Genomic DNA, 57,671 nt, shown 5'->3' with positions numbered 1-57,671 from the left:
CAACGGATTAGATGCAGGTACAGCTTGAATAGTTACCTTACATTTGTCGCCTTCAATGCTGCCTATGTAACGAAGCACTTTTCCTTCGGCTTTTGCAGCATCTACACGCTTAGCAAATTCCGCATCTAGCTCAGGTAACTGCGCCATGAATTCATCAATTGAGCAGTCTTCGGCAAAACCAGCTGGTAATACCGATTCTATTTCAATATCAGACAACTCTAGCTCTAAGTCTGCTTCACGCGCCATAATAAGAAGCTTACGGGCAACGTCCATTCCGCTTAAGTCATCACGAGGATCTGGTTCGGTATAGCCATTATCTTTCGCTGTACTTGTAGCTTGAGATAGCGACATTCCTTCTTCTAACTTGCCAAATACGTAAGACAAACTGCCTGATAATATGCCTTCAAAGCGATGTAATACATCACCTGCACTGAATAGTTTTTGAAGGTTGTCGATTACCGGTAATCCTGCGCCTACCGTAGTTTCATATAGATACTGACGATTCGTAGATAATGCTGTTTTCTTCAACTTACGGTAGTAATCTAGTGAACTGGTATTCGCTTTCTTATTCGGTGTTACTACGTGGAACCCGTTTTCCATCATATCTACATATTGCTGAGCAATAGCATCGTGGCTGGTACAATCTACAATCACTGGGTTAACCAAGCTGTTATCATTCACAAACTGCTGTAAACGTTCAACGGAAAGCCCTTCACTGGCCGCATCTAATGCTGGCTTCCAGTCTTGATTTAGGTCTATACCTTGACTATTGAGTAACAACTTACGGCTATTTGCAATACCGTACACACGCAACTGAGTATTACGATTAAGTAAAGCCGGTTGCTGTTTTGCAATTTGGCTTAAAAGTTCGGTACCTACGTTGCCACACCCGACTAAAAACACATCAATGGTATGGCGATCTGAGAAAAAATTCTGATGGATAACCTTCACCGCTTTTTTCGCCCGCTTGTTTTCGATAACCGTTGAAATAGAACGCTCTGAGGACCCTTGGGCAATCGCTACGTTATTAACGCGAGCTTGCGCCAACGAGTTAAAGAAGCGTGCCGCTAAGCCTTTCGCATGACGCATACCGTCACCCACTAAGGTAACAATCGCTAAATCGTGGCGCACTTCAATAGGATCTAACAATTGGTTTTGCAACTCTAACGCAAATGCATCTTCTAACAAGCTTAACGCGCGATCAGCATCCTTACTTTGAATACAGAAGCTTATTGAGTATTCAGAAGAAGACTGAGTGATCAGGCTTATTGAGATATTCGCATTCGACATCACCTCAAACACACGGCTTGCCATACCAACCATGCCTTTAAGACCTGGGCCTGCAACGTTGAACATAGTGACATTATCAAGTTGAGAGATGCCTTTAACCGACGTCCACTTTTCGCTGGCTTCATTACTGATTAACGTGCCAGGGGCCGCGGGGTTCAGCGTATTACGAATTAAACAAGGAATATGGTGCTGGGCAATGGGGCCGATAGTTTTCGGGTGAAGTACTTTGGCACCAAAGTACGAAAGCTCCATAGCTTCTTGATAGGTTAACTTATCAAGCAGCACTGCTCCTTCAACTTGATTAGGATCGGCATTATAAACACCGTCTACGTCAGTCCAGATTTCACAACAACTTGCATCGATACAAGCCGCTAAAATAGCCGCTGAGTAGTCAGAGCCATTGCGTCCAAGTGTTACTTTTTCACCGGCCTCGTTCGCAGCAACAAACCCAGGCATTACCAATAACTCACTACCATCGATAGGCACATCGGTAAAGCGCGCTTTACTTAATGAAACATCGGCAATGCTATCTAGATACTCACCTTCTGCAAGGATGTAAGTCACCGGGTCGATAATACGATTTTTCACGCCTTTAGCGCTTAAGATACCGCTAAATAACGTTACCGAGATGTACTCACCAATACTTAAAATACCTGCCGCGATATTATCAGGTGCAACACCTAATAATTTAATACCATCGAGGTGTTGATTAAGTACACGCAGTTGCGCATGAATGAAGTCGGTAACATCGGCGTGTGCGAAGCCGCTGAGCTCTTCGTTTAGTGCATCAGCAATACCCGTCACGGTAGACGTCAATTTTTCAAATAGAGGGTGGAAATCTTCGCCAGCGGCTGCCTGCTCACATAAAAGTGACAATGCATTCGTTACCCCTTTAGGGGCAGAAAGTACCACTGCAGCGCCATCGGTTTGGTGGGTGGCCGTGCTAATGTCGTTCACGCGCAAGTAGCGCGGTGCGTCGGCAAGTGATGAGCCCCCAAACTTTAAGACTTTCATGTGCTGCTCCTATATCGGTTACGCCAGGTTACTGCTTTAAATCGGTTACTATGACGTGAGTAAAAAAAAGCCCGCTCTCTGTGAGGGCGGGCTTTCGTTGTCTTATGCTTACTTGCACTAGCCAGCGACCGCCCGTTTTAAGGTGGTAATCATAATGCTGATAGTGCCAATAAGAAGAATCGTTTTCATAGGGTCAATTTGCCGTATAGACGTCTATCTGTCAACCGCAGTTTTCACCATACTGTATTGCAAAAAATGAAACACAAAACATTTCACGTTTCGATTTAAGCGATAATCAATCAGGCGATGCTAGAATCGAGTAGCAAAAACTAATCATCATCAATTAATTGTGCAGATAGAAAATCAACTAACAAGCGAATTTTTGGCACTAAATGCCTGTTCGATGGAAACAATGCCCATACCGCTTCTCGCTTATCTCGATATGATGATAGCACTTCCATTAACTTGCCTGCTGCTAACGACTCACGCACATAGAATCCTGGAAGCTGTACTAAACCCAGTCCGGCCAATGCAGCATGATGTAGGGCATTACCACTGTTATACTTCACTCTTCCCCTAACACGCACGGTTTGCGCTTGCCCGTCATGATTAAACCGCCAATGGGGCTGAGATCCTACTAAGCACTGATGTTCGCTAATCATTTCGGTACTATTGGGTGCAGGGAAGGCATTTAAATATTCAGGGCTGGCGCACACATATAGCTGTCGGGTAGCCAGCTTTTTGGCCACCAACGTAGAATCTTCTAAATTACCTATGCGTATGGCTAGGTCATAACCTTCATCAATAATATCCATCGTGTCGTTAGTAAAACGACACTCTACTTCTATGCCTTCGTATTTTTTTAAAAATTGATTTATAAGCGGGGCGATAAAGGCTTCGCCAAAGGCAACCGGAGCGGTGAGCTTAATAAGCCCTTGGGGTACTTTTTGAAGTTGACTAATATTGAGCTCAGCCTCTTCTAGTGCTTTTAATGCGGGTTGGCATTGTTCAAAATAAATATGCCCGGCTTGAGTGAGTGACACACTTCGGGTGGTACGGTTAAATAACTTAACCCCCAAACGCTTTTCTACATTGGCGACTTTTCTACTTATTTGCGCGCCCGACGTGTCTAACTTAGTAGCGGCCGCTGTAAAGCTGCCAGTACTGGCCACCGCACAAAATTCTACTATACCTTCCCATGTCATGGCGTTTACCTTTATTGATGCAATTATTTCTAGCATGGCGCTATGGTCAATAAAAGTTCTTAGAAGACGCCATTAGCTTACAATTAAACACCAACAAATTATTACACTCAAGTAATAATGAATTACCAAATCTGTATTTATAAAGCAGAGTCTCAGGTCTATAATCTGTTCCATAACGTAAGAAATTATAGGTAACGACATCGTGTTGTTTACCTACCCACTTTAATTTAGGAGCATGCCATGTCATTAGCATTGAAAGATGGAGAGACACATATTAAGTCTAAAGCAGCCGTAGCGTGGGCCGCTTGTGAACCGTTAAAAATGGAAGAGATTGATGTTGAACTTCCGAAAAAAGGCGAAGTGCTAGTACGTATTGTTGCCAGTGGCGTATGCCATACCGATGCGTTTACACTTTCAGGTGATGATCCAGAAGGTGTGTTTCCTTCAGTACTTGGCCACGAAGGTGGCGGTATTGTAGAAATGGTAGGTGAAGGGGTGACGTCTGTTGAAGTAGGCGACCATGTTATTCCTTTATACACAGCGGAATGCGGTGAATGTAAATTCTGTACGTCTGGCAAAACTAACTTATGCCAAGCGGTTCGTGAAACCCAAGGTAAAGGTTTGATGCCAGATGGCACCAGTCGTTTCTCGAAAGACGGTGAGCCAATTTACCATTACATGGGGTGTTCTACTTTTTCTGAATACACCGTATTGCCAGAAATTTCTTTGGCTAAAGTGAATAAATCAGCGCCTCTTGAAGAAGTCTGCTTGTTAGGCTGTGGCGTTACCACGGGTATGGGCGCTGTGCTTAATACTGCTAAGGTAAAAGAAGGCGATACCGTTGCTATATTTGGCTTAGGCGGCATTGGGCTTTCAGCTATTATTGGTGCACGTATGGCGGGCGCTAGTCGTATTATCGGTATTGATATTAACGAAAGTAAATTCGACCTTGCTAAGCAACTTGGTGCTACCGACCTTGTTAACCCTAAAAATTTCGACAAACCTATTCAGGAAGTGATAGTTGAAATGACCGACGGCGGCGTAGATTACTCCTTTGAGTGTATCGGTAACGTGAATGTGATGCGTTCTGCACTCGAGTGCTGCCACAAAGGTTGGGGCGAATCGGTGATCATTGGAGTAGCCGGTGCAGGCCAGGAAATATCTACTCGTCCATTCCAGTTAGTAACAGGCAGAGTATGGCGTGGTTCTGCTTTTGGCGGTGTGAAAGGTCGCTCTGAACTACCTGGTATTGTTGAACGCTACCTAGATGGTGAATTTGGCTTACAAGAATTCATTACACACACAATGGGGCTTGATGGCATCAATGATGCGTTCGATTTAATGCATAAAGGCGAAAGTATTCGTTCTGTTGTGCACATGGATAAATAGCGCTTAACCACTAAATTTGTCGTGTAATATTCAACAAGACCCGCGGTGAAGAACCCAAGCGGGTCTTGTTTATTTTTCTTCTATAGTTATCTTCCCTATTTACAACCATCCCCACTCTAATGCTTTAAGCACGGCTCGAGTTCTGTCTCGCACGCCCATTTTCGCCATAATGGCAGACACTTGGTTCTTAACCGTCCCGGTTGACTTGAACATAGCCTCAGATATTTCTTTATTGCTATAACCAGCGGCCACCAAACGTAAAATTTCTATTTCTTTTCGGCTTAAAGCTTCTGGCTGTTCAAACGACTCGAAGTTAACTTCTAACCCTTGTAACCCTTTAAGTACTTTTTCGGTAACACTTGGTTGAATGAGGGTATCCCCATTAACGACGGACTTAATTGCGTCAATTAAGGTTTCAAGTGAGACATCTTTAAGCAAATACCCTTTCGCCCCCGACTGCATCGCTTGAGTAACCAGTTCATGATCGTCAAATGTGGTTAGCATAATAACGGGGGTATCAATGTTATGCTTTCGCATTGCACGCAAAGCATCAATACCCGTCATCTCGGGCATACGAATATCCATTAATACAATATCTGCTCTATTAGCGTTAAGTGCATCAATAACATGGGCACCATCATCACACTCGGCCACGACTTCTACACTGTCATCCAATGCCAATAAAGAGCGTATTCCTTGTCGCACTAACATTTGATCTTCAACTAATACAACACGAATACTCATATTGGCTCCGGCAATAAAATATCAATAAGAAAACCTTGGTTGTTAAAGCCGAATTTCATTGTTCCACCAGTCTGCACTACTCGCTCTACCATTCCGGTTAATCCATTACCCTTTTTTACAGGGCTTTCGGCCTGTACTTGTTCATCTTGTAGTTTCAACCAATAGCTATTTTTATGCTTGGTTAAACTGACACGCAGTTGCGCAGACTGAGTGTGTTTAATGGTATTCGTTAGGCTTTCTTGTACGCAACGAAGTAAGGTATCAGCGGTGGTCACATCTTCAATTTTGACATTATCTGCAATCGATAATTGCAGGCTTGGCCGAGGCAAATCTTTAAACAGAGCCCTCACCGCTTGCTGCCAATCCAAGGCCGCATTTTCACGAATATCGGACACCGCTTCTCTTACATCAGAAAGTAGCAGCTTAGCTAAGCTATGGCACTGATCGACATGCGCCTTTACTTCATCTAGCCCGCTAGCGTTAGCTTTATGGGACGCCACCTGCAAATTAATGGTAAGCGCCGTTAAGTGATGACCAAGTACATCGTGAATATTTCTGGCAATGCGCAGCCTTTCGTCCTGCTGCCCAGCTTGTCGTATAAGTTGTTGAGCACTCATTAACTGGCGATTCAATTCATCAGACTTTTCTCTGGCCATTTTTTCTTTAATAGCCACGTTTGACATCATCATGGCAAATAAATTGAACGTCCAGAATAGGGCAGCAGTAAGCAATGCATAACTGTCTTGCCAATAAAACGAGTGGACCAATCCTAGCGGTAAAGCGGCTATAACAGAAACAGCCAAACATATTTTCCACGCTAGATAGTAGGGCAGTAAAGCTGACCATATCACCAGAAAAATAGCGAGATAACTGTAGGGTAATAAAAATAAGCTAGTCACCGACAGCACATACAATGTGACCAACAATGGTATTCGCCACTGAGGAAACGACATATCTCGCCGTGTAACAACACTAAAACACAATGCTATTCCACCCACTACAGCACTAGTTAGCCAAGGCCTAGACGACGAGACGCCATAGTGTGAAAACGAGTAATAAAGTGCAGAACTGCTCACAAATAGCCAAGTTATGAGTGCGCTTGTCCTTTCGAAGTCAAAAAATTTGAGTATTTTCATACGCCTATTATTGCCTCAAGCGACGATAAATACATAGGCCAAAAGTCACTTTTTATCTTGTGACCTTCGGCACTAATACTAGAGAGAAGATATTGGCAAACTGACTACATCAAACATTTAAGGTGTAAGTCATGCAAAACATTCACAGCGCTATCGTTCTATTTCACATTATTTGCGGTGCAAGTTCACTGTTACTGTTTTGGGGACCATGTTTTACCAAAAAAGGCGGAAAACAACATAAAAAGATAGGTAATATTTATCTGGCCACGATGACGTTGACATCAGTCAGTGGTGTAGTTAGCTCGTCATTAGTGCTGCTTGCGCCCCTTCTTATCTTTCCGACGATGCCGGCGCACTTTGAAACTGTTGAGTATTTTCTTGCTTACCTTCAAGGCCAGTATATCTTCTTGCTCATGCTAAGCCTTCTGGTTTGGAACAATGTCAGGCACGCTAAAAGAGTCTTAGAGGTAAAAGTTAACCGAGGTGAGCTTCGTAAGGTTGAATACTTATGGTTACCCACTGCACTATTTTTTGTAGCCAGTATTGCGTTGTATCAAGGCATAAAATACAACATTACACTGACCCAAATTTTTGCGCCTATCGCACTATTTAACAGCATTGGTATTGCGCGATATGCATTCAAAAAAGACATTGCCAAAGGAGCATGGGTCATTCAACACATCGGGCATATTATTGGCTCAGGCATTGGAGCCTACACGGCATTTTTCGCTTTCGGTGGCCGCAGCCTATTTCAAAGCCTCCCCTTACTTCAGCTAGGAAGTTGGGTATTGCCAAGTTTAATCGGCGTCCCTTTTATTATTTGGCTAAGCAGGAAGTATTTTACGTTATTTAATCCAACTGCCCCTTCGTAATCAATCGTTAAAAAATCATCAAATACATAGTGCACTTGCTATCGATCAGAAAAGTGTATTAGTGTGTTTACATCATGCAAAAGGATTTGTAATTTAATGAAAAATAAAATGAAACAACAGCTAAACGTACTAATTACCCTGTTGTTACTTTCTGCGTCCGCCCCCTGTTTTAGTAAAGCAGATTCTGAGCAGGTACCTGAAAAAGAAAACGACATTGAAACCATAGAAGTCACCGCTAAACTTAAATTGCATCAATTAAAGTACGCTATCAAGCAGCGCTCATACGAATTTTTCGATGTTTTCAACAAGTACAATGATGTACCTGAGTTCGAAGTTATTTGTCGTTACCGAGCACCAAAAGGCTCAAAAATAAAGCGAAAAGAGTGTGAATCTCGTTATATAAAAGCGAAAAGAACACAGCTTATTGGTACTGCAATGGCAACAGGCGGCAGGCTTCCAGACGAAGGCCTTGTTGATATTCAAACCCGCGTCATGCGTATTGAATCACAAATGCACCTGCGTTCATTAATTGTCGACAACCCTGAGCTAAAAGAAAGCTATAATTCGTTAAAAGATGCTATGGACCGTTATGAAAAACATAAAGATGCAAGCAAAGAGTAACGCTTTAATCGTTAATGGTTTTACCCCTTTTAAAAATATCAATAAAGAGACCTTATAATGAAAATGTTAGTCGCTTTGGCGTCAGTTTTATCTATCGCATTTACGCTGAGTAATGCATGCGCGAACCAAGTAGCTGAAAGCACAAAACGAAAAAACGCAGAAGCTAACGCTAGCGCAGAAACTAAGCCTCATATTGAAGTCACTCTCGACTCACTAACCAACTATCAAGTTAATAACGACCGTATGGTTAGTTCTGGTTTGCCTTCTGCTGCGCATTTTCAATTATTGAAAGACGAAGGGATAAGTAGGGTTATAGATCTAATTCCCGGCGAGCGAGGGCAAGAAAAGCTAATGGTTTAAGCACTATCGCTTGACTATCACAACATTCAAGTTGAATGGGAACACCCTACCCTCGCTAATTTCAAAGACTATACGGGCTATATGGCTCAAGAAAATTCAACCGATGATAAGGTGCTTACTCATTGTAAATTGAATTGGCGAGGTGCCGTATTTACCTATTTGTACCGCATTACCGCATTAGGTGAATCAGAGCTATTGGCTAAACAAGACTTACTGGCCATCTGGCAGCCGAATCAAACCTGGTTTCAATTTATTAATACCGTCATAGATGACTTTAACCAAACCCACAATGCTCAACTCGTTACCTCTGTAACGCCACAGGTAGAGCCTCTTGAACAATAATTTTTAATTGTATTTTGGTAGCGACATCACCAAGAGCATAGTAAAACATCATTTAAGTTTGACACATACGAAAATTCATATACGATACCAACATATATGATTTAGCGTATTTGAGATAAATGATGACTGCAGCAACTTCTACTTCATGCGTTTCGCTTTCACCACTTTCATTGTTTAAATGTTTAGCGGAAGAAACTCGGCTAAAAACACTGTTTATGCTTTGTGTTAAAGACGAACTTTGTGTGTGTGATTTAACCGACGCGCTCAATCTTAGCCAACCCAAAATATCGCGTCATCTGGCCGATTTACGTAAATGCGGGCTAGTGACTGACGACCGACGTGGTAAGTGGGTTTATTACCGCCTCAACCCAGCGCTTCCCGCATGGGCCAAAGAAGTGATTCATTTATCTGCCACAAATAACGCTGGCTATATTAGCGATGCGCTAAACAACCTTAAATATGACGCGGGCTGTTAAACGCCCTTCTTACTTTTTTCAAATATGTGACGTAAACCATCAGGATTTTTGTAATGAAAATATTGTATATCTGCACGCACAATCGTTGCCGTAGCATCCTTTGCGAAGCCATTACTAATGCTTCAAGCAATTCATCGTTAGAAGCACGTAGTGCTGGTAGCCAGCCTGTGGGTGAAGTACATCCGTTGTCAGTAAAGTACCTTGCCGAGCGTGGCTATAGTACCGACGGTCTTAAAAGCCAGTCGTGGGACGACTTTGAAGACTACCAACCTGACATCGTCATTACCGTGTGTGACTCAGCAGCGGGTGAAGCTTGTCCTGTTTACTTTGGCAACTCTCTGAAGTTGCACTGGGGTCTTGAAGATCCTTCGAAATTAGAAGGTAGTGAAGAAGACAAAGCCCAAGCGTTCTACAACACCATCGATATTATCGAAAGCCGCGTTGCCGCACTAAGCGATATTGCATCTCGTAACCTTGCTATCGAAGACGTTAAAAAGGCGCTTCAGGAAAAAGGAGCTCAGTAATGTCGGAAAAAATATCACCTTCTGATAACTTAGTGACAAGCGTTACGCCTGCACCTACAGCTGAAGACTTCGCAAAAACGTATTCTGAACACAAACCGCGTATATTGTTGCTTTACGGCTCGTTAAGAGAGCGCTCTTACAGCCGTTTAGTAATTGAAGAAAGTGCGCGCTTGCTTGAATACTATGGTTGTGAAGCTAAAATTTTTGACCCTAGAGGTTTGCCACAACCAGACACAGAGGATGACACCCACCCAAAAGTAAAAGAGCTTCGCGAGCTCATGATGTGGTCTGAGGGGCAAATTTGGTGCTCGCCTGAACGGCACGGCAGTATGACAGGCATTATTAAAAGTATTATCGATTGGGTACCCTTGAGCATTGGCGCGGTGCGCCCAACTCAAGGGAAAACCTTAGCTGTAATGCAAGTCAGTGGTGGCTCTCAATCGTTCAACGCAGTGAATCAAATGCGTGTGCTTGGTCGCTGGATGCGCATGCTGACCATTCCTAACCAGTCTTCGGTGGCAAAAGCCTTTTTAGAATTTGAAGACAATGGCCGGATGAAGCCATCTTCTTACTACAACCGCATCGTGGATGTAGTTGAAGAACTGGTGAAATTTACCCTGCTGACCCGCGACAACAAAGATCACCTTGTTAATCGCTATTCTGAGCGCGTTGAAAGCGCAGAAGAATTGAGCAAACGGGTTAACCAAAAAACGATTTAGTCGACGCGATACTCGCACGTACTATCAACACGAAAGACATAAAAACCATTAAGGACACTGTCTCATGGGATTTTTCGAACGATACCTATCCGTATGGGTAGGACTTTGTATTATTGCAGGTGTAAGTATCGGCAGTCTTTTTCCAGACTTCTTTACGCTAGTAGCTAGCCTTGAATATGCTCACGTTAATTTGGTGATTGCTGTACTAATTTGGCTCATGATTTACCCAATGATGATTCAAATTGATTTTTCATCCATAAAAGATGTGGGTAAAAAGCCCAAAGGGCTGGTGCTCACCTTAGTAGTGAACTGGTTAATAAAGCCTTTCACAATGGCGCTACTTGGCTGGTTATTCTTCAAAGGCATTTTCGCCGACTGGGTAGACCCACAAACGGCCACTGAATATATCGCCGGTATGATTTTACTAGGCGTAGCACCGTGTACTGCCATGGTATTTGTATGGAGCCATTTAACAAAAGGTGATGCAAACTATACCCTCGTCCAGGTCTCTATTAACGACTTGATAATGATTATCTTATTTGCCCCTATCACGGCTATGTTACTGGGTGTTACCGATATCACAGTCCCCTGGGATACATTAATTCTATCTGTGGTGCTATATGTGGTATTGCCGCTCATCGCTGGGGTTATTACACGTAAGAAGATGGAGAAAAAAGGCGAGCAAGCAGTTACCGCTATTATCGAACGCTTTAAGCCATTCTCGGTACTTGGGTTGCTAATTACCATTGTTTTACTGTTTGGCTTTCAAGCAGAAACAATATTGGCTCAGCCTCAAGACATTGTGCTAATTGCTATTCCGTTGCTTATTCAAACCTACGGGATATTTGCGATAGCCTATTTTGCGGCGAAAAAAATGAAACTACCTCACAATGTTGCCGCACCTGCTTGCATGATTGGTACGTCTAACTTTTTCGAGCTCGCCGTTGCTGTTGCCATTTCCTTATTTGGCTTACATAGCGGTGCTGCCCTCGCAACTGTTGTTGGAGTGCTGGTTGAAGTACCAGTTATGTTATCACTGGTATGGTTCGCGAATAGAACCCGCCATTGGTTTGAATAGCACAAGCATTCATTAGCGCTACAAAAGTTAGCACAAACCTAAACGCAAAAAGGAGCTCAAATGAGCTCCTTTTTTTGTATTTATTAGTGTATGAACACTCAATATCACTACCCGCTAGGGTGTTTGTTTAGCACACCATGGTTTCTGGCAGAATAAATCCATAACGCTTTAATGTGGTTTCTAAAGGTAGGCGTTTAAGCGGCTTTTCAATAAAAGCGAGCGCGCCCAACTCCATCACACGGTTTTGCATCACCGGTTGGATATCACCTGAAATGACCACAACAAACACTTCTATTTTTCGGCGCTTTATTTCTTCAAGTACGCCTACCCCATCGAGTATCGGCATGGTTAAATCTAGCAACACTAAATCGATGCGATGATGCCCCATTATCTCGAGCGCATCTACACCATTTGATGCTTCATAAATTTCACTCGCTAATCCATCGGGCAAGTTACGGCGCGCCATTTTTCTTGCTAGCGCCGAATCATCACAAATCAGAATGTTAAAGCTCATGGTCTACTCTTAGTAATCTACTAGTACATACATCGCCACATAAAATTAGCAGCGTTGAATATATTGTCGAAAACATGGATGAAGAAAGTAGGCTTAAGATTATATTAAACGAAAGTATAAAAAAACACTTTTAGGCCAATTTTCCAGTAGCTTATCGTAAATATTTGTTACTTTAGAAGGTATATGCAGCCAAAATTAAAAACAAAGCACAGAGCGCCGCATCGAATATCACATATTGTTAAAGGTTAAATTATGCTGGATGTAACCCTTTCTAAAAAAGTTGCTTATCAAGTTCTTTCCCATTTTGATAAGAGCTATCGTTGGTTTACTCGTATTACGAGAGGTGCCCAATCACGGTTTGAACAAGGCCAATGGAAAGAAATTCAGCTAGCATCGAAAGAGCGCATTACCATTTACGAACAAAGCCTTTCAGATGCCATTGCCGATGTTTACCACCTAACTGAAGTGCACAAGAAAAATGACGAGTTTTGGCAAGACTTAAAGAAAACCTTCGCACGACAACTTGAAGGCCACCCACAATTTGAGCTAGCCGAAACCTTTTATAACTCTGTGATCGGGCGTTTATTCAAACACCGCAAAATAGACAACAGCATGATGTTTGTATTGCCCAGTCGCTGCTTTTTACCCGGACAAGACCGAGATAAAGTCATTCACAGCTTCGATACCACCACCACGGTGCGCGAGATGTACGTGTCTATTTTCAAAATCTATCGCTATGGTATCCCTTTTGAAAACTACGAACGTGACATGCAAAACCTTGAAGAAGCACTTAGAAAGCGATTAACCACACGGCAATTGGCCAGTGTTCATACGGTTGAGCTTTTAAAGCCCACGTTTTTTAGGGGGAAATCGGCATATCTCATTGGCAGAATATGCATGCCTGAAGAAACCCTCCCTTTTGTAATCTCTTTGCAACGCAGTGATGAACATACCTTGTTCGTAGATGCTCTGCTTACACACAGAAGTGATTTAAGCGTTATCTTCGGCTTTGCCAGAAGCTACTTCATGGCTGATACCCAAAACCCAGCAGAAGTCGCTGCGTTTCTGCAAGAACTATTACCCAACAAAAAACACTTTGAGCTCTATATGGCGCTGGGTCACTACAAGCACGGGAAAACAGTCTTCTATCGTAATTTCCTCGACCATATGGCTACCTCCGATGATCACTTCGAGGCCGCACCTGGTATAAGAGGATTGGTGATGATGGTGTTCCACCTGCCCTCATATGGTGTGGTATTTAAAATTATAAAAGATGAATTTGCCGAAAGTAAGAAGATCACCCGAGAGCATGTTAAAGACTGCTACCGGTTGGTGAAGATGTCAGATCGAGTGGGACGAATGGCAGACACCCATGAGTACGTTAACTTTCGCTTTCCCTTGTCTCGCATCGACCCATTACTCATTGAAGAGTTAAAGGAAACATGCGCTTCTAGCCTTGAATTTACCGAAGACGAGCTGGTCATTAAGCACTTGTATATAGAACGTAAGATGACTCCGCTTAATTTGTACCTTCAACAAGAAGAAGATGAAGATAAAGTACGTAGCGCATTAAACGAGTTAGGGCTATGTATTAAACAAATAGCCATGGCAAATATTTTCCCTGGCGACATGCTGCATAAAAATTTCGGTATCACGCGACATGGCAGAGTTATCTTTTACGACTATGATGAAATATGTTTAATGAACGAACGTCATTTTAGGGCGCTACCCAAATCAGATGACCCTTATGCGATGGACATGTTGTCGGTTGGACCTAGTGACGTTTTCCCAGAGCAGTTTGAGCATTTTATTGTTGGAAAACGGAAACTTAAAGATATTTTAAAGTCGCTACATGGCGACCTAATGACCCCGGAATACTGGCATGAAGTACAGATGAAATGTGCGCGTGGGGACATTCAACATTTTACGCCATATAACGCCAACGTCCGTTTTAATAGGGGTGCTGATAGCAACCCAAAGTGATCGCAACACGATAGATTGAATGTATAAACGTTGATATTTAACTCCATTAATTAGAAGTACCAAAATCATGAATGTGCTACTTGTTGAAGATGATCCCAAAGTTGCCGCTCACATTGAAAAAGGATTTATTGGTGAAGGGCACAGCTGCATTGCGGCGCGTGATGGCGAAAAGGGCTTAGCTGAAGCTTTGTCCGAAGATGTAGACGTTATTGTATTAGATGTAATGCTTCCTTTGTTAGACGGCTTTACCATCTTGGAACGTTTACGAAATGACAACGTACTTACCCCTGTACTACTGCTTAGTGCGAAAAGCCAAGTAGAAGATAAAGTGCGAGGTTTACGTTCAGGCGCTAACGATTACTTGACCAAACCCTTTGCGTTTGAAGAGCTACTTGCCCGTGTTGAAGGGCTGGCAGGAAGAGAACGTGAAAGTGGCGATAAGACACTAATCAAAGTGGGTGATCTTACGCTTGACCTAGTGAACAGGAAGGTGCAAAGAGGTGATACTGAAATAGACTTACAATCAAAAGAGTTTCAGTTATTAGAGTGCTTATTGCGCCATCAAGGGAAAGTCGTTACACGCAGCATGCTGTTGGAACAAGTGTGGAATTATCACTTCGATCCGCAAACCAATGTTATCGATGTGCATATTAGCCGTTTGCGTCAAAAAGTAGATAAAGCATTTAACGTCCCTCTTATTGAAACGGTAAGAGGCACGGGATATAGAATTGCGGATCCTGTTGTGTGTTAGCAATAGGCAACTTCACCCGAAGTTCTAGTTTCCGTGTTGGGGTATTACTAACCTCGTTAGCGCTTGTCGCTATTTTATTTATCGTTTACTTCTGGCGTCTTGCCAGCAGTGATGTATTTATTCGTGAGGCAAGCGCTGCGGTTGATGCAGAAACCTATACATTCACGCTATTACATAAACAAGCAGGCATTGATGCGGTAATTGACAATATCCAATTGAGAGCAACGCCCAGTCTAGCGATAGGCCCGAAACACGCCGATACAACTCACCCGCTGTCAGCTTCTCGATTAATTGTGGTGCTTCGCGACAGCGAAAACCAGATAGTAGCAGGCAATTATCCAATGTGGCCTATTGCCATGGGTGAAAGTGTTGACGCGGGCACTACCCTTACAAGCATTATTAAATTGCCCGCACTGAGCGGCGAAAAAGAGAGTATCGCGCAAGACAGCACCCGCTATTCCTTCTCTGATTCAACCAACAGCATCCTTTATGAAGAGGTAAATTGGGGCGGCTATTCTTTGTTTGTTGGCCGGAATATCGATGATTTATACAGTGCACAGTGGTTAGGAAAAACGTTTGGTTGGATAATTATTGCCTTGCTATGCGTATTGGGTGCCATAAGCTTTGCGGTCGCGCTGTATGTGGTAAAACGCATTAACCGCATGGCACAAACTGCTGATTACATTATTCGTACTGGTAATTTAGAAGAACGATTGGAAATAGACAGCAACTGGGATGATTTAAGTCGACTGGCTGTTGTGTTCAATCATATGCTCGATACCATTGAAAGTGCGGTGAACAATATAAAGTCGGTAAGCGACAGTATTGCCCATGACTTGCGTACACCGTTGGCACGCTTACGCAATAATTTAGAACATATTGGTGATGAGAAACTACGGCACGAAACTACCTACGAAGCTGACAAACTCTTAAATATGTTCAACAGTCTTTTGCGAATTAGCAAACTAGAAACGGTTCACAAAAAAGAAGGGTTTTGTGAAACCGAGCTAAGTGAAATGATTATTGATGTAGAGGATTTATATCAGCCATTGGCCGAAGACCGTGATATTAAACTTATTAGCCAACTGTCAAAAGTTCAGTTCTACGGCGATCCAAACTTACTGTTTCAAGCAGTAGCGAATGTGCTAGATAACGCCATAAAATACACGCCTGATGGCGGAACCGTTACGCTACAACTTACCGCCACGTCTTCCAATGTGATTATCAGCGTGAATGATAATGGGAAGGGAGTTGATGAACATGAACTTGATAGTTTAGAACGCCGCTTCTTTCAGGCTGACAAAAGCAGAACCTGTGAAGGGAACGGGTTGGGGTTATCGCTTGTTTCGGCAATTATTAAACTGCACAAAGGTAAACTATGGTTTGTGCACGACCCGCTTATGCAAGGGCACGGGTTGGGCGTAGTATTCACCTTCCCCCGTTAATGCTTTGATAAAGTGCCAAATCGACACTAGTCTTGTTTCTGCATAAAAATGGTAACTTCGGCCATTACCACACCAAACTTTTTAATGTATGAGCGGTTCATCATGGCACTATCGTCAAATGCCCAAAACCAATCATCGAAGGTAACTGCATAGGTTGTATCATCAACCGGTAAGTCCATATTGTAATGAAAGTTAAATGCGTTGCCGTATGAAGTGCCTGTTGCAGGGCCATCAATATCGCCCGCGTTGCCCACGTAGGTGCCATCGGCCTGTTTAACAATTTTCCACGTACGAGTTTTTGGCCCTTCACCTACGCCGTAGGTGAATGTCTCATCTAGCGTTAATGTACCGCCCTCGTTTTTACCTTCAATATCTACCACAAAGCGCTGAACCACTTCGCCAGAACGATTTTGTACTATGCCCCAAGCCCGAACGTTGCCAGCAAAAAATTCCTCAATATTAAAAGTGGGTGAAACTTGTTTGTAAGTATTGCCATCTACCGATGTAGAACATCCGGCTATAAGAGTAAGGCAAGATAAAAGCCCGACTAATACCGTGCGCTGTATAAATTTCATAATGACCTCGATTTTGGTTTATATGGCTGTCTGCTTAGCGACTTATTTTTTTTAATAAATATTTCGCCAAATGAATGCCGTTCACTGCGCTTGCTGTGCGCTTTTTGTTTATATAGGTTGATGCTTTAAGCTGATATTTTTAACTAATATTTTTGTTTATAGTCTTTATTCTTGGGCTTATTTGATAAGCTTTTTAACGCGCTTAGAATCGCTGCCCATAATTAATAAAGCATGGACTTATTATTTTTGTAACAAGGCCTTACGTAATTTGGGTTCAGAGGTTTTTTCTGACAGCCAAATGTCGAAAAAAGACTGTGTAAAGTTTGTGTCTTCAATAGTCCCAGCTAGCTCACCATTGATATAAAACTCACTGGCTTGGTCTGAGGTAGCCACACCAGTAATCACGTCACCGTCTTCAACATCGGGGAAAAGCGCCGCCATTTTGTCTCGCCATTCACTTAACATTGCTTCGTCGCTAATACCTTGCTTACGCATTTCATCTACTGAACGCTGTGCTATCTTTTTACCGTCTAGACTTCTTTGATAATCAAGCTTTAATGCAAAAGGAGCGTCAGACTGCCACTGTCCCTTCGGCGCATAGAGCGTAGCGTCGTACACGTCCCAAAACATATACGTAAACATTGCATTACCCACAACTTGCGCCTCGGGCACTTGTTTGGTGACATAATCAGGCACGCTTTGCGCCAGCACATTTTTCGACAAAACCACAAGTGATATTCCCAATACGATGACGAGCTTTAAAGTGGAATAACGACGTTGAAACATATACATGTTCCTTCTTTATCTATCTTCTAGTTATACTGTTGGAATTGCCACATTGATCATTTGAATAGCTTGTTTTGAATTTTGAAAGTTTTGCTGATGCCCTATGTTTACCCTCGCCACTAGAGCCCTTTGCGCCAGACTGGGAGGGTGCTGAACATGTATCAATGTTTGTTAAGCGGGACGATAAAATACATCCCGTCATTTCAGGCAACAAATGGCGTAAATTAAAGTACGCGTTTGCTCTTTTGACGCACCAAGAAATGGCTTTAAATTCGCAGGCGGGTTTCCGCTCGGATTTGAACACCCAGCTACCTTCCTCAGTAGTCAGTTTTGGCGGTGGGTTTTCCAACCATCTGCATGCTTTGGGTTATTTATGTCATCAGCTAAATGTGCCTTTTCACGCTATTATTCGCGGCGACTACACAAAACACCCCAGCCCAATGATTCAGGATTTAGTGAAATGGGGCGCTCAAGTTCACTACGTAAATAAAAAAACCTATCAGCAAAGGGATGAGCCTACTTATTTAGCGAGCCTACGAACTCAGTTTCCCGATGCGTTGATTATTCCTGAAGGTGGCAGCCAAATGGCGGCGCTAAAAGGCGTGCAAGAAGTCGTAAACGAAATAGATATCCCTTTCGACCGTATTATTGCTCCTGTTGCCAGTGGCACGACCTTGGCAGGGTTAACCTCTGCATTATCACCCCACCAACACGCTATTGGCATTGGCGTATTAAAAGGAGAAGGATATCTAGAAGGACTCGTAGAAAAGTTTCTTGAGCCGGGGCTTGCTTTTAATCTTGCTCATACTTCTACACCCACTCATACATCAGCCCTTAGTGCTTGCTCAAAAAGCCAATTCAGCATCAATCATGATTTTCACTGTGGCGGATACGGGAAAATCCCCCCGTACTTGAAGGCATTCTGTGAAAACTTCAATCAAACAATGCCTTTTGAAATTGAAGGGGTTTACTCTGGAAAAATGTTTTGGGCACTTAAGCACTTGCTAGCAAATTTTGCTTCAACGAATCTCTCGACCAATGCATGTGAAAAAGGGGCATTTAAAAAAGGACAAACACTTATTATTGTTCATACTGGTGGAATTCAGGGCGCCAGAAAAAATAAAATCCCTTGATCTTATAGACCTACACATTCGTTTAACCTAATATCGAGGTTGTGGGGAATATTTTCTACAAGCACAGCCTGGTTGTATCTAGCTTCGCGTTACTCATAGCTTTCGTTCAAACGCAATAATCGTTAGGAGATGCACCGTGATAAAAGGAACAAGTAGCTTACCTCCCCCTTTAAATATATTGGTTTCTAGGGCGCTCAAGTTATGCGAACTGGTACTTTCTACCAGTTCCGTCTTCTATCCCTTCGCGGCTATCTATGAAAATGGCAAAGTCGGTTGTTTGTTTAGCGAAGAAACCCATTATCGTATCGATGAAAGTCAACTTATAGAGTGTTTGCAGTGGCGAATCATCGACACTACTACAGACTCTGAAAGTTACAGTATTCTCGTTTATGCCGCGACGGTTGAAACGCAAAAGCACACCCGCTTGGATGCTATCGCCATCAGTGCTGCTTGCCCCAATGACGAGGAAAAACTTTTACTCTATCCTTATTATCGAGTGGGCGACAAAATTGTGGTTTCCCCTCCCATCAATACAATGCCAGAATAGGCGTTATCGCGTATAAATTACGCTTATTCGTTTTCCTTGTGTTAACGATGACTATTTTTTGTCGAACCTATGCTGTCTTTGCTTGCCAATTTGGTATCGTCTGCTAGCATTCAGCCCAAAATTCATTAGCTTATTTAGGGATTAATTATTATGTCTCGCGTTTTAATTATTGGTGCTGGCGGCGTTGCCTCAGTAACCGTAAAAAAGTGTGCACGTTTACCTCAGCACTTTGACGAAATTTTTCTTGCCAGCCGCACTGTGTCTAAGTGTGAAGCATTGCAACAAGAAGTGGGTGCAGACCGCGTTAAAGGCGTATTCGCCCTTGATGCCGATAACGCCAAAGAAGTAGAAGCGCTTATTAATGATGTTAAGCCTGACTTAGTAATTAACCTTGCATTACCGTATCAAGATTTGCCTATTATGGACGCGTGTTTAGCCACTAACACCGACTACCTTGATACCGCAAACTACGAACCAAAAGACGAAGCAAAATTCGAATACTCTTGGCAGTGGGCTTACCAGCAGAAATTTAAAGACGCTGGCATTATGGCGTTGTTAGGCAGTGGTTTCGATCCAGGTGTAACCAACGTGTACACCGCTTACGCTGCTAAGCACTATTTCGACGAAATTCACTATTTGGATATTGTTGATTGTAATGGTGGTGATCATGGTCAAGCGTTTGCAACCAACTTCAACCCTGAAATCAATATTCGTGAAATTACTCAACGTGGTCGTTTCTGGGAAAATGGCGAGTGGAAAGAAACCGATCCACTCAGCGTGCGTGAAGATTTAGATTACCAAAATATTGGTGTGCGCGCGTCATACTTGATGTTCCATGAAGAATTGGAATCTTTGGTTAAGCACTTCCCTACCCTAAAACGTGCGCGTTTTTGGATGACCTTTGGTGATGAATATCTCACACACCTTCGTGTTTTAGAAGGCGTAGGCATGACCAGCATTGAACCAGTTGAATTCCAAGGCCAAAAAGTGGTGCCTTTAGAGTTCTTGAAGGCTGTATTACCTAACCCAGGTTCACTAGCTGAAGGCTATACCGGCATGACCTGTATCGGTACTTACATTACTGGCGTGAAAGATGGTAAAGAAAAAACCATTTTCATCTACAACAACTGTGAACATGCTAAGTGTAACGATGAAGTGGGTGCACAAGCGGTGTCTTACACTACAGGTGTTCCAGCCATGATTGGGGCTGCGCTAATGCTAAACGGCACTTGGAAAGAAAACGGTGTTTGGAACATGGAACAATTTGATCCAGACCCATTCATGGATATGCTAAACGAGCACGGCCTTCCTTGGCATGTACTTGAGTGTGATAGCAGCCCATTCACTAAGTAACAGAACACTGTAACTGGAGCAAATAAAGGTTGGCAGACTTAACGCAACGAACAGATATCCCTTCTCCTTGCTATGTGCTGGAAGAGGAAAAACTCATCCGAAACCTTGAGTTGATGAAGCGTGTACAAGACGAGTCAGGTGTTAGAATTATTCTGGCTTTGAAAGGGTTTTCAATGTGGTCGAGCTTCGACATCATTAAACCTTATTTACATGGCGCAACCGCAAGTTCGGTATGGGAAGCCAAATTAGCCGCTGAAATGGGTAAAGAAGTCCATGCCTACTCTCCTGCGTATAAAAAGGCGGATATAGAAGAGCTGGCGACGCTGGTGAATCACTTGTCGTTCAATAGTCTGTCACAATGGCAAGCGAGCAAAGATGCGCTTGCGGGCGTGTCTTTGGGGTTGCGTATTAATCCAGAGCATCAAGAAGCAGATACCCCGCTTTACGACCCCGCAGCGCCGGGGTCGCGATTGGGGCTTCGAGTAAGTGAACTAGAAGGCGTAGATTTATCGGGCATCGACGGCTTCCATTGCCATAACTTGTGTGAGTGTGACTCATTCGCTACCGAACGTACGCTTAAAGCAATAGAGGAACGCTTTGGCGATTATTTAGGTCAGTTAAAGTGGTTAAACTTAGGTGGCGGCCACTTGATGACTAGCCAAGGTTATGATGTTGACCACCTGATTAAAACCCTTAGCGATTTTAAACAGCGTTACCCGCATTTAGACGTTATCTTAGAGCCTGGCTCTGCAGTCGCGTGGCAAACAGGGCCGCTCATTGCAGAGGTCGTGGACGTGGTAAACAACGATGGCGATATTGCCATTTTAGATATTTCAGCCACGGCGCACATGCCTGATGTACTTGAAATGCCTTATCGGCCGACAATTTTAAATGCGTCGTTACCTGGCGAGAAAGCCTACAACTATCGCTTAGGTGGAAACTCCTGCTTAGCGGGCGATGTGATTGATACCTATTCCTTCGATGCGCCATTAAAAGCCGGCGATCGGGTTCAGTTTGAAGACATGATGCACTACACCATGGTGAAAACGTCATTCTTCAACGGCGTTGAACACCCTGCCATTGGTATTTTGCGTAAAAATGGGGAGTTCGAAATTGTTCGCCAATTCACTTACGAAGACTTTAAAGGCCGCTTGTCATAAGCAGTAGATAGCGACTTTTACCTAAAAAAATAAATGCCCGCTGCGTTAACGCTAGCGGGCATTTTTTTGGTTCTTTTATTCGTGGTGTTTTATTAGACATATTTTTTGAGGCAGTGAAAATGATTGCCTCAATAGACGGTAATCGATTAGCATCAACGCTATAGAATACCAGTACCGTTAAGGTTCTGGCTTTTATCTACCGTACCTTCCGCGATAACCGTATCATCAAGATAAATAGCAAATGGCGTACCTTCAGGGCCTGTAAGATTATACCGAAATCCATGCATTTCATCGGCTAAGGCTAACTTCACCTGCGTGTTAGGGTGAATTAAATCGTATTCACCAGAATCGCCGGATTTATCAAAAATATCGACGACCCATTTGCCCTCTGGCATCTCAATTTTCAAAACTTGCTGACTCATAACTATCCTCCAACCTTATACTTAACGTGATAAGCAAAAGTGCAAAGTGCGCTAAGCCTATCCCGTGTTAACTATATTGTTTAGATAGGTACCCTTAATCCATAGGTCTGAGATCAATCAGTCTCTTTCACTTCTTTCGCACCTTTTGCTTCTAGTCCTGCTTGGTACAAGGCATTCTTTTTCAAGTCATAGTGATCAGCCACAACAGCTGCAGCTTTTTTTAGCGGCATGTGATCACATAACGTGGTTAAAAGCGACATGGCTTCAGTCGATATTTCAGATAAATTCACTTGGGCTGGCGACACCATCACCACGAACTCACCTTTTTGATGGGCTGCATCGGCTTCTAAATAATCAATAACATCACCTGGCGTACCACTCACATAGGTTTCAAAGGTCTTGCTAAGCTCTTTGGCGACCACAATGTGCCTGTCTCCTAGCACACGGGCAATGTCATTCATTGTGGCTAAAATACGGCGTGGGGCTTCGTAAAATACGCTCGTGCAAGTACGCTCTTTTAGTGCAGCAAGTTGGTTGTCTTTAGCTTGTGTTTTTACCGGTAAAAAGCCTTCAAAAATAAATCGGTCTGTTGGCAGCCCTGAAGCACTTAGCGCGGTAATAGCGGCACATGGGCCTGGCAATGCGGTAACAGGAATACATTCTTCCCGGCAGCGCCTAACAAATACAAAACCAGGGTCGCTAATTAATGGCGTGCCCGCATCACTGATTAACGCTACAGATTCGCCGTCTTTTAAGCGCTGAACCAGCATTGCGGTACGTTTATCTTCATTATGATCATGCAGCGATAAGGTACGTGTAGAAATACTGAAGTGCTGTAATAACCGGGAGCTGTGTCGTGTATCTTCCGCAGCAATCCAGTTAACCTGTTTTAGTACCTCGATAGCGCGGGCGCTAATATCATCAAGGTTGCCGATAGGTGTAGGAACGATATACAAGGTGGCGAAATTGGTCATATAAACAATAAAAATAACGAATAATAAAGAAAGTGTACCACGCCATTGGGCTAGTTTACGCCGGCAAACGTAGATTTTCATCGTGGTTAGGATAAACTTGCCGCTACTTGCCGTTAAACGAAGTGAAAGGAAACAGACTGTGGGTCACATTGGACATTTTACAAAGCGCATTACCTTTGCAATGGCGACAGCCACCAGCATGCTATTTTTAGCAGGCTGCGGGAGCACACCTGAACCCACCTCGGCACCGAAGATTATCAATACTGAGCCGGTAGAAGCGCCAGTAGAGAAGCATATCACGCCAGAACACAAGCTGGTAGAAGCTAAAAAAGTATGGCTTCAAACCCGAGACAAAGTGAAGCGAGACACGTTACTACTAGATGCCGTAGGCCTTTATATCGCTCAAGACGATACCATTTTAGCGCAGCAAATCTTATTTGAAATGAAACAAGACGGTGTAGCTACCTCGTTGCAAGATAGCTACGCCATACATGTTGCGATGGCATATCAGAACGACCCTTCTTCATCGCCAGCGCAACTTACTGCAATGCTGGAAGATGTAAATACTAGCCCTGCCCTTGTTGCCAAACTTGCGGCGCTACAAGCAGACCTTTATGCCAAGCAAGGTTTGTGGGCTAAGGCGGCCAATAGCGTTTTGTCTACCGAGCTAGAAGACGAACAGAAAGTCGCTAAGGTGTGGTCGCTATTAAACCAAATACCTGCCGATAGGCTCAAGCAAAGTGAAAACCAATACCCTAAGTTGCAGCCCTTCTTTGCCCTTCGTCAATTAACCATTGAAAATGTGCGAAACCCGCAGCAGTTGAATCGGTCAATTACGCAATATCAACAGGTTTATGCAGGCCATATGTTGGCAAAGCATTTACCCAAAGATGTTGCATTAGCACAGGCGCTAACCGCCCCTCAAATTCGCGAACTTGTTGTTCTATTGCCGCTGAGCGGAAGGCTTGCGGCTACTGGTGAAGCGGTGAAAGACGGCATTATGGCGGGTTATTATCAACAGCTTCAACAAAGCAGCAACCCAAATAGTATGCCTGCCATTCGGTTTGTTGATACTACCAACGCTGATACACAAACCATGGTCGCCGCTATTGGCGACGCTAAATTTATAGTCGGCCCACTACTAAAAGAAACCGTTGAACAATTAATACCCGCGTTACCGCCCGGCGTGAACATGTTGGCGTTAAACCGCCCAGATGAAATGCCGACAATTTTAGACAACTCAACGTCAGTACACTCTGATTCTGTTAGCTATGAATCTGAGATACCTTCCTCCATGGCACCAGCGGTCAATTATTTCGCCCTTGCGCCGGAAGATGAAGCCAATCAGCTTGCAGAGTTTATTTATAGCAAAGGCTTTAGAGCCCCTATTGTTATTGCAGCACAGAGTAACTTGTACCAACGTATGAACGATGCATTTAAAGCGCGCTGGAACACGTTGCACGAACATGAAGCCCAAGCCCGCAAGGCTAACATCACCTCAGTGACGTTCAATGATAGCGAGTCACTAAGAGAGGGCATTACCCAAGCCTTAGATGTAGCGCAAAGTAATCAGCGTATTAACCAAATTGAATACATGACGAACGAAGAAGTTTACAACATGCCCCGCAGCAGACGAGACATTGATACCATTGTTGCGTTCGCGTCGCCACAAGATACCGAACTTCTTAACCCCATTATTGAAGCTAGCTTAAATCCGTACGATGGAAAACAAGTGCCTGTTTACGCGACCTCTCGTTCAATGGACTACAACAGCGGCAAGAACCAGTGGCGTGATTTGCAAAACGTACGCTTTATCGACATGCCGTGGATGATGCCAAACCATAAATGGCAACAACTTGCTCAAGAAACTAAGCAAACGTGGCCCAACCGCAGTACGTTGCAAAATAGACTGTTCGCCTTCGGTGTAGATGCTTACGAATTACTTCCTCAATTAGGGATGCTAAACACCCTGTCGTACATAACATTCGACGGGTTAACCGGTACACTTACGCTGAATAAAAACAGTGAAGTAGAACGAAACTTACCTCAAGCCGTTATTCGTAACGAGCGCGTGCAAATGCTAATGGAGTAAACTACATTGTCCGTATTGCAAGGGAATGCAGCAGAAAACAAGGCCGTTACCTATTTAGAGGAACAAGGGCTTACATTACGTTGTCGTAACTACCGAACCAAACGTGGTGAACTTGATATTGTTATGCAAGATGGTGACACCATTGTTTGTGTAGAAGTGAAATTTCGCAAAAAGTCACAGTATGGTCAGGCCGCCGAATTTGTCACAATGAAGAAACTTCAACGAATTCAGGCTGCGTTTGCGTTCTATTTGTTAGATAATAACCTTAATCCCGCGTCTACCCCATTACGCATAGACGTTATCGCCATTGACGGAAGCGACCTTCAGTGGCTTAAAAATATTGGATAAAAAGCGCAGCACGTCAGGCATTGCAGGAGGTAGGGCAGGCTTACGCAAACTCGCGGTGAACCCATCCATGGGCGCTCCGCTGCCGCATCCATGCGGCAGAGGGTTTGCTACAGCCTGCCCTACCTCCTACATACTGATGTGCATTGTACATTCAAAGTAGTAATTGCTTGATATCCTGAAATGCAGAGAAAAGAAGTATGATTGAACAAATTAAAGCGAACTTTACTGAAAGTATTCAAACCAAAATTGCTGCATCTGAAATTTTGCCTGAATCAATTGAAAAAGCAGCCATGATGATGGTTGAGGCGCTAATTCGCGGCAACAAGATTCTTAGCTGCGGTAACGGTGGTTCGGCGGGTGATGCACAGCACTTTTCTTCTGAAATGCTTAACCGCTATGAACGCGATCGCCCTAGCCTTCCAGCCATTGCGTTAAGTACTGATACTTCTACTATTACTTCCATCGCTAACGACTATAGCTACGATGAAATTTTTGCCAAACAAGTTCGTGCGTTAGGTCAGTCTGGCGATATTTTGTTTGCTATATCAACCAGTGGTAACTCACGAAATGTAATTGCCGCCATGGAAGCTGCCTTGTCTCGCGATATGACCATTGTAGCCTTAACCGGTAAAGACGGTGGTGAAATGGCAGGTTTCTTAAGCGAGCACGATGTTGAAGTACGTGTGCCTTCTAACCGCACTGCCCGTATTCAGGAAGTTCACTTGTTGGTTATTCACAACTTATGTGAATGCATTGATGACAGCTTATTCCCAGCCGACCTTGGAGACGAATAACGTTTATCCATTTATGAAACGAGTTAAAACGTTAACTATTACTCTTGTATCACTGCTTTTTGTGATGCAATTACAGGGCTGCGTGGTGGCGGTTGGCGCCGCGGGTGCAATGGCTGCAAAAGTGGCGAACGACAGACGTACCGTTGGTACTCAACTTGATGACCAAAACGCAGGTCGCTCTGTGGCTTATCAATGGTCAAAAAGTGAAGCACTAAAAGAGCAAACCAATCTACAAGTCGATATGTATAACGGCATTGCTTTGCTTACCGGACAAGCCCCCACGCAAGCGTTAATTGATGAAGCGGTTAGACGGGCTCAGGAAGTCGATTACCTAAAGAAAATTCACAATCAAATTCGCATTGGCGAGCCTATTGGCGCAGGAACTCAAGCTAACGACATTTGGCTTGCATCAAAAGTCCGCACCAAGATAGTGGCCGATGAACGCGTGCCAGCTTTACAAGTTAGCGTGGTAGTGCAAGATTCTGAAGTGTTCTTAATGGGCCGATTAACCAATGCAGAAGCTAATGCTGCTGTAGATATTGCAAGGAACATAACGGGCGTAGCCCGCGTAGTGCGCGCATTTGAGATCATTTAGTCGCGATACCGCAACGGCCCTGCTTGTTGCTGGGGCCTTGTTTATGGAAATTCTGGATGCCACGGTGATCACCACCGCGCTTCCCGTTATTGCCGCTGATTTTGGCGTGCCAGCAACTCAGCTTTCTATTGGCGTATCTGCCTACCTTGTTGCCGTTACCTTTTTTATTCCGCTAAGTGGTTATGTGGCCGACAAATTCGGTGCCCGTAATGTCTTCATGGCCGCCATTATCATTTTTGTGGTGGCATCAATATTATGTGGAATTAGCACTAACCTAACTAGCTTTACCTTATCTCGGATTATGCAGGGCATTGGCGGCGCCTTAATGGTGCCCGTAGGCCGTTTAGTGGTGCTGCGAGACTTACCCAAAGAAAAGCTAGTTAAAACCGTTGCTATTATCACGTGGCCGGCGTTAAGTGCCCCTATTCTTGGCCCTGTATTAGGGGGTTGGATTGCCACCCACTTGAGCTGGCAATGGATATTCTTTATGAACGTGCCATTAGGTATATTCGCGCTTATTGCTTCCGCCTATTTGCTTGAGAACTTCACCGCGAATGTGGGTAAGTTTGATGTAGTAGGCTTTCTACTAACCGGTATTGGCTTTGCCTCTTTTATGGCCGGTATAGAATTATTTGCGGGTCACAATACTTCTACCCTATTGGGCAGCGTGGTAACCGTATTTGGGCTGTTATTATTGATAGCTGCGGTATTTCATATTCGCCGTGCAAAAAAACCTCTGTTTTCTTTTGAAGCTATACAGTATCGAACCTTTCGATTGTCGATGTACGGCGGCTCGGTGGTACGTATAGCTTTAGGTAGCGCACCTTTTCTTGTTCCGCTTATGCTGCAATTGGGAATGGGTTACTCGCCGGTGGAAGCAGGTACTTTATTGCTATGGCTATTTGTAGGTAATATTGCCATTAAACCCGCGACTACCTGGATAATGAACACCTTTGGCTTTAAGCGAGTGCTTATTGCAAATGGCATTATGATCTCACTGGGTTTTGTGGCGCTATCGCTAGTTACTCAACAAAGTTCATCGGTTGTGATTGCGGTTATCTTATTTGTTAGCGGTGTGAATAGGTCGATGCATTTAACCTTACTAAACACTATCGCCTTTGCTGATGTGCCAAAAGATAAAATGCGCGATGCCAATACACTGGGTGCAATACTCATGCAAATGAACCGTGGCATGGGGATCACCATTTCTGCGCTTATGCTGGCCGTTGCTTCACTGATGGTGGGTAATTCAAGTAGCGACCCGTCGCTTATCAACTTCAAAATTGCTATGGCGATGATGGCAGTAGTTGCGCTGCTTAGTATTACCGACAGCATAATGTTATCAAAAACTGATGGCGACTCAGTTTTGAAAAAGCGACTTAAAAAGCAGGTAAGCTGAAGTAGCACAGGCAAGTGCTACTGTTCAGATAAAGCGAATGACTTTCGGTTTAATTCGATATGTCAGCAACTGACTTAACTTTGTCTGACAGGCCGCTGCGTACCTTGAGTTCAATTGGTAAATGCAACTAACGAACTTTATAGGTACTGGGTTTTACCTTTTGATGTAATGGAGAGAGGGCCTGAAGCAATTTCTGAACACTATGAAAAGCTATCAACCGATCTTTACCAAGAAGTTAAACCGCGCATGGGGGCAATCGACTACGCTGCCGACTATATGACCAATGGTGTTAAATCTTCCGAGAAAGGTCTGAAGCTATTAGAATACAACGCTGCATTATACCCCGACTCTGCATGGGTTAATTTCAATTTAGCCAAAGGTTATAAGCAACGTGAAGAAATGACGCTGGCAAAAACATACGGACTAAAAGCTTTAAGGCTAGTAGCTCAAGATAACGAAAAGTTAAAATCTTCAGTTGTTAATTTTCTTTAAGCCTTATAATTCTATTGATGTAACTCCTCTTAAGGCCTGAGATTTATTTCAGCTAGAAAATTAAAATGCCACGCTTTTGCTCATGCCAGATATTCAACGATACAAACCTATCAGGCCGAACCCACAACTTATTCATGACAAATGTCATGTAACTTTGCTTACCTTTGTGACTAACCAAATCTTTCCGCGTATTACATACTTTCATCACTGCTTACGCACTTTTATTTATCAAACAAAAAGGCTGGTTATAAACCAGCCTTTTTTATATATCCGCTACACCTATTTCACATGTAGCGTTTATCTTTTTAGCTTACTCAATTCGTTAATTAAAACTCAGTTGAGAAACGTACGCCAAATTCGCTAGCGTCATTGCTTAATACTTGCAGAATATAATCGCCAGTGTTTAAGCGAGCATTGTCATAACGCTCATCAAAAATATTGCGGCCATATAGTGCCACCGTGTAAGCCTCATCAGCTGGCGTATATGCCACATCAAAGTTAACTAATTCACGGCTTTCAATTTCCGTCATACGAGCAGGCTCTGAGCTAGGCTCACCGTACATATCTGCGCGGTATGAATAGTCGATACGAGCGCGAATTTTATCGCCACCTTCAAGGTCGAAAGTATATGACGGGCCAACCGCAAACGTTAAATCAGGCGTTAATGGTGCAACAGGATTAAATCCATCTTGCTCATCTACTTCAACGTCCATATAACCAATACTGGTCAACATGCTGAAGTTTCCTACGTTTAAGGTAGTATCTAGCTCGATACCGCGAGAAGTTTGTTCAACCACTAAGTTTGCTGTATCAAAACCGCCTTCACTTACACGGCTAACTTGGTACGGTAGGTCTTCAAACTCAGTGTTAAATACTGCAACACTTACGTCGAAGTATTCATTAACGCGACCTTTAACACCCACTTCGTAGTTCACTGCGGTAATGTTATCAGAAGCAACAAAGCAGTTGCTTGCATTAACTGCTGCTACTGCGCCGTCTAAATCATCGAAGCCACCCGCGCCAAAGAACTCGCCAATTAGGCAGTATGGACGAGCAGGATATTGACCTGACTGATAACCATTTTGAATAGTGGCATAACCTGTCATGCCATTTTCAAATGTATAGTTAGTCGCCAATTCCCACGTCACTTCGTCCCATTCATTTGAATCGAAAATGGTGCCAAGGGCATCGAATACATTTGCAGACGCGTCTTTTTCATCTTCAGTGTAACGAATACCACCAGATACACTAAGCTCGTCTGTTAAGTCATGACGAAGGTTTAGGTATACCGCTTTACTGGTAGTTTCCTGATCAAGTTGAAGCGTGTTGCCACCGCCATCGAAACTTGAGTCGCTACCTTGACGGTTACTACCTTCTTCATTGAAGTAATAAAGGCCAGCAACGAAGTCAGTGTACTCGTTGATGTAACCATTTAATTGAACTTCAATTGACGTTTGGTCTGCTTCACCTCGCTCTGGGTATTGGTCTAATGAATAGATAGTACCATCATCATCCAGACCAGCTTTATATTTAGACGTACGGCGGCTAGCAACGACTTTAGCGGTGTAATCGTCGTTAATATCCCATTCGGTAGTTAGAGACACACCACGGGCTTCATTCGATACGCTGGTCACTTCTGGTGTGCCTGTAGCGTTATCGTAAATGTCATACCCTTCTGGGGTTACATCACTATTTCTAAGCTCAAGACCTAGGCTGTTCGTACCTGCATAAAAACGCCCTTCTGGCATTTCATCAATAAGCACTGTGTAAGGGCGTAAACCACCGTCACCATTGTTGGCATCAGCGGTTAGTACCATACGGAAATCATCAGACGGCTCATATTTTACCGAGATACGACCAGAAATATCTTCTGTTTCGCCAACATCATATTCTGCATTAGGTACGTTAATGAACTCGCCCAAACCATCACGGGTGTTATAAGCAAGGTTCATGTTAAATGCTAGGGTGTCAGATAATGCATGGTTCACGAACAAGTCAGTCTTAACACGACCGCGAGTACCGAACTCTGCATTCACTTTAGTCACATCGCCTTGATCTGGCTCTTTGGTAATGATGTTAATTGCACCACCAATAGAGTTACGACCGTATAGCGTACCTTGAGGACCACGAAGCACCTCAATACGCTCGATGTTATTCAAGCTCCAGTTTTGACCCACTTGGCGGCCTAAATACACGCCATCTACATAGACGCTTACGCCTGGATCAGTAGTGATAAGGTGATCTTGAAGACCAATACCACGAATAAAAGGGTTTACAGAAGAAGTGTGACCCGCTGAGAAGCCCGTTACGTTTAAGTTTGGAACAAACTTACCAACATCCGTTAAATCAGTAATGCCTTGTTCAGCCAGCATATCACCGTCAAATGCACTAATTGCAATTGGTACTTCATAGATAACTTGAGGGCGCTTGGTTGCTGTAACGGTAATCGCTTCGTACATTTGTTCTTCAGTTGCTTCAGCCTCTTGAGCAAATGCCGAATGAGAAATGGCAGGTACGGTTAACGCTACTGCCAAAGCGACAGGCGAAAGTCTACTAACTAGTGTCTTAGACACGTCAGTATTGGTGATCATGTGTAACCCCTTTGCGAGAGTGTTTAGTGTCGAAAATTTATTGTTTTTAGGCTGCTTCAAGTTCTCTATGGAACTTTAAAACCAATAGACTCACAAAATAGAGGGTGTTACGACAAGTAACATTTAGCTGATTTATGGATATCCTAATGAAAGTGGCGGTATCCTACTGGTTATACTGTCACTTTCTCTACCCTACCAGCCCCCATCTACTCACGGTTGGAGTATTGGCATGAAGACTGGAGAAATATCATACTGACTTCTTTTTAACTTGCATAGCGAAATATTGCACTTTTATTAAATTGAGACTTTAAAATTAGACTAATTGGTTAAGCTTAAAACGGCTCCACCCCCACCATTCCAATTGACATATTATTATTTATAATCATTACGTTAGCATAGGTTACTTATTAAGCATAAAACCGATTGCCTTTAACTATTCACTAGACCATTTAGACAATACTCTCCCTCACCTTTACAGCATTCCAGCAAAAAGCGCTGCAAGTTGTAGCCGCCCCTCTACGTTAAATCGGCCTCTTTGTACTTTATCTCTTGTCGCTAGCCTTTTAGATTAACCTCTTGCACTAGCAGCAAATTGTTATCTTTTTTATTTTTCATAAGCCTTCCACTTATAAAAAATAACACCACTTTGTCGACAATAACCACTAAGAAAGTTTGACCGAACAACCTAAACCCCCTATATTGTCGACATGTAATTCATTTTGTGGTGAATAGCTTGTCGGTACAGATAACCCTAGAAAAGCCTGTAACTAATGCAGATAGAACCTTCTATCAGCTGCGAAAAGACATTGTAGAAGGTGTTATTCCTGCAGGCTCTAAACTTAGTGAGACTGAGTTGTCGACAAAATATGAAGTCAGCCGTGCGGTTATCCGAGAAGGTATTAATCGTCTTGCCGCCTGTCATCTTGTTGAGCGAAAGGCGAATATTGGTGCCAAGGTAGTATCGCTAACCCCTGAAGGGCTTATTCAGCTTTATCAAGTAAGAGAAGCACTTGAAGGCATGGCCGCTCGCCTTGCCGCAAGACACATGAGCGATGAAGAAGTCGCCTCATTACAAGGCTTATTAGATTCACACTTTAATAAAGTGAAAGACGCCCAGCTCTATTACCAAGAAGCCGGCGACGTGGACTTCCACTACCGCATCGTGACTGGCAGTAAAAACAGCCACCTCATTAGCGTGTTAATAGATGGGCTTTATCACCTTGTACGCATGTATCGCGTTCAGCTAGGCATGGCTGGCCCAAGGGTTACTACTGCCTTTGACGAACACAGACACATTGTTAACGCGATTGCGAATCGCGATGAAGAGTTGGCAGAAATGCTAATGCGACGCCATATTCTTTATTCTAAGAACAATATTGAAAACAAACTTAGCGCCACACCAACCTAATTTGAAACCAGAGAGTGTTACTTATGAGTGCAGGAAAGAAATTCAGACAAGCACTGGCCGACAATAAGCCATTGCAAATATTAGGCACCATTAATGCCTATACCGCCATGATGGCAAAATCTATCGGCCACAAAGCAATATACCTCTCCGGTGGTGGCGTTGCGAATGCTTCATACGGGCTACCCGATTTGGGCATGACATCACTAAACGACGTGATTGTTGATGTACAACGCATCACGTCAGCCTGTGATTTACCGTTATTGGTAGACATAGACACGGGCTGGGGCGGCGCATTTAATATTGCAAAAACCATTCGCGATATGGAAAAAGCAGGCGCTGCGGCTGTGCATATGGAAGATCAAGTTGCGCAAAAGCGCTGCGGCCATCGCCCTAACAAAGAAATTGTGAGCACAGAAGAAATGGTCGATCGCATTAAAGCTGCGGTAGATGCTAGAACCGACCCTGACTTTTTCATTATGGCGCGAACCGACTCTTTCGCTCAAGAAGGGTTAGAAAAAGCCATTGAACGCGCAAGGGCTTATGTTGCGGCCGGTGCCGATGGCATATTTGCAGAAGCAGTAAAAACTGAAGAACACTACCGCGCATTTTCAGAAGCGTTAGACGTCCCTATTCTTGCCAACATTACCGAATTCGGACAAACCGAACTTTGGAACAAAGAACAACTTGGCGAATGGGGCGCTGCGATGGTGCTTTACCCACTAAGTGCATTCCGCGCCATGAACAAAGCGGCCGAAAACGTGTACCAATCAATACTTGATAATGGCGATCAAAAAGCCGTTGTCGACACCATGCAAACACGCATGGAGTTATACGATTACCTTGGCTATCACGACTACGAGCAAAAGCTCGACGAACTGTTCGCCAAAGGCAAAGGCTAACGGCTGAGATGACTCGAGGCAGTATTGCATGCGAGGCCGCTTTGGCTGAATTGACTCGAGGCAGCATTGCCTGCGAAGCCGCTTTGGCTGAGGAGGCAGGGATACGGCGCTGCCACGCCGTAAACCCATCCATGGGGGCTCCGCCTCGGCATCCATGCCTCGGAGGGGCAGCGCTCGTATTCCTGCCTCCCCATCCGCGGCCTCGAACGCCAATTTGCATCGAGTAATACTTTGTTAAAAACAACGCTTTTAAATATCGATTGTTGAATTAAAAACTAAACAAACTTTTGTACCTTACATACACAAGACCGGAGACAACAAGATGGCTAAACAATTAAGTGGCGCGGGATTACGCGGCCAAGTTGCAGGAAAAACAGCACTGTCTACTGTAGGCGTATCAGGTTCTGGCCTGACATACCGTGGTTACGATGTAAAAGATTTAGCAGCCAGTTGCCAGTTTGAGGAAGTGGCTTATCTTATTTTAAAAGGTAAATTGCCTACCCAGTCCGAGTTAGATGAATACAAAACCTTACTTCGTGGTAGGCGCGGATTGCCTCAGGCTCTTAAAGATGTATTAGAGCGTATTCCAAAAGACGCACATCCTATGGACGTACTTCGTACAGGTTGCTCTATGTTGGGCAACCTTGAAATGGAAAACGATTTCAGCGAACAGCAGCAAGCAACCGATCGTATGCTAGCTTGTTTCCCAAGCATTATTTGCTATTGGTATCGCTTTACTCACGATGGCGTTCGTATTGATGTAGAAAGCGATGACGATTCAATCGGCGGTCATTTCTTGCATATGCTACACGGCGAAAAACCTCGCGAGTTGCATGAAAAAGTCATGCACGTTTCACTTATTTTGTATGCAGAGCACGAATTCAATGCCTCTACCTTTACCGCTCGCGTATGTGCCTCAACCTTGTCAGATATGCACTCATGTGTCACCGGCGCTATTGGCTCACTTCGCGGTCCATTGCATGGCGGTGCGAATGAAGCAGCTATGGAAATGATTGAAGGCTTTACCTCGGCAGACGACGCTGAAGAAAAAATGATGGCCATGCTTGCCCGTAAAGACAAAATCATGGGCTTTGGCCATGCCATCTATTCTGAATCAGACCCACGTAACGAAATCATCAAAGGCTGGTCTGAAAAGCTCGCTGCCGATGTAGGTGACGAGGTGCTTTACCCCGTATCTGTGCGCTGTGAAGAAGTAATGTGGCGCGAGAAAAAGCTATTCTGTAACGCTGATTTCTTCCACGCTTCCGCCTATAACTTTATGGGAATTCCCACCAAGTTGTTTACCCCTATCTTCGTGATGTCTCGCCTAACGGGCTGGGCAGCACATGTGATGGAACAACGCGCTGACAACCGTATTATTCGCCCGTCAGCTGAATATACTGGTGAAGATATTCGTGACGTGCCTCCTATGTCTGCACGTAGTTAACGACTAAGGCTTAAAATCATGAGTAATATGAATTACGAATACCGTAAACCTTTGCCTGGCGCAGGTATCGATTTTTTTGATACCCGCGAGGCAGTGGAAGCCATTGAACCTGGTGCCTACGATAAACTTCCTTACACCTCACGAGTGTTTGCTGAAAACTTAGTGCGCCGTTGTAACCCTGACGCATTAACCGATTCACTTAAGCAGTTTATTTATCGCAAGAACGACTTGGATTTTCCGTGGTTTCCAGCCCGCGTGGTATGCCACGACATTCTGGGGCAAACCGCGTTGGTTGACTTGGCTGGTTTACGTGATGCTATTGCGGCGAAAGGCGGCGATCCGGCGAAAGTAAACCCCGTTGTGCCTACCCAGTTAATTGTCGATCACTCATTAGCCGTTGAACATGCGGGTTTTGAACCCGACGCGTTTGAAAAAAACCGCGCTATTGAAGATAGACGTAACGACGACCGATTCCATTTTATCGACTGGACTAAGTTAGCGTTTAAAAACGTGGATGTGATACCGCCGGGTAACGGTATTATGCACCAAATCAACTTAGAGCGTATGTCGCCGGTTATTCAGTCTCGCGACGGTGTTGCCTTTCCTGATACCTTGGTTGGCACCGACAGCCATACCCCTCATGTTGATGCACTAGGTGTTATTGCTATTGGTGTAGGCGGCCTTGAAGCAGAAAGCGTTATGCTGGGGCGCGCCTCTTACATGCGCCTACCTGATATTGTTGGTGTTGAACTTACCGGTAAGCCACAGCCCAATATTACTGCTACCGATATTGTATTGGCACTTACCGAGTTTTTACGTAAAGAGCGTGTGGTGTCTTCTTATTTGGAATTTTATGGCGAAGGTACTACGCACCTTACCCTTGGCGATCGCGCTACTATTTCAAACATGACACCCGAATACGGCGCTACCGCGGCGATGTTCTACATCGACCAGCAAACCATCGATTATTTGCGCTTAACTGGCCGTGAAGAAAAGCAAATTGCCTTAGTTGAACAATACGCGAAACACACAGGTTTATGGGCAGATTCATTAGCGAGTGCCGAATACGAGCGTGTTCTCACCTTTGATTTATCCTCTGTTGGCCGCAACATGGCTGGCCCGTCTAATCCACATGCACGTTTAGCCACCAGCGATTTGGCTCAGCGCGGAGTTGCTAGCGCATGGGAACAAGAAGAAGGCAAAATGCCCGATGGCGCGGTAATTATCGCTGCCATTACCAGTTGTACCAACACATCTAACCCGCGAAATGTGATTGCAGCAGGCTTAATTGCCCGCAATGCAAACCAGCGCGGATTAACCCGTAAACCTTGGGTGAAAAGTTCATTAGCCCCTGGCTCTAAAGCGGTAAAGCTGTATTTAGAAGAAGCTGATTTAATGGGCGAACTAGAACAGTTGGGCTTTGGTGTCGTTGCTTTTGCCTGCACCACCTGTAACGGAATGAGCGGCGCGCTAGACCCTAAAATTCAGCAAGAAATTATAGACCGTGACTTATACGCAACGGCAGTGCTTTCTGGTAACCGTAATTTCGATGGCCGTATTCACCCGTATGCGAAACAAGCCTTTTTGGCCTCACCGCCATTAGTGGTGGCCTACGCCATTGCAGGTACGGTTCGTTTCGATATTGAAAAAGACGTATTAGGTATTGATAACGACGGTAACCCTGTCACGCTCAAAGATATTTGGCCAAGCGATGAAGAGATTGATGCCATTGTCGCGAAAAGCGTGAAGCCAGAGCATTTTCGTAAAGTGTACGAGCCCATGTTCGATTTGAAAGTGAATACTGGCAGCGACATTAGCCCGCTGTATGATTGGCGTGAAATGAGTACCTATATTCGCCGCCCTCCTTATTGGGAAGGTGCGATGGATGCGAAACGCACCATGACGGGTATGCGACCGCTGGCTATATTGGGCGATAACATTACCACCGATCATTTATCGCCATCGAATGCGATTATGGCTACCAGTGCAGCAGGTGAGTATTTGGCGAAAATGGGGTTACCGGAAGAAGACTTTAACTCTTATGCCACCCATAGGGGCGACCATTTAACGGCGCTTCGCGCTACTTTGGCGAACCCGAAAGTGTTCAACGAGATGGTGCTTGAAAACGGCGAAGTGAAACAGGGCTCGCTTGCTCGCATTGAGCCAGAAGGCAAAGTGGTGCGCATGTGGGAAGCCATTGAAGCCTACATGCAGCGCAGACAGCCACTGATTATTGTAGCAGGTGCCGACTATGGTCAGGGCTCTTCACGCGACTGGGCTGCCAAAGGTGTTCGTTTAGCTGGGGTAGAAGTCATTGCCGCAGAGGGCTTCGAGCGTATTCACCGTACCAACTTACTTGGCATGGGTGTACTACCTCTTGAGTTTAAGCCAGGTACAACACGCAAAACCCTTGAACTTGATGGCACTGAAACCTACGACGTTAAAGGTGAACCTGCACCGGGTGCTACGCTAACCCTAGTGGTTAATCGAGCCAACGGTGAAACCCTAGATGTGCCCGTAACCTGTCGCTTAGATACCGCAGAAGAGGTGTCGATTTACAGCGCAGGCGGTGTGCTTCAGCGCTTTGCCAAAGACTTCTTAGAAGCTGAAGAGGTTGAAGGCTAATGCCTTCATCTTAGCGCATTGACGTTTGGCACTGAGCCACTTCACTTCATAAACACGCCGTGAACCCATCCATGGGGGCTCTGCCGCAGCATCCTTGCTGCGGAAGGTTTATGAAGCGAAGTAGCTCAATACCTTAGTGTGTAACGACGTTAAGCCAAAACTTGTAATACAACTGTGGAAAGTGATTTTTAAGCGCTGCTTTCGCTGAGTGACTGGTTGCCTTGCTGTTGTAAGCTCCCAACTTGCATCCATGCGTATTGAGGGCCCTGAGCCCAAATTACGTTCCCCTAACATCCTCCAACAACGTTTAATTAGGTGGTGGATTTAGGTGATGGATTGGTGTGTTTTAAGTGGGGCTTAATCGTTATCACGGCTCGCAACCAATCATCGTAATCAGCCATTGCCACCACTCAAAAAAGGAATAAACATGACGAAGTATGCTCCTCAAATTCGTGTACCAGCTACCTATATGCGCGGTGGTACCAGTAAAGGTGTGTTCTTTAACGTATCTGATTTACCCGAAGCGGCGCAGCAGCCTGGGCCGGCGCGAGATGCGCTTTTATTGCGTGTGATTGGCAGTCCAGACCCTTACGGTAAACAAACCGATGGCATGGGTGGCGCTACGTCGAGCACTAGCAAAACCGTGCTTATTAGTAAGAGTGAGCGCAATGATTACGATGTTGACTACTTATTTGGTCAAGTTTCTATCGACAAGCCTTTTGTAGATTGGAGCGGCAACTGCGGTAACTTAACGGCCGCAGTGGGCGCATTTGCGATAAATAATGGGTTGGTCGATGCCAATAAAATTCCAGATAATGGCATTGCTGTTGTCAATATATGGCAAGCCAACATCAATAAAGCCATTATTGCCAAGGTGCCTATTACTAATGGTGAAGTGCAAGAAACCGGCGACTTTGAATTAGACGGGGTGACGTTTCCTGCCGCAGAAGTTGAGGTTGCGTTTGTCGACCCAGCCGATGGCGAAGGCGCTATATTTCCTACCGGTCGTTTAGTCGATACGCTTGAAGTACCTGATGTAGGCTCTTTCAGTGCCACCATGATTAACGCAGGCATTCCGACTATTTTCATCAACGCTGAAGATATTGGCTACACGGGTACGGAACTGCAAGATGACATTAATAACGATGATGCCGCCCTTGCCAAATTTGAAGCTATTCGTGCTTATGGCGCTGTGAAAATGGGGCTAATTAGTGATATTGGCGAAGCGGCCTCTCGCCAGCACACTCCTAAAGTGGCTATGGTAGCGCCACCTACAGGCTATAAGGCCTCTAGTGGTAAAGACATTTTGGGAAATGATATTGATGTACTGGTTCGCGCTATGTCTATGGGTAAGCTGCATCACGCTATGATGGGGACAGCCGCTGTGGCCATAGCTGCAGCTGCGGCTATTCCGGGTACATTAGTGAACCTTGCTGCTGGTGGCAGTGAACGTGAAGCGGTTGTTTTTGGACACCCCTCAGGCACCTTGCGTGTTGGCGCAAAAGCAAGCTTCGAAAACGATAAATGGAACATTGAACAAGCCGTCATGAGCAGAAGCGCTCGCATATTGATGGAAGGCTGGGTTCGCGTTCCCACCGAACAAAGCTAAACCATTAGATTAGATTCTGTATTACTGGATGTAGTAGCCTAGCTGTTAAAACAAAAGCCGTTGCTACATCCAAGACTTTCGTTTCGATTCAACTTCAAATAGCACGTTATTAGCTAACTCATTCGCAAAACCTTCAGGTAAAAACGGCACTGAAATAGCCCCAGATGCTAATACAAACTGCACCGTGGCAAGCTTTCGCCTTTTCATGAACACACTTTGCTTTACCACTACCTGCTGAACTTTGTAGGGTTCGAAGCATAAGTAATCCACACCTATGCGCCCTCGCCTTACATAAATGTATTTACCGTCGCTAACCACACCCCAACGCCACCATCTAAGCACAATAACACTTAGCAGTATTGCGCTAACAAAAGTGACCCCTGCGGTAATATCTAAATGTTCTATATAGATACCGAATCCAGCACCCACCACAAAAGGAATAGAAAGCCCTGCTATCACCCAGTGTAAAATGTAACGCTTGCTTATAGACTGGTAGTCGCTGCGGCGAATTTTACTCTGCGGCATGACTTCTTGGCTTAACTCATCCGCTTCGTCTTCAGTCACAGAAGGTACAATAAGTCGGTTTGGCGACATAAGCTCATTGGTCGAGTGCCCAATTGATGCGTTTTGCTCGAAGTACAGGTTCACGCGCTTAAGAATTCTGTCTAACCAATCTTGCTTCGCAGAGATAACTTGAATGCGGGATGCCCGCATACTCACTTCTTGTTTATTCAATAACCCACTTCTGCGGATATATCTGTCGTTGTGGCGCGACAATGTATAATCGTAAAAGGTAAACAGAGCCCCGCCAATACTAATCACTGCGACCAAGGCCATAGCCATCATTAGCATCACAAACGCGTACAAGCCAAACTGCCACCACGCTATGGTCTGCTCGCCAACAAGCTGATTTAGCTGCAAGCCCTTTTCAGCCAGCCACTCTGATAGGTAGCCAAACGCATTGTCATAAAAGGGGGCTGCAGCACCTAATAAAATCCATACTCGGTTGTTGGTAATTCCGTGGATCACGATATCGGTTATAGAGCGCCTATTCAGTATGGTTTCGCCATCCTCGTTGGTTTCTAAATAGCGCTTGCTTTGGTCACTGTTGACCGCAATATTAGCAACAGCATTGCTATCATTTACATAAGAGCTTGCATGGCGCTCAGTTTGTTGATGCCCAGTCTCTTGATGTTCTTCCTCGCTATGTCGAGCGTCTAGGGGGCGAGAGTCTTGATGCTCGGCTAGTACTTGCTTTCTTAAGGCATGAGCATAGGCCAAAGGAACGGCGACAATTTTAGCCTCTTCTCCTGCACTTCCAGCGGTATCAAGTATTACGAGTGCAAAGCCGAACGGTCGATAGTAGAAAGGTAATTCAATTTTAACATTCTGAATACGCCAAAATGGCAAGTTGGTGTAACTTCGAGAAAACACCCCACTGTGAATTTCAACATGCTGGTTGTTTACTCTAAAGCGGTACATGAAGAAGCTAACAACACCGCTTGAAAAGAAAATAATGAAGATCGCAGCAATGCCTAAAAGGGTATTGGGCGATTGAATGTTATCGGTAATATTGGCCGTTACTGCAATGGCCGGTACGGCGTAAATGGCGCCTTGTGCCATGTTTTTAATGCTGCGAAGGGTAAAATAAGCAATGGCAATGGGGGAAAGCCTACGCCAGCCTTCGCCGGTATCAACCTTAACGGCTTTCCCTTGTGCGCTGCTTTCGGAAGGCTTCGCCGTTTCTACTTCGGGGGAAGCCATTATTTTGCACTCACATCTTTATGATCAAGTATGAACTGCCTTAACCGCTCGGCCACCTCCACCTCTATACCTGGAATTTCAAACGTGTGGGTTGCACCACCAGCCGAAAAAACCTGCAAAGAAGCTAAACCCGCTAGGCGCGCAATCGGTCCACGTTTTAATTCAACATGTTGAACGCGAAGTATGGGCTGGCAAGATAACGACCTAAATACCAAGCCTGATTGCAAGCTTAAGTCTTGTTCACGCAGGGCATATTTAATAAGCGGATCGGCAAAAAAATGATAGGTCGTCCATAAACATCCCAGCACAGAAATGCCCACAACAATATAAGGAAAGGCGGCGACCAAGGGCTCTGGTAGCGCGAAAAATGACTGATACCGTAGCGCACTAGCCACCATGATAAGCACAAACGCTATGCCAAAAACCAGTGAGATATTAATCACGCGGTAACGCGGAGAAATAGCTTCTAAATTAAGTTGGTGAAGTTGAGGCTTGTCTGATGCAGACGTGTTTTCATTAGCTGTTATAGCGTTTAGCTGAGCGTTGCTAAACGTCTCGTTATCAGAACTCATTGTCATTACGTCTACCCCTTGTAAACTCGCGAAATCAACTTTCAAATAAAAACGGGGCCTAATCAGCCCCGTAATTTTATAAACGAATTAATCGTCTACTCTCTGCTGATTAAGCCAATCCTGCAAGGCTTTCATGTCGTGCTGTACCGCCATCTGCAATTCTTCAACCCAATCATGAACGTTTTGCCACCACGTTGGATGGTCGCCTTGTTGAATTTGATTTGCAATACGCTGAACACGAGCAAGCCCTACTGAGCCTGCCGCACCTTTAATTTTATGCGCTTGCGAGCAGACTTCAGATTTCTCATCAGCGCTTAGGCTCAACTGCAAAATTTCCATGTATTCAGGCATTTTCTCCTGGAACACTTTCACACTTGCTCGCACCATATCATCGCCTATTGTATCCACTAACATCTGGAGCAAGTCCATATCTAAAATGTTACTTAATATTTTGCTTGGCTCTGGTGGGCGCTCTACCTGACCTTCAACTTCTAATGGTGCAGGCGGCGCATGGAATAATTCGTTAAACACCTCAATCACGCGAGATTTCTTAATGGGCTTGGCAATAATATCGTCCATGCCATTTTGCAAATATTCTTCCCGCTTTTTAATCACGTTCGCAGTAAGTGCCACAATAGGCGTTTGCATTACTAAGTCTTCTTCATGCAGCGTACTGGCCACGTCGAAGCCCGTCATATCTGGCAGCTGAATATCTAACAGTATTAAGTCGTATTGATTCGCGCGGGCTTTATCAATCGCTTCTTGCCCCGTCATGGCCACATCCACCTTTTGCCCCATTTTTTCAAGCAAGGCTTTGGCAACCATCACGTTAAGTTCAATATCCTCAACCAGTAGAATGTTCAAGTCAGTAACCTGAAGCTGCGCCACTTGCATAGGCTTTTTCGATATCTCTACCGGTAGCTCTATTTCAAAGCGCGTCCCTTTACCTACTACACTGGTAACCTTGATATTGCCCTTCATTAAATCGACCATTTGCTTACAAATAGCCAAACCAATACCGGTACCTGTCGCCGATTGATGATCAGGGTGATCAACTTGATAGTACATGGCGAAGATTTTTTCTATCTCTTCTTCAGGTATGCCTACCCCAGTATCTTCAATCACAAAGGTGACGAACGCGAGGTCATTTTCAGGTTTGGTAGATTCAATCGATAAGCTCACATGGCCTTTTTGGGTGAACTTCACTGCGTTAAACAGAATATTCCACAAAATTTGGCGCAAGCGCGTACCATCTACTTCAACTAATCTCGGAAGAGGCTCTTTAATCGTGGTCTTAAGCTCTAGCTGTTTATCACCCGCTAATAACCGAATAATACTGCTTAGCTCTTCGGTGAAGTCGCGAAGCGATACAGTCTTCAAGCTCAGTTCAACTTTGTCTCTATCCAACTTATCCAAATCGATAATATCGTTAAAAATATTGCCTAACGTAATAGCACTGGCATAAATAGTACTTACCCAGCTAAATTGCTCTTCGCTTAATTCGGTATCGCGCAGCATTCTACTTAAGCCAACAATACCGTTTAGCGGCGTGCGTAGTTCATGGCTAATCGTCGCAATAAAGCGCGTTTTATCGGTACTGGCTTTCGCCGCTGCATTTTCCGCTTGTTTACGTTCAGTCATGTCTCGACCAAATGATAGCAAGCCTAAACGGTTGCCTTCTTTATCGAAGAATGGAACTCGCTTCATTTCGAAGTAGCGACGGCGGCCATCGGCAAAGCGTAGCCATAACTCTTCAGTAATACTGGCGTTAGTTTCTAATACTTCGTGATCACTGGCGACGATTTGGCGCGCCAAGTCTTCTTCATAAACATCAGTAGGGGTTAAGCCAAGCAGTTCCTGCTCTGTTTTACCCGTCATGAGTTCTGCTATACGGTTGCAGCCCGCAAAGCGCCCTTCTTCATTTCGGTAGTAAATAAGATCTGGCGAAGCATCGATAATCGAACGAAGTAAGGTAGATAAACGGCGGGCTTGCGCTTCTTGTTCAGATTTATCCTGAATTTCACGTTCTAAGTCTTTAAATAAGGCTTCACGCTCTTCTTGCGCTAATTTACGCTGCTCAATTTCGTGGTTTAATTGGCGGATATTCGTTTGCAGCTCACGGTTAAGAAAAACATCTTCTTCACGCAAGCGCTCTAGTTGACTTACCACTTCTTTAAGATTGGTACGTGAGTTTTCTAACTGCTTTATAAGCTCGCTAAAAAAGTACAGCACCCAAGGTGCCGAAAGCATGGTGAGTATAACCGCGCTGATAAAGTCATCGGGTTGTACTGCACTGCCCATGCTTACGCGAATTACGTAAGAGCCGCCAAGCGTAAATACCAGCGATAATACAACGAACAGAATACTTAACTTAAGCGTACCGAAGCGCTGCACAAATTGTGCAAAGCGAATAGCCCAAGAGTCATTTGGAGAATCTGAATGCATGAACGACTTATTTTTAGGATTATTTTCGACATATCCTATCAGGGTTTATGCATTACGGAAATGCTCACTGAGTTCGCAGGTATTGAAGGGTGGCTGTGCGTTTAAGTGGACCGACTTATGGCGGTGCATTTTTTGTACAACGCAGTGCGATTCTGATATTGTGTAAGAAAGGCTTTACAACTACATAAAAATACAGCAAACAGGCCCTTGACTAGATATTAAACACCTCAACATGAATTTTTATTCATTTTTGGCAATTTGAAGATACTTGCTATAATTTCAATGCCTACCAATAAGACGATATATCGGGTTATAACATTTTTGTTACAAACATGAATTTATAAGTTTAACACTATGAAAATAGTGAATATTTTAAACTATATGCTAAATCTTTGTTATACCCCCTGCTTTAGCGTTTGATTTTACATATCAATATAGGTATTTTGTACGCCCCGCAAAGCAATAATGCATAAAAATGCGGAACACGACTGGAATCCTCTAATAATAAATAACGACAAGAAAAGGCGCATAGAGCGGTAATAGTGCCAGCTCGACAAAAGACGTCTGAACAATGTTGTGATACGCAATACCTAGGCGCATCTACACGCAACGCACACCTTGCCCCAGTCAAAGGTTGAAGGAGTTAAGAGATGAGTTTATACAACCCCAACGATTCCCGGGATAACTGTGGATTTGGCTTAATCGCCCATACCCACGGAGAAGCTAGCCATACGCTAGTAGAAACCGCTATTCACGGTTTAGACCGTATGCAGCATCGAGGCGGTATTGCCGCTGACGGGAAAACCGGAGACGGCTGTGGTTTACTACTGCAGAAACCGGATGCGTTCTTCCATACTATCGCCGCAGAAAATGGCTGGAAACTCAGCAAAAAATACGGCGTTGGCATGATCTTTCTAAGCCAGGACCAGGCCCTTGCGCAAACTGCGCGTGAGGTGTTGAATGAAGAACTTGAAAAAGAAACCCTTAGTGTTGTTGGCTGGCGCGAAGTGCCTGTCGATCGCTCTGTATTGGGTGAACTTGCTCTTACCGGCGTGCCACAAATAGAACAAGTATTTGTGAATGCACCAGCAGGTTGGCGCAAGCGCGATCTTGAACGCCGCCTTTATATGGTGCGTCGCCGCGCTGAAAAGCGCCTTGAAAGCGATCCTGATTTTTATGTTGCCTGCCTATCTGGCTTGGTAACCATTTACAAAGGCTTGGTAATGCCGAAAGACTTACCTGCCTTCTATTTAGATTTAGCCGACGAACGTCTGCAAAGTGCTATTTGTGTATTCCATCAGCGCTTTTCAACCAATACGTTACCACGCTGGCCACTCGCGCAACCGTTCCGTTTCTTGGCGCACAATGGTGAAATTAACACCATTAAAGGCAACCGAGATTGGGCAATGGCACGTGCCTCTAAATTTGCTACGCCGCTTATTCCTGATTTGAAAGAAGCAGCTCCTTTTGTTAATACCGAAGGTTCTGATTCATCGTCACTTGATAACATGCTTGAGCTATTCTTAGCCGGTGGGATGGATTTGTTCCGTGCCATGCGTTTATTAGTGCCACCTGCTTATCAAAATAACAAAACCATGGATGACGACCTACGTGCATTTTACGAGTTCAACTCGATGCATATGGAACCGTGGGATGGCCCTGCCGGTATCGTATTAACGAACGGCCGCCACGTGGCATGTAACCTAGACCGAAATGGTCTTCGCCCTGCCCGTTACGTTATCACCAAAAATGGCTTCATTACCCTTGCCTCAGAAGTGGGTATTTGGGATTACGAAGAAGCTGACGTTATTGAAAAAGGCCGCGTAGGCCCAGGTGAAATGCTAGCGGTTGATACCTACACAGGTAAAATCTGGCGTTCCACTGAAATTGATGAAGAGTTAAAAGCGCGTCACCCATATAAAGAGTGGCTCGATAAACATATTCGTCATTTAACGCCTATTGAAAAGCTAGATGCTTCACTGATTGGAAAACGCGTTTTTGATGACGACACCATTTCGGTATTCCATAAGCAGTTCAGCTATAGCTATGAAGAAATTCAGCAAGTTATTAAAGTACTTGCGAAAGACGGTCAAGAAGCCGTTGGCTCTATGGGTGATGATACGCCAATGGCGGTTATGTCTTCACGCCAGCGTACCGTTTACGATTACTTCCGTCAGCAGTTTGCACAGGTAACTAACCCGCCTATCGATCCATTACGTGAAAACCACGTAATGTCGCTAGCCACCTGTATTGGCCGCGAGCAAAACGTATTCAGCGAAACCTCAGGTTATGCAGACCGCGTATTGTTTAACTCGCCAATACTGATGTATACCGACTTAAAACAGCTACGTGAATTTAACCCTGATAATTACTATTCAGAAGTGGTTGAACTTCAGTACCAACCGCAAGAAGGTTTGAAAAAAGCCATCGAGCGTATTTGTAACGAAGTAGAGCACTTAGTTAAACAAAAGCGTGCGGCGTTCGTGATTTTATCCGATCGCAATATCAGACAAAACCGCTTACCTATTCCAGCTGCTATGGCCGTTGGTGCAGTACAGCGCCGTTTAGTTGATAAATCACTACGATGCGACGCGAACGTAGTCATTGAAACCGCCAGTGCCCGTGACCCACATCACTTTGCCGTACTCATTGGTTTAGGTGCTACAGCGGTGTATCCGTTCTTAGCCTACGAAACCATTGAACAGCTTTGTGAGAAAGGCGAACTCGACATTTCACCTATGCAAGCCACGTTGAACTACCGTAAAGGTATCAATAAAGGTTTGTACAAAATAATGTCGAAAATGGGTATCAGTACCGTGGCAAGTTACCGTAGTTCGAAATTATTCGAAGCTATCGGTATTAACGATGCGGTAATGGAACTGTGTTTCAGAGGTGTTACCTCGCGCCTTCAAGGTGCTGATTTCGACGATTTCCAACAAGATACGGTTAATCTAAACCGCGTGGCTTGGTTAAAACGTAAGCCTGTTGATCACGGTGGTTTGCTTAAGTATGTACACGGCGGCGAATACCATGCGTATAACCCAGATGTAGTCAGCACACTGCAAAAAGCAGTAATGAGCGGCGAATACAGCGATTACCAGCAGTATGCGAAACTGGTCAACGAGCGCTCTCCTGCGCACATTCGTGACCTGCTAGCGCTCGACCCACAAAGCGAGCCGGTTGATATTAGCGAAGTTGAAGACGCACAGAACTTATTCCCGCGTTTTGATACAGCCGCTATGTCAATTGGGGCATTAAGCCCTGAAGCACACGAAGCGTTAGCGATTGCCATGAACCGTTTAGGCGGACAGTCTAACTCCGGTGAAGGTGGTGAACATCCATCGCGCTTTGGTACTGAAAAGAACTCGAAAATTAAGCAGGTTGCTTCTGGTCGCTTTGGGGTAACACCGCATTACTTAGTAAATGCGAATGTTATTCAAATTAAAGTGGCACAGGGCGCGAAGCCTGGTGAAGGTGGTCAGTTACCTGGCGACAAAGTGAATAAGTATATTGCACAGTTACGTTTCTCAGTGCCTGGTGTAACCCTTATTTCGCCTCCACCGCACCACGATATATATTCAATTGAAGATTTAGCCCAGCTTATTTTCGATTTGAAACAGGTGAACCCAACTGCACTTATTTCAGTGAAGTTAGTGTCTGAACCTGGTGTAGGAACTATTGCTACCGGTGTAGCAAAAGCCTATGCAGATCTTATTACGGTGTCAGGTTACGATGGCGGTACAGGTGCAAGCCCACTTACGTCGGTTAAATATGCTGGAAGCCCGTTCGAATTAGGTTTGTCTGAAACACAGCAAGCGCTCATTGAAAACGGCCTTCGCCATAAAGTACGCGTTCAAACTGACGGCGGCCTTAAAACAGGTTTAGACGTAGTGAAAGCGGGTATTTTAGGTGCTGAAAGCTTCGGTTTTGGTACTGGGCCTATGGTGGCGTTAGGGTGTAAGTACTTACGTATTTGTCACTTGAACAACTGTGCAACCGGTGTAGCAACACAAGATCAAAAGCTTCGTGACGACCACTTCATTGGTTTGCCAGACATGGTTATGAACTACTTTAAGTTTATTGCCCAAGAAGTACGTGAAATTATGGCTGCCCTTGGCGTGACCAAGTTTGACGACCTTGTTGGCCGTACTGAGCTATTAAAAGTGATTGACGGTGTGACTGCGAAGCAAAACCGCCTTGATTTAACGCCATTGTTGGTAAGACCGAAAGCAGGTGAACATACCCGTTTATTCTGTTCACAAACCACCAATGAACCCGTTGATAAAGGTGTGCTAAACGCACAAATGCTTAAAGACGCGCAACAAGCGGTTGTTGACGGCGAGTCTCTTGAATTGAAATACCCTGTTCGCAACACCGACCGTTCGGTAGGTGCTTTGTTATCGGGTGAAATTGCTAAGCACCATGGTAACCACGACTTTGAAGATACGCCTATTAAAGTGAATCTTACCGGTACTGCTGGTCAAAGTTTTGGTGTGTGGAATGCTGGCGGCTTGCACATGCACCTTGAAGGTGACGCAAACGATTACGTAGGTAAAGGAATGACTGGCGGTAAGCTTGTTATTCATCCACCAAGAAACATGACTTACAATGCGCATGAAAGTGCCATTATGGGTAATACCTGCTTATACGGTGCAACTGGCGGTAAATTATTTGCTGCAGGCCGTGCAGGTGAGCGTTTTGGTGTACGTAACTCAGGTGCTATTGCGGTAGTTGAAGGTATTGGTGACAACGGTTGTGAATACATGACCGGTGGTATTGTTGCAGTACTTGGCCCTGTAGGCGTGAACTTCGGTGCCGGTATGACAGGTGGATTTGCGTACCTTATGGACGACAACGACGACCTAGATAACCGTGTAAACCAAGACCTTATTGAGATTATGCCTGTTGACGGTAAAGCGATTTTAGTAGAGCACTTACGTGGTCTTATTAATCAGCATTACGAAGAAACTGGCAGCGACCATTCGTTAGGCTTGCTGACCGATTTCGCGGCAACGCTGAAACGCTTCAAGCTTATTAAGCCGAAGACCAGTGATGTGAAAAACCTATTAGGTCACATCAGTCGTTCAAGCGCAGAATTGCGCATTCAGGCTCAGTAGGAGGAGAAAAGTTTATGGCAAAGAACGTATACCAGTTTGTCGATGTTGAACGTATCGATCCGCCGAAAAAGCCGATCATGGTGCGTAAACACGAGTTCGCTGAAATTTATCAGCCGTTAAGTCAGTCACAAACCGAAGGCCAAGCAGATCGCTGCTTGGACTGCGGTAACCCGTATTGCGAATGGAAGTGCCCAGTACACAACTACATTCCTCAATGGTTAGACCTTGCCAATGAAGGTCGTATTATTGAGGCGGCTGAGTTGTCGCACAAAACCAATAGTTTGCCAGAAGTATGTGGCCGCGTTTGTCCTCAGGACAGACTCTGCGAAGGTGCATGTACCCTAAATGACGACTTCGGCGCGGTAACCATTGGTAGTATTGAAAAATACATTACCGATACCGCGTTTAAAATGGGCTGGCGCCCAGATATGTCTGACGTAGTGTGGACAGACAAGAAAGTCGCTATTGTAGGTGCGGGCCCAGCTGGATTAGCCTGTGCTGATATTCTTGTTCGTAACGGCGTAAAGCCCGTGGTATTCGACAAGTACGAAGAAATTGGTGGCTTGCTAACCTTCGGTATTCCATCGTTTAAGCTTGAAAAAGATGTGATTAAGCTTCGCCGCGAAATCTTTACCGACATGGGTGTTGAGTTTGTACTTAACACTGAAATTGGTAAAGACATTGAAATGCAAAAACTGTTAGATGATTACGACGCTGTGTTCTTAGGCATGGGTACGTATAAATCGATGCAAGGCGGCTTTGAAAATGAACATGTACACGGTGTTCACGATGCTCTGCCCTTCCTTATTTCAAATACAAATCGCGTGATGGGCCTTGAAAAAGACGAAGCCGACTTTGTTGATATGAAAGGTAAGCGCGTAGTAGTACTTGGTGGTGGTGATACCACCATGGACTGTGTACGTACGTCTATTCGTCAAGAAGCCGACCGGGTAGTGTGTGCATATCGACGTGACGAAGAAAGCATGCCTGGCTCTCGCCGTGAAGTGGTTAACGCCAAAGAAGAAGGGGTTGAATTTATGTTCAACATTCAACCTTTAGATATTGCTGTTGATAGCGAAGGCAAAGCTTGCGGTGTTAAATTCGTAAAAACCGAGATGGGTCCACCGGATATCAACGGGCGTCGTCGCCCAGTTGAAATTGAAGGCTCTGAGCATGTGGTTGAAGCTGATGCGATCATTATCGCGTTTGGTTTCCAACCTAGCCCTGCCCCTTGGTTTGCTGAGTTCGGCATTATGCTAGATGAAAAAGGCCGCGTACGCGCTCCTGCTGCTGGTAAGTTTGCTTTCCAAACATCGCACCCTAAAATCTTTGCGGGCGGTGATATGGTACGTGGTAGTGACCTTGTGGTTACCGCTATCGACGAAGGCAGAAAAGCCGCTGACGGTATCATGGATTACATCGGCGTTTAATATTAGCGTTTAATATCCACGTGTAAAACAGCACGTTAACCGTACCTCGTTGTATGTAATCTATTTAAAAGCTCGCTTAGGCGAGCTTTTTTGTGGCCAGTATATCTAAAGCTGTAAAGAAATCCGCTCAGGGCACCTTCACCTACAACAAACTTTGTAACAACCTACCGCTAGCTTTCTACAAGCACTAATGTATAGTATATTTAACATTGAGTTAAATTTAGCGTACACAAAGTAAAATTTAACCACCATTACTAGGGCATGGAGAAAGATAATGATTTCGTTCAGAGAGAAGAGTTTGTGGGTGTCTTTGTTAGTATCTGCGGTGATCGCCTCTATTTATGGAGATAGCGTATATACACTTATGTTTTTGCAACCAAATACTAGCCTAGATACCACCACCGCCCTCATCATGCGAATTACTATTGCCTTCATTATCTTAGAGGTAGCGTTACATATTGCGTTAGCCATGAGCCAGCAAGAAGATGCCAATACACCTGAAGATGAACGAGAGCGTTATCATCGACTTACCGCGAATAATGCGGGTTATTGGGTACTGTCAGTAGGTATTGTGAGCTGCGTGATACAACAAATGATCAACAGTAACATCGATTTTGACGCGCAAAATAGCTACACCAATTATGCTCTTGCACCTATTGAGCTGAAGTTAGTACTGATTTTTTGGTTATCGGAAGTCACCCGGTTTGGTACTGAGCTTTACTATTACCGGAAAGAAAGTTAATGACTGATAATTACATCATTACCAATAACATAAGAACTTTGCGCTTTCTTTCAGACGAAATGACACAGCAGGAACTTGCGTCGAAAGTGGGTGTTACACGCCAAACCGTTATGGCGATCGAGAAAGGAAAATACTCTCCATCACTTGAAGTGGCGTTCAAAATTGCTTTGGTCTTTGATAAACCGTTTAATGAGGTGTTTCAGTATTCGACAGAGAATACATAGTGGCATTGATAACTCAGTTCACAATAGTTTTCACCCTATACCCATCATGCTATGAACATACCTTGTGCAACTATTTATCTATTGCTCTTATATAGTTAGCCCACTATTATCGATATAAAGAGTGAATACTGGTTAACAAGAATAATGACAAGCGGTTTACGTAAAAGCATCAATATAATTTTACTTGGCGGGCTAGCAATGGCGAACCACGCGTTAGCCGATACTGTGACCGCAAACAGTTCATTAAATGTACCTGTTACCCAGTCTTGCCCTACGTCCTTTTTTGACGTCTCGCTAATGACCAATGCACGTCAGTGTCAGCAATTCGACGAGGGCATGCCAGCTAGCTTGGTCTATTTTACTAAGTATGCACCTGAAGAGGTTATCGCCTTCTATCAAAATGCCTATCCGCAATTTGTCAGAAAACCTGCGGTTAACCAACGCACTATGCTTGCAGCAACAGATGATTCGGTTCGTATTGTGGTGTCACCGGATAATATGGGCACGCAAGTAGATGTACTTATCATTAGTAAGCCATAACCTGCCTTAAGGTTTATTTCCGCCTAGCTCCTCTCCTTGTTCAATGTGGCACTGCCTTTGCAAATTCCGTAAAGAACCACAGTGGTGTCAAAAAAAGCGTCATTTTTATGACGCGCATTACACGTTGATATGCGAGGAATATGATGGAACTGGCAATTATTTTAATGATGTTACTTATTGTGGTGGCATTAGGCGCCATAAAATTATCAGATGGTGGCGTAGCGTTTCCTTTTCGCCGAAAGCCACAGCTTTTCACTCCTGTAGAACACTCATTTTTAAACCTTATTGAACAAGCCATGGGGCGAGAGTTTCGTATCATTTGCCGTGTACGCTTGAGTGACATAGTGTCAGTAAGGCAATCGGCCAACAAGAAAACGGCCAGCCAAGCTATTTCTAGAGCCTCATCGCGACAACTTGATTTTATCTTGGTGGATAAGCAGGACATGAGCCCGATATTAGCTATCGACCTTGTGCATAACCAAGGGAAAGAGGGCTACAAAACTCAGCGCGATTGGTTTGTGTCAGGTGCATTAGATGCGGCAGGTGTTCCTCATGCTCGAATTAAGGTGAAGTCGGGCTATACCGTCGACGACATTCGTGAATGCCTTGAAAACAAGCTTATTCCTTATAGAAGAATTCAGCAAAAAATGTCACAGCTTCCTACGCACAACCCTGAACCGACTAAGCGCCCGACTCGTCCAGTAAGATCGAGCCGCGTGGCAGCTGCGTAAAACTTACTATTTTCCCCTAGCCTTTGTTGCGCTCCATTATTGCTGTAATAGCAGGTGACAAAGGCTTTTTCCTGTCAGTTTTCCTCATTTCCTTATACAATTCATTACCATATCTGTAGCAAGTTTTGCTTCCCCCAACATCTGAATAAATCGGTATATACATGAAAGAGACTGACATGAAAGAGACTGGCATAAAAAAAATTGGCATTCTAGGCGCAATGGATGAAGAAGTTGCGTTACTTAAAGCTTCACTTTCAAACCTTAAAGAAACCACATGGAAGCACTTAACCTTTTATGAGGGCCACCTTAATGATGTTGAGGTTGTGCTGGTAAAGTGTGGTATCGGAAAAGTTGCAGCGGCTCTTGCCACTACGGTACTCATTGAACAGTACGCGCCTGACGCTGTGGTAAACACAGGTTCAGCAGGCGGGTTCGATAAAAGCTTAAACATTGGTGACTTAGTGATTGCCACCCACGTTATCCATCACGACGTGGATCTAACCCATTTCGGCTACACGCTAGGCCAGTGTGCTGGCATGCCTGAAGACTACCGTTGTGACAATACGCTCATTGAAGCCGCAAAAACAGCAACGAGCGAGTTAGAAAATATCCAATCTACCAGTGGCCTTATTTGTACTGGCGATTCGTTTATCGGTACCGACGAAGCAGTTGAAGCGCTACGTGAAAATTTCCCCGAAATGAAAGCCGTCGAGATGGAAGGTGCCGCTATAGCGCAAACCTGTCATATGCTTGACGTTCCGTTTCTAGTCATACGTTCGCTGTCTGATATCGCGGGTAAGACATCAACTGTCAGTTTTAAAGAATATTTGGATACTGCAGCAAAACATTCAGCGCAACTTGTTATGGCTATGATTAAAGCGTTGGCGTAGCAGTAAATGGAAGCATTGCTGACCCAATCAGCATATCAGTCGGTGCTGGTATTATGGTTGGCCGTTGTTTTAGATGCCCTTTGGCGGTGGCCGCTTAGCAGCCACCCGCTTACCCTCATGCGTTATTTGGTTAGGCAGATGGGGTTTAAAGTTCTTCCCTCTTTACGCTACTCTCGATCGCAGCATTATATCTCCGGCTCATTAGCGGCCATTGTATTATTGGCCCCTTTAATCATTTGCCTTGCCATACTCATATACATGGCCCAATACCCTGTTTTTTTCGAAGCCGTGATCATGGTTGCCTTGCTCGACTTTGCCTATCAGCGCCATCAATTCAGTAAGATTTTAAAAACGGTAGGAAAAAATAAAAAAGTACTCACCAGGGAAACCGTAGACACTATAGTTGCCCGCGAATGCACCCAATTAACCGATGTTGGTATTGCGAAAGCGGCCATTGAATCGCTATGGCTTAAGTTTTTATATCTTTATTGCGGCGTTATTTTTTACTTTATGCTGGCAGGGCCTATTGGTGCGTTAACCTACCGTTTGTTATTACTCACCTCGTGGCAATGGCACTATCGAAATCCTAAAATGGTGCATTTTGCGAAACCTGTGCGAAAGCTTGTTTCGTTATTAGTGGTTCCCCCTGCGTTACTCGGTTGTGTTGCTGTGCTTCTTTTCACTCACCCCATAAAAGGCATTCGAGCAGTAACACGAAGTAAAGCTCGAGACAAAACCTCCTTGTTACTTGCGCTATTTGGGGGAATACAAAACATTCAATTGGGCGGCCCTGCAATTTATCATGGACGAAAATACCGCTATCCTCGCTTGGGTGGTGCCGAACAAGTGAAGTATTCAGATATGATACGCAGTAAGCGCACTATAGTCGGCGCCATGGCCGTGGTCACCGCCATCGCTAGCGTCTGTTTATTATTAGTCGCGGCACAAACACAAACTCTAAGCGAGGTCTTCTAACGTGAAAAGCGTATTTCACATGCTGCGCAAACACGCTGCATTTATAATAAGCATTTTGCCATTTAACAAATTGAGTAAGGGCAGTATGGTGAAGCGTTCGTTGATAATCGCTATATTACTCACACTAGTGCCTCTTTCCACTTCAGCTGGAGAGCAAATTTACGAGCAAACTCAGCATGAACATATTCAGGATACAGAAGCCAGCAAATCAGCCCCGCGGATTATCACTCTCGCACCTCATTTAACCGAGTGGGTTTATAGCCTTGGTTTAGAAGCACACTTAATTGGCGTTAGCGACTACAGTAACTTTCCTGATGAAGCACAGCTATTGCCAAAAGTAGCCGACTATCAAGGTGCCGATTTATCCCAGATAATGGCGCTGCAGCCTACCTTAATCCTAGCCTGGGAAGGAGGCAACAAACCGCAAGATTTACACCGTTTAGAAAGCTTAGGTTATAAGGTGTTTCGAGCCAAAATCACTGAAATTGAAGACATTGCCACTGAATTGATGCGTTTAGCCAAAGTGACTAACACAGAAGAAAAGGCCAACGCGCTCACCAGTGAGTTTTTGCGCCATTTAGCAGCATTAAGAGCCAAGTATGCCACGCCATCGAATAAAGAGGTGTTTTATTACTCTTGGACATCGCCGCTAATGACCATAGGTGACAATGCCTGGCCGAACAAGCTACTTAACGTATGTGGTGCGCAAACCCTATTTGCCGACAGCCCGGTCGATTACCCGCAAGTTTCGGTACAAGAAGTATTATCTAGGCAGCCTTTTACTTTGGTGGCCGCTAGCAATCAGCCAGCGTCCGATCTTGAGCAATTTTGGCTTGCCCACCGCCGTTTTTTGTCAGCCCCCTTGATTGCGGTTAATCCAGACATTACCAGCAGGTTCTCACTGCGGTTAATTAATGAACTAAAAACACTGTGTAAGGGTATCAACTAGCAATTCCACAAGGTATAATAACCTTGTTTTATTTCTGAAGGTTATTCATGCGAATCGTTTTAGTCTTGTTTCTCGTCGTTGTTGCAGTCACGTTATTTGTGTCAATGCAATGCACAGCGAAAGCAACCTCTCAAGTATCGGTTGCGGCTTCCCCGTACCTTATTGAGCGGGTTAAAAACAATGACTGGATGCTTATCGACGTGCGTTCTCCAAGCGACTTTGCTGATGGACACATTCCAGGCGCCATCAATATGCCTCATGAAAATATTAACGATTATCTTACCGAGCTAGAAGGCCATAAAGACAAGCCTATTATTATTTATTGTCAATCTGGTACTCAGGCTAAACTTGCTATGAAGTTTCTAAAAGACTTAGACTTTTCTGAAGTCATGCATTTAGAAGGTGACATGCTAGGCTGGAATGCCTCTCAAATGCCAATCGACAGAATGTAACTTTCCGTAATTATAGCCTCTGCAAATATAGCTATTTGCAGCTGCGTTTCGCTTTTAACTGCCAGCCAAACTCTCCCCTACAGCACTCTCCACTATCACACGACAATAACCCTACGTTTTTGATACACTGACACGCATTCACTAAGGTGACAGACAATTCATGAAAATAGACCTCGCAACACCCGCTATGCTTTTTCCAGCAATTTCATTGCTGTTACTGGCTTATACAAACCGTTTTTTAACCCTTGCTACGCTTATTCGTAACTTTTCAAAAGAAGAGCGTGACGACAATACCCTGGCCCAAATCAAGAATTTGAGGCTTCGTATTCAGCTTATTAAGCGTATGCAAATTGCGGGAGTTGGCAGCTTCTTTTTGTGTGTCGTATCTATGCTGGCGATTTACCTTACTTATCAACAAGTGGGTAATTGGATATTTGCATTGAGCTTAGTGTCTCTTCTGTATTCACTTTGGATGTCGGTAAAAGAAATACTTATTTCCGTAGAAGCATTAGATTTTCACCTTGATGGTATGAAAGAGCAACATGACACTTCCAAATCTAAATAGCGTTACGTACCTACCTTTAGCACCCGAACATTTTGATGATGTTATACGCTTAGGCAATGAGGTTCAGGGTGAAAATTACCTGATGCCTGACACGTTAAAAGCCATGTATGACAAAAGCTGGCACAACAATATTAATGCTAGCTTAGTGAGCTATTGTGGGGACGACATTGTGGGCTTTCGTATTACCTACGCTCATTCACAGTGGCAGTGTGATAAATGGTGCAGCCCAGAACTATGGCCGGTAGAAGCCGACAAAGTATGCTATTTCAAATGCAATACGGTATCGCCCGCTATGCAAGGGGCCGGTATTGGAAGTACCTTATTAGCCAAGTCGGTGAGCGCGGCCAAAGCGCAAGGCGCTGAAGCAGGACTTGCTCATATTTGGCTTTCAAGCCCGGGTAATAGTGCGTTTAAATACTTTACTAAAAACGGCGGCGAACTTATTAAGAAGCACCCGAACAAATGGCGCTATGAGTCTATACATGAAGGTTACGATTGCCCTGTGTGCCCTGAAACCTGCGAATGTGAAGGCGCAGAAATGATATTACGGTTTTCTTAAAGCC

The 57,671-nt window shown here is 44.4% G+C and carries 52 protein-coding genes (1 of these 52 running past the window's edge); 39 read left to right on the top strand and 13 right to left on the bottom strand.

Annotation, left to right across the window (positions count from 1 at the left end):
• On the bottom strand, positions 1 to 2,304 hold the 5' portion of the coding sequence (gene thrA / locus JKP82_RS18670; RefSeq protein WP_218398220.1) for a bifunctional aspartate kinase/homoserine dehydrogenase I. 162 nt of this gene lie to the left of the window's left edge; only the first 2,304 of its 2,466 coding nucleotides appear in the window; its start codon is at positions 2,302 to 2,304; its stop codon lies beyond the left edge, outside the window.
• A 329-nt stretch (positions 2,305 to 2,633) separates the two neighbouring features.
• A complete protein-coding gene (locus JKP82_RS18665; RefSeq protein WP_159532854.1) occupies positions 2,634 to 3,509 on the bottom strand; it encodes a LysR substrate-binding domain-containing protein in 876 nt (291 codons plus the stop codon).
• Between the two features lie 240 nt (positions 3,510 to 3,749).
• Between JKP82_RS18665 and JKP82_RS18660 the strand changes: the two genes are divergently transcribed.
• Positions 3,750 to 4,898, top strand: coding sequence for an S-(hydroxymethyl)glutathione dehydrogenase/class III alcohol dehydrogenase (locus JKP82_RS18660; RefSeq protein WP_218398218.1), 1,149 nt, complete (start codon positions 3,750 to 3,752; stop codon positions 4,896 to 4,898).
• 99 nt (positions 4,899 to 4,997) lie between these two features.
• Here JKP82_RS18660 and JKP82_RS18655 read toward each other — a convergent pair whose 3' ends face one another.
• Together JKP82_RS18655 and JKP82_RS18650 are read right to left on the bottom strand one after the other, a co-directional pair.
• A complete protein-coding gene (locus JKP82_RS18655; RefSeq protein WP_159532858.1) occupies positions 4,998 to 5,642 on the bottom strand; it encodes a response regulator transcription factor in 645 nt (214 codons plus the stop codon).
• Entirely contained in the window at positions 5,639 to 6,595 is a 957-nt protein-coding gene (locus JKP82_RS18650) for a sensor histidine kinase (RefSeq protein ID WP_258544438.1), read from the bottom strand. The genes JKP82_RS18655 and JKP82_RS18650 overlap by 4 nt, the downstream gene beginning before the upstream one ends.
• A gap of 314 nt (positions 6,596 to 6,909) precedes the next feature.
• On the opposite strand from JKP82_RS18650, the gene JKP82_RS18645 reads away from it, so the two are divergent.
• The 8 genes from JKP82_RS18645 (at position 6,910) to arsB (ending at position 11,770) form a co-directional block, all read left to right on the top strand.
• Positions 6,910 to 7,650, top strand: coding sequence for a hypothetical protein (locus JKP82_RS18645; RefSeq protein ID WP_159532862.1), 741 nt, complete (start codon positions 6,910 to 6,912; stop codon positions 7,648 to 7,650).
• Positions 7,651 to 7,746: 96 nt separating this feature from the next.
• Positions 7,747 to 8,271, top strand: a complete 525-nt coding sequence (locus JKP82_RS18640; RefSeq protein WP_159532864.1) for a hypothetical protein — start codon at positions 7,747 to 7,749, stop codon at positions 8,269 to 8,271.
• Between the two features lie 57 nt (positions 8,272 to 8,328).
• Positions 8,329 to 8,631, top strand: a complete 303-nt coding sequence (locus tag JKP82_RS20940) for a protein-tyrosine phosphatase family protein (RefSeq protein WP_258544437.1) — start codon at positions 8,329 to 8,331, stop codon at positions 8,629 to 8,631.
• Positions 8,632 to 8,712: 81 nt separating this feature from the next.
• The gene (locus tag JKP82_RS20935) at positions 8,713 to 8,973 is read left to right on the top strand and encodes a protein-tyrosine phosphatase family protein (protein WP_258544436.1); all 261 of its coding nucleotides are present in this window, start codon (positions 8,713 to 8,715) and stop codon (positions 8,971 to 8,973) included.
• 122 nt (positions 8,974 to 9,095) lie between these two features.
• On the top strand, positions 9,096 to 9,449 hold the full coding sequence (locus JKP82_RS18630; RefSeq protein WP_218398236.1) for a metalloregulator ArsR/SmtB family transcription factor: 354 nt from the start codon (positions 9,096 to 9,098) through the stop codon (positions 9,447 to 9,449).
• 53 nt (positions 9,450 to 9,502) lie between these two features.
• Positions 9,503 to 9,973, top strand: a complete 471-nt coding sequence (locus JKP82_RS18625) for an arsenate reductase ArsC (protein ID WP_159532866.1) — start codon at positions 9,503 to 9,505, stop codon at positions 9,971 to 9,973.
• On the top strand, positions 9,973 to 10,692 hold the full coding sequence (gene arsH, locus JKP82_RS18620) for an arsenical resistance protein ArsH (protein ID WP_159532868.1): 720 nt from the start codon (positions 9,973 to 9,975) through the stop codon (positions 10,690 to 10,692). Before JKP82_RS18625 ends, arsH begins: the two co-directional genes overlap by 1 nt.
• 64 nt (positions 10,693 to 10,756) lie before the next feature.
• Positions 10,757 to 11,770: an ACR3 family arsenite efflux transporter gene (gene arsB, locus JKP82_RS18615; RefSeq protein WP_218398216.1), complete on the top strand. Its 1,014-nt coding sequence runs from the start codon at positions 10,757 to 10,759 to the stop codon at positions 11,768 to 11,770.
• A gap of 127 nt (positions 11,771 to 11,897) precedes the next feature.
• On the opposite strand, the gene JKP82_RS18610 is transcribed toward arsB, so the two are convergent.
• Positions 11,898 to 12,284, bottom strand: coding sequence for a response regulator (locus tag JKP82_RS18610; protein WP_159532872.1), 387 nt, complete (start codon positions 12,282 to 12,284; stop codon positions 11,898 to 11,900).
• A gap of 252 nt (positions 12,285 to 12,536) precedes the next feature.
• Between JKP82_RS18610 and aceK the strand changes: the two genes are divergently transcribed.
• The 3 genes from aceK to JKP82_RS18595 all read left to right on the top strand — a co-directional run bounded on the left by aceK (position 12,537) and on the right by JKP82_RS18595 (position 16,463).
• Positions 12,537 to 14,267 carry a bifunctional isocitrate dehydrogenase kinase/phosphatase gene (gene aceK, locus JKP82_RS18605; RefSeq protein ID WP_159532874.1) on the top strand — a complete coding sequence of 577 codons (1,731 nt, stop codon included), beginning with the start codon at positions 12,537 to 12,539 and terminating at the stop codon, positions 14,265 to 14,267.
• A 67-nt stretch (positions 14,268 to 14,334) separates the two neighbouring features.
• A complete protein-coding gene (locus JKP82_RS18600; protein ID WP_159532876.1) occupies positions 14,335 to 15,018 on the top strand; it encodes a response regulator transcription factor in 684 nt (227 codons plus the stop codon).
• A complete protein-coding gene (locus JKP82_RS18595; RefSeq protein WP_218398214.1) occupies positions 15,012 to 16,463 on the top strand; it encodes a sensor histidine kinase in 1,452 nt (483 codons plus the stop codon). The genes JKP82_RS18600 and JKP82_RS18595 overlap by 7 nt, the downstream gene beginning before the upstream one ends.
• A 26-nt stretch (positions 16,464 to 16,489) precedes the next feature.
• Here JKP82_RS18595 and JKP82_RS18590 read toward each other — a convergent pair whose 3' ends face one another.
• Positions 16,490 to 17,038, bottom strand: coding sequence for a DUF3833 domain-containing protein (locus tag JKP82_RS18590; protein WP_218398212.1), 549 nt, complete (start codon positions 17,036 to 17,038; stop codon positions 16,490 to 16,492).
• Positions 17,039 to 17,278: 240 nt separating this feature from the next.
• A complete protein-coding gene (locus JKP82_RS18585; protein ID WP_013782870.1) occupies positions 17,279 to 17,824 on the bottom strand; it encodes a chalcone isomerase family protein in 546 nt (181 codons plus the stop codon).
• 164 nt (positions 17,825 to 17,988) lie between these two features.
• Between JKP82_RS18585 and JKP82_RS18580 the strand changes: the two genes are divergently transcribed.
• From JKP82_RS18580 to nspC, 4 genes are all read left to right on the top strand, one after another.
• Complete coding sequence (locus JKP82_RS18580) at positions 17,989 to 18,957, top strand: 1-aminocyclopropane-1-carboxylate deaminase/D-cysteine desulfhydrase (RefSeq protein WP_232370732.1); 969 nt, start codon at positions 17,989 to 17,991, stop codon at positions 18,955 to 18,957.
• 136 nt (positions 18,958 to 19,093) lie between these two features.
• A complete protein-coding gene (locus tag JKP82_RS18575) occupies positions 19,094 to 19,504 on the top strand; it encodes a hypothetical protein (RefSeq protein ID WP_013782868.1) in 411 nt (136 codons plus the stop codon).
• 150 nt (positions 19,505 to 19,654) lie between these two features.
• The gene (locus JKP82_RS18570; protein ID WP_159532884.1) at positions 19,655 to 20,857 is read left to right on the top strand and encodes a saccharopine dehydrogenase family protein; all 1,203 of its coding nucleotides are present in this window, start codon (positions 19,655 to 19,657) and stop codon (positions 20,855 to 20,857) included.
• A 29-nt stretch (positions 20,858 to 20,886) separates the two neighbouring features.
• Positions 20,887 to 22,017 carry a carboxynorspermidine decarboxylase gene (nspC, locus tag JKP82_RS18565; RefSeq protein WP_159532886.1) on the top strand — a complete coding sequence of 377 codons (1,131 nt, stop codon included), beginning with the start codon at positions 20,887 to 20,889 and terminating at the stop codon, positions 22,015 to 22,017.
• Between the two features lie 158 nt (positions 22,018 to 22,175).
• On the opposite strand, the gene JKP82_RS18560 is transcribed toward nspC, so the two are convergent.
• Positions 22,176 to 22,439, bottom strand: a complete 264-nt coding sequence (locus JKP82_RS18560; protein WP_159532888.1) for a hypothetical protein — start codon at positions 22,437 to 22,439, stop codon at positions 22,176 to 22,178.
• A gap of 113 nt (positions 22,440 to 22,552) precedes the next feature.
• Positions 22,553 to 23,413 carry a 16S rRNA (cytidine(1402)-2'-O)-methyltransferase gene (gene rsmI / locus JKP82_RS18555; protein WP_159532890.1) on the bottom strand — a complete coding sequence of 287 codons (861 nt, stop codon included), beginning with the start codon at positions 23,411 to 23,413 and terminating at the stop codon, positions 22,553 to 22,555.
• A gap of 139 nt (positions 23,414 to 23,552) precedes the next feature.
• Between rsmI and JKP82_RS18550 the strand changes: the two genes are divergently transcribed.
• The 6 genes from JKP82_RS18550 (at position 23,553) to JKP82_RS18525 (ending at position 29,133) form a co-directional block, all read left to right on the top strand.
• A complete protein-coding gene (locus JKP82_RS18550; RefSeq protein ID WP_309475347.1) occupies positions 23,553 to 25,505 on the top strand; it encodes a penicillin-binding protein activator in 1,953 nt (650 codons plus the stop codon).
• Between the two features lie 6 nt (positions 25,506 to 25,511).
• The gene (locus JKP82_RS18545) at positions 25,512 to 25,853 is read left to right on the top strand and encodes a YraN family protein (protein WP_159532892.1); all 342 of its coding nucleotides are present in this window, start codon (positions 25,512 to 25,514) and stop codon (positions 25,851 to 25,853) included.
• 197 nt (positions 25,854 to 26,050) lie between these two features.
• Positions 26,051 to 26,647 carry a phosphoheptose isomerase gene (locus JKP82_RS18540; RefSeq protein ID WP_013782861.1) on the top strand — a complete coding sequence of 199 codons (597 nt, stop codon included), beginning with the start codon at positions 26,051 to 26,053 and terminating at the stop codon, positions 26,645 to 26,647.
• Between the two features lie 13 nt (positions 26,648 to 26,660).
• Positions 26,661 to 27,242 (top strand): BON domain-containing protein, encoded by a 582-nt coding sequence (locus JKP82_RS18535; protein ID WP_159532893.1) that lies wholly within the window; start codon positions 26,661 to 26,663, stop codon positions 27,240 to 27,242.
• A 43-nt stretch (positions 27,243 to 27,285) separates the two neighbouring features.
• Positions 27,286 to 28,641, top strand: coding sequence for an MFS transporter (locus tag JKP82_RS18530; protein WP_159534675.1), 1,356 nt, complete (start codon positions 27,286 to 27,288; stop codon positions 28,639 to 28,641).
• A 114-nt stretch (positions 28,642 to 28,755) separates the two neighbouring features.
• Complete coding sequence (locus JKP82_RS18525; protein WP_159532895.1) at positions 28,756 to 29,133, top strand: hypothetical protein; 378 nt, start codon at positions 28,756 to 28,758, stop codon at positions 29,131 to 29,133.
• 326 nt (positions 29,134 to 29,459) lie between these two features.
• On the opposite strand, the gene JKP82_RS18520 is transcribed toward JKP82_RS18525, so the two are convergent.
• Complete coding sequence (locus JKP82_RS18520) at positions 29,460 to 31,724, bottom strand: TonB-dependent receptor (protein WP_159532897.1); 2,265 nt, start codon at positions 31,722 to 31,724, stop codon at positions 29,460 to 29,462.
• A 733-nt stretch (positions 31,725 to 32,457) separates the two neighbouring features.
• Here JKP82_RS18520 and JKP82_RS18515 point away from each other — a divergent pair.
• The 5 genes from JKP82_RS18515 (at position 32,458) to prpF (ending at position 39,712) form a co-directional block, all read left to right on the top strand.
• Entirely contained in the window at positions 32,458 to 33,132 is a 675-nt protein-coding gene (locus JKP82_RS18515) for a GntR family transcriptional regulator (RefSeq protein WP_159532899.1), read from the top strand.
• A 23-nt stretch (positions 33,133 to 33,155) separates the two neighbouring features.
• On the top strand, positions 33,156 to 34,031 hold the full coding sequence (prpB, locus tag JKP82_RS18510) for a methylisocitrate lyase (RefSeq protein ID WP_159532901.1): 876 nt from the start codon (positions 33,156 to 33,158) through the stop codon (positions 34,029 to 34,031).
• A gap of 322 nt (positions 34,032 to 34,353) precedes the next feature.
• Positions 34,354 to 35,478: a bifunctional 2-methylcitrate synthase/citrate synthase gene (prpC, locus tag JKP82_RS18505; RefSeq protein WP_218398210.1), complete on the top strand. Its 1,125-nt coding sequence runs from the start codon at positions 34,354 to 34,356 to the stop codon at positions 35,476 to 35,478.
• Between the two features lie 27 nt (positions 35,479 to 35,505).
• Complete coding sequence (acnD, locus tag JKP82_RS18500) at positions 35,506 to 38,103, top strand: Fe/S-dependent 2-methylisocitrate dehydratase AcnD (protein ID WP_159534677.1); 2,598 nt, start codon at positions 35,506 to 35,508, stop codon at positions 38,101 to 38,103.
• A 427-nt stretch (positions 38,104 to 38,530) separates the two neighbouring features.
• A complete protein-coding gene (prpF, locus tag JKP82_RS18495) occupies positions 38,531 to 39,712 on the top strand; it encodes a 2-methylaconitate cis-trans isomerase PrpF (protein WP_218398209.1) in 1,182 nt (393 codons plus the stop codon).
• Between the two features lie 63 nt (positions 39,713 to 39,775).
• Here prpF and JKP82_RS18490 read toward each other — a convergent pair whose 3' ends face one another.
• The 3 genes from JKP82_RS18490 to arcB form a co-directional block, all read right to left on the bottom strand.
• On the bottom strand, positions 39,776 to 41,476 hold the full coding sequence (locus JKP82_RS18490; protein WP_218398208.1) for a PH domain-containing protein: 1,701 nt from the start codon (positions 41,474 to 41,476) through the stop codon (positions 39,776 to 39,778).
• Positions 41,476 to 42,054: a PH domain-containing protein gene (locus tag JKP82_RS18485; RefSeq protein WP_218398206.1), complete on the bottom strand. Its 579-nt coding sequence runs from the start codon at positions 42,052 to 42,054 to the stop codon at positions 41,476 to 41,478. Before JKP82_RS18485 ends, JKP82_RS18490 begins: the two co-directional genes overlap by 1 nt.
• 81 nt (positions 42,055 to 42,135) lie before the next feature.
• Positions 42,136 to 44,493, bottom strand: a complete 2,358-nt coding sequence (arcB, locus tag JKP82_RS18480; RefSeq protein WP_218398204.1) for an aerobic respiration two-component sensor histidine kinase ArcB — start codon at positions 44,491 to 44,493, stop codon at positions 42,136 to 42,138.
• Between the two features lie 650 nt (positions 44,494 to 45,143).
• Here arcB and gltB point away from each other — a divergent pair.
• The 12 genes from gltB (at position 45,144) to JKP82_RS18420 (ending at position 57,667) form a co-directional block, all read left to right on the top strand.
• Entirely contained in the window at positions 45,144 to 49,610 is a 4,467-nt protein-coding gene (gltB, locus tag JKP82_RS18475) for a glutamate synthase large subunit (protein ID WP_159532916.1), read from the top strand.
• 14 nt (positions 49,611 to 49,624) lie between these two features.
• Entirely contained in the window at positions 49,625 to 51,040 is a 1,416-nt protein-coding gene (locus JKP82_RS18470; RefSeq protein ID WP_159532918.1) for a glutamate synthase small subunit GltD family protein, read from the top strand.
• Between the two features lie 274 nt (positions 51,041 to 51,314).
• Positions 51,315 to 51,782 (top strand): hypothetical protein, encoded by a 468-nt coding sequence (locus tag JKP82_RS18465; RefSeq protein WP_159532920.1) that lies wholly within the window; start codon positions 51,315 to 51,317, stop codon positions 51,780 to 51,782.
• Positions 51,782 to 52,006 carry a helix-turn-helix transcriptional regulator gene (locus JKP82_RS18460; RefSeq protein WP_159532922.1) on the top strand — a complete coding sequence of 75 codons (225 nt, stop codon included), beginning with the start codon at positions 51,782 to 51,784 and terminating at the stop codon, positions 52,004 to 52,006. Before JKP82_RS18465 ends, JKP82_RS18460 begins: the two co-directional genes overlap by 1 nt.
• Positions 52,007 to 52,150: 144 nt before the next feature.
• Positions 52,151 to 52,546 (top strand): hypothetical protein, encoded by a 396-nt coding sequence (locus JKP82_RS18455; protein ID WP_218398203.1) that lies wholly within the window; start codon positions 52,151 to 52,153, stop codon positions 52,544 to 52,546.
• A 143-nt stretch (positions 52,547 to 52,689) separates the two neighbouring features.
• Positions 52,690 to 53,277: a DUF2726 domain-containing protein gene (locus JKP82_RS18450; protein WP_159534679.1), complete on the top strand. Its 588-nt coding sequence runs from the start codon at positions 52,690 to 52,692 to the stop codon at positions 53,275 to 53,277.
• A gap of 191 nt (positions 53,278 to 53,468) precedes the next feature.
• A complete protein-coding gene (locus JKP82_RS18445) occupies positions 53,469 to 54,167 on the top strand; it encodes a 5'-methylthioadenosine/adenosylhomocysteine nucleosidase (protein WP_159534681.1) in 699 nt (232 codons plus the stop codon).
• A gap of 6 nt (positions 54,168 to 54,173) precedes the next feature.
• Complete coding sequence (locus JKP82_RS18440; RefSeq protein WP_159532926.1) at positions 54,174 to 55,142, top strand: cobalamin biosynthesis protein CobD/CbiB; 969 nt, start codon at positions 54,174 to 54,176, stop codon at positions 55,140 to 55,142.
• Between the two features lie 85 nt (positions 55,143 to 55,227).
• Complete coding sequence (locus tag JKP82_RS18435) at positions 55,228 to 56,091, top strand: helical backbone metal receptor (protein ID WP_246604310.1); 864 nt, start codon at positions 55,228 to 55,230, stop codon at positions 56,089 to 56,091.
• Between the two features lie 47 nt (positions 56,092 to 56,138).
• Positions 56,139 to 56,543 carry a rhodanese-like domain-containing protein gene (locus tag JKP82_RS18430; protein WP_013782825.1) on the top strand — a complete coding sequence of 135 codons (405 nt, stop codon included), beginning with the start codon at positions 56,139 to 56,141 and terminating at the stop codon, positions 56,541 to 56,543.
• 160 nt (positions 56,544 to 56,703) lie between these two features.
• On the top strand, positions 56,704 to 57,108 hold the full coding sequence (locus JKP82_RS18425; protein WP_159532930.1) for a DUF2721 domain-containing protein: 405 nt from the start codon (positions 56,704 to 56,706) through the stop codon (positions 57,106 to 57,108).
• A complete protein-coding gene (locus tag JKP82_RS18420; protein ID WP_218398201.1) occupies positions 57,086 to 57,667 on the top strand; it encodes a GNAT family N-acetyltransferase in 582 nt (193 codons plus the stop codon). The genes JKP82_RS18425 and JKP82_RS18420 overlap by 23 nt, the downstream gene beginning before the upstream one ends.
• Positions 57,668 to 57,671: the final 4 nt, after the last annotated feature.

The organism is Alteromonas lipotrueae, from assembly GCF_019249215.1.
GTDB lineage: Bacteria > Pseudomonadota > Gammaproteobacteria > Enterobacterales > Alteromonadaceae > Alteromonas > Alteromonas lipotrueae.
The sequence above is the reverse complement of the archived record's forward strand: the minus strand, read 5'-3'. Positions and strand labels throughout refer to the sequence as shown.

Excerpts from the sequence above, each read along its gene's own strand:
- JKP82_RS18665 (WP_159532854.1), bottom strand. The coding sequence starts at position 3,509 with ATGACATGGGAAGGTATAGTAGAATTTTGTGCGGTGGCCAGTACTGGC.
- JKP82_RS18660 (WP_218398218.1), top strand. The coding sequence starts at position 3,750 with ATGTCATTAGCATTGAAAGATGGAGAGACACATATTAAGTCTAAAGCA.
- JKP82_RS18655 (WP_159532858.1), bottom strand. The coding sequence starts at position 5,642 with ATGAGTATTCGTGTTGTATTAGTTGAAGATCAAATGTTAGTGCGACAA.
- JKP82_RS18650 (WP_258544438.1), bottom strand. The coding sequence starts at position 6,595 with ATGTCGTTTCCTCAGTGGCGAATACCATTGTTGGTCACATTGTATGTG.
- JKP82_RS18645 (WP_159532862.1), top strand. The coding sequence starts at position 6,910 with ATGCAAAACATTCACAGCGCTATCGTTCTATTTCACATTATTTGCGGT.
- JKP82_RS18640 (WP_159532864.1), top strand. The coding sequence starts at position 7,747 with ATGAAAAATAAAATGAAACAACAGCTAAACGTACTAATTACCCTGTTG.
- JKP82_RS20940 (WP_258544437.1), top strand. The coding sequence starts at position 8,329 with ATGAAAATGTTAGTCGCTTTGGCGTCAGTTTTATCTATCGCATTTACG.
- JKP82_RS20935 (WP_258544436.1), top strand. The coding sequence starts at position 8,713 with ATGGCTCAAGAAAATTCAACCGATGATAAGGTGCTTACTCATTGTAAA.
- JKP82_RS18630 (WP_218398236.1), top strand. The coding sequence starts at position 9,096 with ATGACTGCAGCAACTTCTACTTCATGCGTTTCGCTTTCACCACTTTCA.
- JKP82_RS18625 (WP_159532866.1), top strand. The coding sequence starts at position 9,503 with ATGAAAATATTGTATATCTGCACGCACAATCGTTGCCGTAGCATCCTT.
- arsH (WP_159532868.1), top strand. The coding sequence starts at position 9,973 with ATGTCGGAAAAAATATCACCTTCTGATAACTTAGTGACAAGCGTTACG.
- arsB (WP_218398216.1), top strand. The coding sequence starts at position 10,757 with ATGGGATTTTTCGAACGATACCTATCCGTATGGGTAGGACTTTGTATT.
- JKP82_RS18610 (WP_159532872.1), bottom strand. The coding sequence starts at position 12,284 with ATGAGCTTTAACATTCTGATTTGTGATGATTCGGCGCTAGCAAGAAAA.
- aceK (WP_159532874.1), top strand. The coding sequence starts at position 12,537 with ATGCTGGATGTAACCCTTTCTAAAAAAGTTGCTTATCAAGTTCTTTCC.
- JKP82_RS18600 (WP_159532876.1), top strand. The coding sequence starts at position 14,335 with ATGAATGTGCTACTTGTTGAAGATGATCCCAAAGTTGCCGCTCACATT.
- JKP82_RS18590 (WP_218398212.1), bottom strand. The coding sequence starts at position 17,038 with ATGAAATTTATACAGCGCACGGTATTAGTCGGGCTTTTATCTTGCCTT.
- JKP82_RS18585 (WP_013782870.1), bottom strand. The coding sequence starts at position 17,824 with ATGTTTCAACGTCGTTATTCCACTTTAAAGCTCGTCATCGTATTGGGA.
- JKP82_RS18580 (WP_232370732.1), top strand. The coding sequence starts at position 17,989 with ATGTTTGTTAAGCGGGACGATAAAATACATCCCGTCATTTCAGGCAAC.
- JKP82_RS18570 (WP_159532884.1), top strand. The coding sequence starts at position 19,655 with ATGTCTCGCGTTTTAATTATTGGTGCTGGCGGCGTTGCCTCAGTAACC.
- JKP82_RS18560 (WP_159532888.1), bottom strand. The coding sequence starts at position 22,439 with ATGAGTCAGCAAGTTTTGAAAATTGAGATGCCAGAGGGCAAATGGGTC.
- rsmI (WP_159532890.1), bottom strand. The coding sequence starts at position 23,413 with ATGACCAATTTCGCCACCTTGTATATCGTTCCTACACCTATCGGCAAC.
- JKP82_RS18540 (WP_013782861.1), top strand. The coding sequence starts at position 26,051 with ATGATTGAACAAATTAAAGCGAACTTTACTGAAAGTATTCAAACCAAA.
- JKP82_RS18535 (WP_159532893.1), top strand. The coding sequence starts at position 26,661 with ATGAAACGAGTTAAAACGTTAACTATTACTCTTGTATCACTGCTTTTT.
- JKP82_RS18530 (WP_159534675.1), top strand. The coding sequence starts at position 27,286 with ATGGAAATTCTGGATGCCACGGTGATCACCACCGCGCTTCCCGTTATT.
- JKP82_RS18520 (WP_159532897.1), bottom strand. The coding sequence starts at position 31,724 with ATGATCACCAATACTGACGTGTCTAAGACACTAGTTAGTAGACTTTCG.
- prpB (WP_159532901.1), top strand. The coding sequence starts at position 33,156 with ATGAGTGCAGGAAAGAAATTCAGACAAGCACTGGCCGACAATAAGCCA.
- prpC (WP_218398210.1), top strand. The coding sequence starts at position 34,354 with ATGGCTAAACAATTAAGTGGCGCGGGATTACGCGGCCAAGTTGCAGGA.
- acnD (WP_159534677.1), top strand. The coding sequence starts at position 35,506 with ATGAATTACGAATACCGTAAACCTTTGCCTGGCGCAGGTATCGATTTT.
- prpF (WP_218398209.1), top strand. The coding sequence starts at position 38,531 with ATGACGAAGTATGCTCCTCAAATTCGTGTACCAGCTACCTATATGCGC.
- JKP82_RS18490 (WP_218398208.1), bottom strand. The coding sequence starts at position 41,476 with ATGGCTTCCCCCGAAGTAGAAACGGCGAAGCCTTCCGAAAGCAGCGCA.
- JKP82_RS18485 (WP_218398206.1), bottom strand. The coding sequence starts at position 42,054 with ATGACAATGAGTTCTGATAACGAGACGTTTAGCAACGCTCAGCTAAAC.
- arcB (WP_218398204.1), bottom strand. The coding sequence starts at position 44,493 with ATGCATTCAGATTCTCCAAATGACTCTTGGGCTATTCGCTTTGCACAA.
- gltB (WP_159532916.1), top strand. The coding sequence starts at position 45,144 with ATGAGTTTATACAACCCCAACGATTCCCGGGATAACTGTGGATTTGGC.
- JKP82_RS18470 (WP_159532918.1), top strand. The coding sequence starts at position 49,625 with ATGGCAAAGAACGTATACCAGTTTGTCGATGTTGAACGTATCGATCCG.
- JKP82_RS18465 (WP_159532920.1), top strand. The coding sequence starts at position 51,315 with ATGATTTCGTTCAGAGAGAAGAGTTTGTGGGTGTCTTTGTTAGTATCT.
- JKP82_RS18460 (WP_159532922.1), top strand. The coding sequence starts at position 51,782 with ATGACTGATAATTACATCATTACCAATAACATAAGAACTTTGCGCTTT.
- JKP82_RS18455 (WP_218398203.1), top strand. The coding sequence starts at position 52,151 with ATGACAAGCGGTTTACGTAAAAGCATCAATATAATTTTACTTGGCGGG.
- JKP82_RS18450 (WP_159534679.1), top strand. The coding sequence starts at position 52,690 with ATGGAACTGGCAATTATTTTAATGATGTTACTTATTGTGGTGGCATTA.
- JKP82_RS18440 (WP_159532926.1), top strand. The coding sequence starts at position 54,174 with ATGGAAGCATTGCTGACCCAATCAGCATATCAGTCGGTGCTGGTATTA.
- JKP82_RS18435 (WP_246604310.1), top strand. The coding sequence starts at position 55,228 with ATGGTGAAGCGTTCGTTGATAATCGCTATATTACTCACACTAGTGCCT.
- JKP82_RS18430 (WP_013782825.1), top strand. The coding sequence starts at position 56,139 with ATGCGAATCGTTTTAGTCTTGTTTCTCGTCGTTGTTGCAGTCACGTTA.
- JKP82_RS18425 (WP_159532930.1), top strand. The coding sequence starts at position 56,704 with ATGAAAATAGACCTCGCAACACCCGCTATGCTTTTTCCAGCAATTTCA.
- JKP82_RS18420 (WP_218398201.1), top strand. The coding sequence starts at position 57,086 with ATGACACTTCCAAATCTAAATAGCGTTACGTACCTACCTTTAGCACCC.